The 57,671-nt window shown below is 60.7% G+C and carries 51 protein-coding genes and 1 pseudogene (1 of these 52 only partly in view); 34 read left to right on the top strand and 18 right to left on the bottom strand.

From position 1 onward, the window contains the following. Positions 1 to 1,128 carry the 3' portion of an ABC transporter substrate-binding protein gene (locus X566_RS04250; protein ID WP_034463779.1) on the top strand. It extends 477 nt beyond the left edge of the window, so the window shows 1,128 of its 1,605 coding nt (coding positions 478-1,605); its start codon lies beyond the left edge, outside the window; it ends in the stop codon at positions 1,126 to 1,128. Between the two features lie 89 nt (positions 1,129 to 1,217). Here the strand turns inward: X566_RS04250 and X566_RS04245 are convergent, their stop codons facing one another. Continuing rightward, positions 1,218 to 2,408, bottom strand: a complete 1,191-nt coding sequence (locus tag X566_RS04245) for an MFS transporter (RefSeq protein ID WP_051443865.1) — start codon at positions 2,406 to 2,408, stop codon at positions 1,218 to 1,220. Positions 2,409 to 2,714: 306 nt separating this feature from the next. Between X566_RS04245 and X566_RS04240 the strand changes: the two genes are divergently transcribed. The 8 genes from X566_RS04240 to X566_RS04210 all read left to right on the top strand — a co-directional run bounded on the left by X566_RS04240 (position 2,715) and on the right by X566_RS04210 (position 10,366). Then, the gene (locus X566_RS04240) at positions 2,715 to 3,650 is read left to right on the top strand and encodes a LysR family transcriptional regulator (RefSeq protein ID WP_051443864.1); all 936 of its coding nucleotides are present in this window, start codon (positions 2,715 to 2,717) and stop codon (positions 3,648 to 3,650) included. Between the two features lie 423 nt (positions 3,651 to 4,073). Further along, complete coding sequence (locus X566_RS04235; protein ID WP_034463775.1) at positions 4,074 to 4,370, top strand: hypothetical protein; 297 nt, start codon at positions 4,074 to 4,076, stop codon at positions 4,368 to 4,370. A gap of 55 nt (positions 4,371 to 4,425) precedes the next feature. Then, a complete protein-coding gene (locus X566_RS24950) occupies positions 4,426 to 4,602 on the top strand; it encodes a hypothetical protein (RefSeq protein WP_160170441.1) in 177 nt (58 codons plus the stop codon). Between the two features lie 354 nt (positions 4,603 to 4,956). Beyond that, complete coding sequence (locus tag X566_RS04230; RefSeq protein WP_034463773.1) at positions 4,957 to 7,254, top strand: TonB-dependent siderophore receptor; 2,298 nt, start codon at positions 4,957 to 4,959, stop codon at positions 7,252 to 7,254. Between the two features lie 170 nt (positions 7,255 to 7,424). Continuing rightward, positions 7,425 to 8,153, top strand: a complete 729-nt coding sequence (locus tag X566_RS04225) for a cobalt ABC transporter substrate-binding protein (RefSeq protein WP_034463770.1) — start codon at positions 7,425 to 7,427, stop codon at positions 8,151 to 8,153. Beyond that, the gene (locus X566_RS04220) at positions 8,150 to 8,434 is read left to right on the top strand and encodes a DUF3649 domain-containing protein (RefSeq protein ID WP_034463767.1); all 285 of its coding nucleotides are present in this window, start codon (positions 8,150 to 8,152) and stop codon (positions 8,432 to 8,434) included. The genes X566_RS04225 and X566_RS04220 overlap by 4 nt, the downstream gene beginning before the upstream one ends. A 10-nt stretch (positions 8,435 to 8,444) precedes the next feature. Further along, entirely contained in the window at positions 8,445 to 10,073 is a 1,629-nt protein-coding gene (locus X566_RS04215; RefSeq protein ID WP_034463764.1) for a PepSY domain-containing protein, read from the top strand. Next, complete coding sequence (locus X566_RS04210) at positions 10,070 to 10,366, top strand: DUF3325 domain-containing protein (protein WP_034463761.1); 297 nt, start codon at positions 10,070 to 10,072, stop codon at positions 10,364 to 10,366. Before X566_RS04215 ends, X566_RS04210 begins: the two co-directional genes overlap by 4 nt. A 78-nt stretch (positions 10,367 to 10,444) precedes the next feature. Here X566_RS04210 and X566_RS04205 read toward each other — a convergent pair whose 3' ends face one another. Beyond that, the gene (locus X566_RS04205; RefSeq protein WP_034463759.1) at positions 10,445 to 11,341 is read right to left on the bottom strand and encodes a MurR/RpiR family transcriptional regulator; all 897 of its coding nucleotides are present in this window, start codon (positions 11,339 to 11,341) and stop codon (positions 10,445 to 10,447) included. Positions 11,342 to 11,537: 196 nt separating this feature from the next. Between X566_RS04205 and X566_RS04200 the strand changes: the two genes are divergently transcribed. The 3 genes from X566_RS04200 (at position 11,538) to X566_RS04190 (ending at position 14,433) form a co-directional block, all read left to right on the top strand. Next, on the top strand, positions 11,538 to 12,863 hold the full coding sequence (locus X566_RS04200) for an aspartate aminotransferase family protein (RefSeq protein WP_034463757.1): 1,326 nt from the start codon (positions 11,538 to 11,540) through the stop codon (positions 12,861 to 12,863). Between the two features lie 202 nt (positions 12,864 to 13,065). Continuing rightward, positions 13,066 to 13,605, top strand: coding sequence for a carboxymuconolactone decarboxylase family protein (locus X566_RS04195; RefSeq protein WP_034463755.1), 540 nt, complete (start codon positions 13,066 to 13,068; stop codon positions 13,603 to 13,605). A gap of 246 nt (positions 13,606 to 13,851) precedes the next feature. Continuing rightward, complete coding sequence (locus X566_RS04190; RefSeq protein WP_081740048.1) at positions 13,852 to 14,433, top strand: invasion associated locus B family protein; 582 nt, start codon at positions 13,852 to 13,854, stop codon at positions 14,431 to 14,433. A gap of 141 nt (positions 14,434 to 14,574) precedes the next feature. On the opposite strand, the gene X566_RS04185 is transcribed toward X566_RS04190, so the two are convergent. Then, complete coding sequence (locus tag X566_RS04185) at positions 14,575 to 15,486, bottom strand: tripartite tricarboxylate transporter substrate binding protein (RefSeq protein WP_152539792.1); 912 nt, start codon at positions 15,484 to 15,486, stop codon at positions 14,575 to 14,577. A 360-nt stretch (positions 15,487 to 15,846) separates the two neighbouring features. Here X566_RS04185 and X566_RS04180 point away from each other — a divergent pair, with 360 nt between their 5' ends. Beyond that, complete coding sequence (locus tag X566_RS04180) at positions 15,847 to 16,956, top strand: transporter substrate-binding domain-containing protein (RefSeq protein WP_034463753.1); 1,110 nt, start codon at positions 15,847 to 15,849, stop codon at positions 16,954 to 16,956. Between the two features lie 291 nt (positions 16,957 to 17,247). Here X566_RS04180 and X566_RS04175 read toward each other — a convergent pair whose 3' ends face one another. Both X566_RS04175 and X566_RS04170 read right to left on the bottom strand, forming a co-directional pair. After that, complete coding sequence (locus tag X566_RS04175) at positions 17,248 to 18,450, bottom strand: multidrug effflux MFS transporter (protein ID WP_409337808.1); 1,203 nt, start codon at positions 18,448 to 18,450, stop codon at positions 17,248 to 17,250. A gap of 402 nt (positions 18,451 to 18,852) precedes the next feature. After that, complete coding sequence (locus tag X566_RS04170; protein ID WP_034463749.1) at positions 18,853 to 20,127, bottom strand: acyl-CoA dehydrogenase family protein; 1,275 nt, start codon at positions 20,125 to 20,127, stop codon at positions 18,853 to 18,855. A 350-nt stretch (positions 20,128 to 20,477) separates the two neighbouring features. Between X566_RS04170 and yghU the strand changes: the two genes are divergently transcribed. After that, positions 20,478 to 21,359 (top strand): glutathione-dependent disulfide-bond oxidoreductase, encoded by an 882-nt coding sequence (yghU, locus tag X566_RS04165; protein WP_034463746.1) that lies wholly within the window; start codon positions 20,478 to 20,480, stop codon positions 21,357 to 21,359. Then, positions 21,356 to 22,213, top strand: a complete 858-nt coding sequence (locus tag X566_RS04160) for an alpha/beta fold hydrolase (protein WP_034463744.1) — start codon at positions 21,356 to 21,358, stop codon at positions 22,211 to 22,213. Before yghU ends, X566_RS04160 begins: the two co-directional genes overlap by 4 nt. Before the next feature lie 49 nt (positions 22,214 to 22,262). Here X566_RS04160 and X566_RS04155 read toward each other — a convergent pair whose 3' ends face one another. From X566_RS04155 to X566_RS04135, 5 genes are all read right to left on the bottom strand, one after another. Further along, on the bottom strand, positions 22,263 to 22,826 hold the full coding sequence (locus tag X566_RS04155) for an invasion associated locus B family protein (protein ID WP_160170440.1): 564 nt from the start codon (positions 22,824 to 22,826) through the stop codon (positions 22,263 to 22,265). Positions 22,827 to 23,001: 175 nt separating this feature from the next. Beyond that, positions 23,002 to 23,904: a ketopantoate reductase family protein gene (locus X566_RS04150; RefSeq protein WP_034467816.1), complete on the bottom strand. Its 903-nt coding sequence runs from the start codon at positions 23,902 to 23,904 to the stop codon at positions 23,002 to 23,004. A 225-nt stretch (positions 23,905 to 24,129) separates the two neighbouring features. Beyond that, positions 24,130 to 25,677 carry a SpoVR family protein gene (locus X566_RS04145; RefSeq protein ID WP_034463741.1) on the bottom strand — a complete coding sequence of 516 codons (1,548 nt, stop codon included), beginning with the start codon at positions 25,675 to 25,677 and terminating at the stop codon, positions 24,130 to 24,132. Next, complete coding sequence (locus X566_RS04140) at positions 25,674 to 26,948, bottom strand: YeaH/YhbH family protein (protein WP_034463739.1); 1,275 nt, start codon at positions 26,946 to 26,948, stop codon at positions 25,674 to 25,676. The genes X566_RS04145 and X566_RS04140 overlap by 4 nt, the downstream gene beginning before the upstream one ends. Positions 26,949 to 26,967: 19 nt before the next feature. After that, positions 26,968 to 28,911 carry a PrkA family serine protein kinase gene (locus tag X566_RS04135; RefSeq protein WP_034467813.1) on the bottom strand — a complete coding sequence of 648 codons (1,944 nt, stop codon included), beginning with the start codon at positions 28,909 to 28,911 and terminating at the stop codon, positions 26,968 to 26,970. Between the two features lie 427 nt (positions 28,912 to 29,338). On the opposite strand from X566_RS04135, the gene X566_RS04130 reads away from it, so the two are divergent. After that, the gene (locus tag X566_RS04130) at positions 29,339 to 30,442 is read left to right on the top strand and encodes a S1C family serine protease (protein WP_409337807.1); all 1,104 of its coding nucleotides are present in this window, start codon (positions 29,339 to 29,341) and stop codon (positions 30,440 to 30,442) included. A gap of 80 nt (positions 30,443 to 30,522) precedes the next feature. Here X566_RS04130 and X566_RS04125 read toward each other — a convergent pair whose 3' ends face one another. The 3 genes from X566_RS04125 to X566_RS04115 all read right to left on the bottom strand — a co-directional run bounded on the left by X566_RS04125 (position 30,523) and on the right by X566_RS04115 (position 34,211). Then, positions 30,523 to 31,833 (bottom strand): AAA-associated domain-containing protein, encoded by a 1,311-nt coding sequence (locus X566_RS04125; protein WP_034463736.1) that lies wholly within the window; start codon positions 31,831 to 31,833, stop codon positions 30,523 to 30,525. 18 nt (positions 31,834 to 31,851) lie between these two features. After that, positions 31,852 to 33,582, bottom strand: a complete 1,731-nt coding sequence (locus X566_RS04120) for an ABC transporter permease subunit (RefSeq protein ID WP_244434673.1) — start codon at positions 33,580 to 33,582, stop codon at positions 31,852 to 31,854. 284 nt (positions 33,583 to 33,866) lie between these two features. Further along, positions 33,867 to 34,211: a DUF971 domain-containing protein gene (locus X566_RS04115; RefSeq protein WP_051443860.1), complete on the bottom strand. Its 345-nt coding sequence runs from the start codon at positions 34,209 to 34,211 to the stop codon at positions 33,867 to 33,869. 273 nt (positions 34,212 to 34,484) lie between these two features. On the opposite strand from X566_RS04115, the gene X566_RS04110 reads away from it, so the two are divergent. Genes X566_RS04110 through X566_RS04095 form a run of 4 tightly spaced genes read left to right on the top strand, consistent with a single transcriptional unit; the run spans position 34,485 to position 38,016 of the window. After that, complete coding sequence (locus X566_RS04110; RefSeq protein ID WP_034463732.1) at positions 34,485 to 36,227, top strand: fumarate reductase/succinate dehydrogenase flavoprotein subunit; 1,743 nt, start codon at positions 34,485 to 34,487, stop codon at positions 36,225 to 36,227. 29 nt (positions 36,228 to 36,256) lie between these two features. Further along, a complete protein-coding gene (locus tag X566_RS04105) occupies positions 36,257 to 36,490 on the top strand; it encodes a ferredoxin family protein (RefSeq protein ID WP_034463729.1) in 234 nt (77 codons plus the stop codon). Positions 36,491 to 36,493: 3 nt separating this feature from the next. Continuing rightward, on the top strand, positions 36,494 to 37,471 hold the full coding sequence (locus X566_RS04100) for a HEAT repeat domain-containing protein (protein ID WP_034463725.1): 978 nt from the start codon (positions 36,494 to 36,496) through the stop codon (positions 37,469 to 37,471). A 38-nt stretch (positions 37,472 to 37,509) separates the two neighbouring features. Continuing rightward, positions 37,510 to 38,016 carry a globin gene (locus tag X566_RS04095; RefSeq protein ID WP_409337806.1) on the top strand — a complete coding sequence of 169 codons (507 nt, stop codon included), beginning with the start codon at positions 37,510 to 37,512 and terminating at the stop codon, positions 38,014 to 38,016. A 251-nt stretch (positions 38,017 to 38,267) separates the two neighbouring features. Here X566_RS04095 and X566_RS04090 read toward each other — a convergent pair whose 3' ends face one another. After that, entirely contained in the window at positions 38,268 to 39,170 is a 903-nt protein-coding gene (locus X566_RS04090) for a LysR substrate-binding domain-containing protein (protein ID WP_152539791.1), read from the bottom strand. 261 nt (positions 39,171 to 39,431) lie between these two features. On the opposite strand from X566_RS04090, the gene X566_RS04085 reads away from it, so the two are divergent. From X566_RS04085 to X566_RS04070, 4 genes are all read left to right on the top strand, one after another. Further along, positions 39,432 to 40,223 carry an enoyl-CoA hydratase/isomerase family protein gene (locus X566_RS04085; protein ID WP_034467797.1) on the top strand — a complete coding sequence of 264 codons (792 nt, stop codon included), beginning with the start codon at positions 39,432 to 39,434 and terminating at the stop codon, positions 40,221 to 40,223. A gap of 32 nt (positions 40,224 to 40,255) precedes the next feature. Then, positions 40,256 to 41,359 (top strand): tripartite tricarboxylate transporter substrate binding protein, encoded by a 1,104-nt coding sequence (locus X566_RS04080; protein WP_152539790.1) that lies wholly within the window; start codon positions 40,256 to 40,258, stop codon positions 41,357 to 41,359. A 107-nt stretch (positions 41,360 to 41,466) separates the two neighbouring features. Next, positions 41,467 to 42,474, top strand: a complete 1,008-nt coding sequence (locus X566_RS04075; protein WP_034463721.1) for a nitronate monooxygenase family protein — start codon at positions 41,467 to 41,469, stop codon at positions 42,472 to 42,474. A gap of 176 nt (positions 42,475 to 42,650) precedes the next feature. Beyond that, on the top strand, positions 42,651 to 43,577 hold the full coding sequence (locus X566_RS04070; RefSeq protein WP_343213036.1) for a cyclase family protein: 927 nt from the start codon (positions 42,651 to 42,653) through the stop codon (positions 43,575 to 43,577). Between the two features lie 50 nt (positions 43,578 to 43,627). On the opposite strand, the gene X566_RS04065 is transcribed toward X566_RS04070, so the two are convergent. Beyond that, positions 43,628 to 44,311, bottom strand: coding sequence for a FadR/GntR family transcriptional regulator (locus X566_RS04065; protein WP_160170439.1), 684 nt, complete (start codon positions 44,309 to 44,311; stop codon positions 43,628 to 43,630). A 254-nt stretch (positions 44,312 to 44,565) separates the two neighbouring features. Between X566_RS04065 and X566_RS04060 the strand changes: the two genes are divergently transcribed. Then, the gene (locus X566_RS04060; protein WP_051443857.1) at positions 44,566 to 45,513 is read left to right on the top strand and encodes a tripartite tricarboxylate transporter substrate binding protein; all 948 of its coding nucleotides are present in this window, start codon (positions 44,566 to 44,568) and stop codon (positions 45,511 to 45,513) included. A gap of 24 nt (positions 45,514 to 45,537) precedes the next feature. Here the strand turns inward: X566_RS04060 and X566_RS04055 are convergent, their stop codons facing one another. Beyond that, positions 45,538 to 46,554 carry an NADP-dependent oxidoreductase gene (locus tag X566_RS04055; RefSeq protein ID WP_034467794.1) on the bottom strand — a complete coding sequence of 339 codons (1,017 nt, stop codon included), beginning with the start codon at positions 46,552 to 46,554 and terminating at the stop codon, positions 45,538 to 45,540. 157 nt (positions 46,555 to 46,711) lie between these two features. Here X566_RS04055 and X566_RS04050 point away from each other — a divergent pair, with 157 nt between their 5' ends. From X566_RS04050 to X566_RS04010, 9 genes and pseudogenes are all read left to right on the top strand, one after another. After that, on the top strand, positions 46,712 to 47,644 hold the full coding sequence (locus X566_RS04050) for a 3-keto-5-aminohexanoate cleavage protein (protein WP_034463708.1): 933 nt from the start codon (positions 46,712 to 46,714) through the stop codon (positions 47,642 to 47,644). 16 nt (positions 47,645 to 47,660) lie between these two features. Next, the gene (locus X566_RS04045) at positions 47,661 to 48,824 is read left to right on the top strand and encodes an acyl-CoA dehydrogenase family protein (RefSeq protein ID WP_034463705.1); all 1,164 of its coding nucleotides are present in this window, start codon (positions 47,661 to 47,663) and stop codon (positions 48,822 to 48,824) included. 61 nt (positions 48,825 to 48,885) lie between these two features. Continuing rightward, positions 48,886 to 49,365, top strand: a pseudogene (locus X566_RS04040) (MaoC family dehydratase); the annotation flags it as partial. Between the two features lie 25 nt (positions 49,366 to 49,390). Next, positions 49,391 to 50,578, top strand: a complete 1,188-nt coding sequence (locus X566_RS04035) for a CaiB/BaiF CoA-transferase family protein (RefSeq protein ID WP_034463701.1) — start codon at positions 49,391 to 49,393, stop codon at positions 50,576 to 50,578. A 50-nt stretch (positions 50,579 to 50,628) separates the two neighbouring features. Continuing rightward, positions 50,629 to 51,606, top strand: coding sequence for a tripartite tricarboxylate transporter substrate binding protein (locus tag X566_RS04030; protein WP_034463699.1), 978 nt, complete (start codon positions 50,629 to 50,631; stop codon positions 51,604 to 51,606). Positions 51,607 to 51,727: 121 nt separating this feature from the next. Continuing rightward, positions 51,728 to 52,651 carry a tripartite tricarboxylate transporter substrate binding protein gene (locus X566_RS04025; RefSeq protein ID WP_160170438.1) on the top strand — a complete coding sequence of 308 codons (924 nt, stop codon included), beginning with the start codon at positions 51,728 to 51,730 and terminating at the stop codon, positions 52,649 to 52,651. A 71-nt stretch (positions 52,652 to 52,722) separates the two neighbouring features. Beyond that, positions 52,723 to 53,679: an NADPH:quinone oxidoreductase family protein gene (locus tag X566_RS04020; protein WP_206538683.1), complete on the top strand. Its 957-nt coding sequence runs from the start codon at positions 52,723 to 52,725 to the stop codon at positions 53,677 to 53,679. Between the two features lie 70 nt (positions 53,680 to 53,749). Then, a complete protein-coding gene (locus tag X566_RS04015; RefSeq protein ID WP_034463692.1) occupies positions 53,750 to 54,646 on the top strand; it encodes a CoA ester lyase in 897 nt (298 codons plus the stop codon). A 1-nt stretch (position 54,647) separates the two neighbouring features. Continuing rightward, positions 54,648 to 55,808 carry an acyl-CoA dehydrogenase family protein gene (locus X566_RS04010; RefSeq protein ID WP_034463690.1) on the top strand — a complete coding sequence of 387 codons (1,161 nt, stop codon included), beginning with the start codon at positions 54,648 to 54,650 and terminating at the stop codon, positions 55,806 to 55,808. Positions 55,809 to 55,822: 14 nt separating this feature from the next. Here the strand turns inward: X566_RS04010 and X566_RS04005 are convergent, their stop codons facing one another. Together X566_RS04005 and X566_RS04000 are read right to left on the bottom strand one after the other, a co-directional pair. After that, complete coding sequence (locus tag X566_RS04005; RefSeq protein WP_206538682.1) at positions 55,823 to 56,248, bottom strand: MarR family winged helix-turn-helix transcriptional regulator; 426 nt, start codon at positions 56,246 to 56,248, stop codon at positions 55,823 to 55,825. Between the two features lie 332 nt (positions 56,249 to 56,580). Next, entirely contained in the window at positions 56,581 to 57,483 is a 903-nt protein-coding gene (locus tag X566_RS04000) for a MaoC/PaaZ C-terminal domain-containing protein (protein ID WP_081740045.1), read from the bottom strand. Positions 57,484 to 57,671 lie beyond the last annotated feature (188 nt).

The following is a 57,671-nucleotide window of genomic DNA, read 5'->3' as shown; positions in this document are numbered from 1 at the left end:
ACGCCTTACCTCCTGACGGCCATGTCGTCGGCGGAATCTCCCATCGTGCCCAAGCATCGCTATGGCGATGCCGATCCGTTGACACACCCTAACAACATAGCTCCAATCGGTACGGGGCCGTTCGTCTTTAAGGAATGGGTTCGCGGCAGTCATGCAATCTGGGAGCGCAACCCGAATTACTGGAACAGGTCGTTGCCCCATATCGATCGCTTGGTGGGGCGCTTCATTCTTGATCCCGCGGCTCGTACGATCGCCTTCGAAACCGGCGACGTCGATATCGGTTATCGGACGCCGGTGCCGTATCGGGACATCGAGCGACTGAAGAAGAACCCAAAGATTTCGTTCGAGGAAAAGGGCTATGCCTACGATCCGCCGAACATCATTATTCTCGAAGCCAATCTCGAGAACGAATATCTCAAGAACTTGAAGGTCCGCCAGGCGATCGCTCACTGCATCAACCGTGAGGCGATCTGCAAGATCGTCTTCTTCGGCAATGCCGTTCCGTCGGCTGCGCCGGTCGTTCCCTATCACAAGGAATTTCACAACGGTCAGCCTTCACCCTATCCGTTCGATGTCAATGCGGCTTCGAAGTTGCTCGACGATGCGGGTTATGCGCGCGGGGCCGGCGGCATGCGGTTCACGCTGACGCTGGACTATACCGGCGAGGATCAGCGGGTGCTGGGTGAGTTCTTGCGGGCCTCATTGTCCCGTGCAGGTATCGGCGTGGAGCTGCGGGGGCAGGACATGGGCACGCTGGTCAAGCGCGTCTACAGCGAGCGTGGTTATGCGCTGCATCTTGCCTCGATCAGCAACCTGTTCGATCCGCAGGTTGGTGTGCAGCGGCTCTACTGGTCCAAAAACCTGATCAAGGGTGTGCCGTTCTCCAACGGAACCGCCTATAGCAATCCGGAGGTCGACACGTTGCTGGAGGATACCGCAGTGTCGTTGGACAAGCAGGAGCGGATCGCCAAATGGAAGAAGATCCAGGAGATCGTCATGCGCGATGTTCCGAATTTCCCGATTGCGATGCCCCTGTGGCTGACGATCAGCCGCGTACGCATCAGTGACCACACCACCAACGCCGAAGGTTTTGAAGGGTCGATGGCGCGGGTCCAGGTGATCGCATGAGTGAGGTGTTCAGAACGGCTCCGCTGCCCCCGCTTGGTGAGCGGTTGCCGCGGAGCATTCGCGCGGCTGGACCGATAACGCCTGCGGGCTCACGCTGGCCGTCGCTGCATGGCGCCGTAGAGTAGGAACAGGAGCCCTGCGCCGACGGCGGACAGCACCAGCCAGTTGATTGTCGTCCAGCCGTCGCTATGCACGATGCCGCCGGAGGCGAGGGAGGCCGCTGCCACCGATCCGAACACGATGAAATCGTTCAAGCCCTGGACCTTTGAGGCTTCCTCGGGCGCATGGCAGTCGGTAACCATCGTTGTCGCGCCGAGGAAGCCGAAATTCCAGCCAACGCCGAGCAGCACCAGCGTTACCCAGAAGTTGGCGATCGTCGTCCCCGACAGGGCGATGACGGCGCCGCATGCGATCAGCACAAGACCGAGCAGGGTGATCCATTCCTTGCCGAAGCGGTCGATCAGGCGGCCGGTGACGAAGCTCGGCGCGAACATGCTGAGAACGTGCCACTGGATTCCGAGGGCGGCCTCGCCAACACCAAAGCCACATCCGATCATCGCGATCGGCGCGGCCGTCATCATGAAGCTCATCGTGCCATAGGAGACGATGCCGGCGCCGGAGGCGGCGATGAAGCGTGGCGTCATCACGATCTGCATCAGGGGCCGGCCGCTCCCGCGCGTCGTGTGGCGCGGAATTGCTGGATAGGCCATAGACGCGAGAAACGGAATGGTTGCCAGGGCGAGCAAGGTTTGGCCGATAAAGCTGCCGGCGAATTGGATGCCAGGGACGATGTCGCGCGTCCAGATGACGATCTGCGGTCCGATAATGGCTGAGCCGAGCCCGCCCGCCATCACCAGTGAAATGGCGCGTGCGCGCCTTTCTGGTCGCACTGAGGCGGCCGCAGTGAAGCGATAGCTTTGCACACACGCGACGTTCAGTCCGAACAGGAGTCCGCCGAGACAGAACAGCACAAAGGATGCGCTGATGACGCCCCACGCCGAGATCAATCCACCCGCGGCGGCGATCAACGCTCCCCCGACATAGACGGTCTTACGGCCGAACCGGCGCACGAGCGCGGCCACCGGCAGCGTTGCGGTGGCGGTTCCGATCATGAATGAACTGACGGGCAAGGTTACGAGCGCCTTGTTCTCGGCGAGCGACTGTCCGACCAATCCGCCGAGCGACACCATGATCGGAGGAATGGCTCCGGCAAGTCCCTGCGCGCACGTCAGCAGGATGACGCTTGACGTGGCGCCCGCCTGATCTTGCTCTGTTGGCATGTTTGTCCTGCTATGCGGCTATGGCAAAGCGCCGCGTATTCCGGTCGCTGGCACACGAAGGTTTCGCGTCGCCGCCCATCGATGGACCATAGCCAGGCAGTGGCTGGCGGTTAATTCGGCTCCATGCAGCAGATTGGTGCAGAAATGCAGCAATGCTGATGACGAACCCAGCCCGCCGATGCGCCATCCAGAACGTCAGGCTGCTGAATTCAAGGGGATTGTCGATGTCACACGGTGGCACGCGATTTGCGTGTCGTAGATCGAGTCAGGGAGAAAATCCAACGATGCAGAAAACGAGAGCAGGACATGCGCAACACAGCACCCGTCCGATCGTCCATGGATGTCGACCGGCTGAACCTCATCGCGTCGTTCGTTTCGGTCGCGGAGCATTTGAGCTTTATTGCCGCAGCCAATGTGATCGGGACATCGCCCTCCACCGTCAGCCGGAAAGTATCCAGGCTGGAGGACGCACTCGGTCTGCGGCTGTTTGAGCGCACCACGCGCCGCGTTGCGTTGACCGAAGCCGGACGGCTTTACCATGCGCAGTGCGTACAGATATTCAACCACCTTGCCGATGCCGATGCGATGGTTGCATCGCTCACGTCTGAACCGAACGGTCTCTTGCGCGTCAGCTTCCCGGTCGCGTTCGGCCGTCTTCGTTTGTCCGAAATCATCAGCGAGTTTCTCGACGCCTATCCGAAGGTCAAGGTCGAGGCGAACTACACCGACCGCTTCGTTGATCTGATCGAAGAGTCCTATGACGCTGTGGTGCGGATTGGCGCGCTGCCCGACTCCACGCTGATCGCACGCAAGATCGCGTCCAACCGGAGGCTTGTGGTGGCGTCGCCGTCTTACATCGAGCGCCACGGCGTGCCGGCGCATCCGGGCGATCTAGCCGAGCATCATTGTCTGAGCTTCAGTCACTATTCGGCCTGCGGAACCGTTTGGCGATTCAAATCCGGCGAACAGAGCGAAGAGGTCAAGGTGTCCGGTGAGTTCAGGTCCGACAACTCCGAAGCAATCTATGAGACGGCATTGCGTGGGCGCGGTATCGGGCTGGTGGCCAGTTATCTGTGCTCCGAAAGCATCGCCAGGGGCGATCTCGTTCAGTTGCTTCCCGAATGGACGAGTACGCCGGAAGCCGGCGTCTATGTTGCCTATTCGAGCAGCAAGCACCTCGCACCGAAGGTACGGGTGTTTTCCGATTTTTTGATCCAGAAGCTGAAGAACGTTCCCTGGTAGGGCGGTGTATCAGCGATGTGAACGAAACCGGAAAGAGCATTCCGCGCACGTGTGCGGCTGCACGTCTGAAACGCACGTTAACGGTTCCTGTGATTGCCTCGAACCAGTTACCATGCCACGATTGCAGTCGTGGCGGCAGTCATGATTTCAATTGCAAACCAGTTCGCAATTATACTCTGAATCGCGCCAGACACCGCCACTGCCTTGCAGTACACCAACAGCCACCACATACATGCCTGAGCCTCAAACGAAAGGCTGTGTATGGATGAGCGTAGAAGCAGCGTTGTCTGGCAAAACGCGACGCAGTTTGCGTCCGAAGGCACGCGCGCAGGACGGCATGAGCAGGCTCGGTTCCGTCGGGGTCAGGGGTCGTTAACAGACTTGCTGGTATAGAGCCGCAAGCACCCTACAGAGGACTTGAGAATGGCCGAACCAGATTTGGATGTCGTCATCCGACGCATCGCAAAGGAACAGACGAAGCAGCTGTTGATGGCAGCAAAGAAACGCCGGGACCGGCTCATGGTCCAGGCCGCCAAGGCCAAGAATAAAGAGACGCGGGATCAGTATCGGCAGACGGCGAAAGATACGATGCAGCAGGCGACGGTGATTGCGAAGCGCCTGCAGAACTCCACCGAGAATGCGGCCGACAGCTACGCGCGGGCGATCAAGAAGGCGGCCGAGCAGAGGGCCAAGGAAGCGGCCGCGAAGAAGCCGGCCTAGCTTCGTCGCAGGGCCTTGCGCATGTCCTTCAACCGAGCGGTATCAGTTACGACCGATGTGGAAACGCATTCTCCTTGCTTATCTCGCCGTCGCGCTCGTTGCATTCGTGGTCTGGATGATTCCGGTGACGAAGCACATCGGCAAGAAAGCGTTTTGGCCGCAGACCATGAAGGTCACACAACGTAGCGCCTTGTGGCCGTACGCGGCATTCCGGCATGTGGTGAAGTTCTAAGGCGCATCTGTGCGCCGGGCCGCGCCCTCATGTCGCATGCTCCGATCCTGTCGTCTCTTGCCGTTGCAGAAACACCGTGCAGCGCAATCGCGCGCATCAGGAGGATCTGCGGCCTCCGAACTCAGACGGAATCGTGGAAATTTCCTTTAGCGACAGGGTGAAAGGCAGGATGGCGCGACGAGTCCCGATACGTCGCGCGCGGCATCTTGATACGGAATCGGACCATTGCTCGTTCGATAGGCAAGCCTGCCGTGATGCGTGTCGGCAAAGGCTTCTAGCGATTCTAATTTGCTTCGGTTGCTTTAACAGAGCTGATTTTTTAGAGACCGCCCCGGGTGCATTAAGGGGCGTTCTGTGAACAACTTCAAAAATTATAAGAACCGTTTTTATGTAGGCGTTGCGACAGGAGTTGTTTCGCTTGGGTTGACCGGCATCGGAGCGTCGCAAAGCCGTGCGCAGCACGCCGAGCCGAGCGAGTTGCCGCAGATGACTGTTCGCGCGCCGCAACAGAGTGCGCGGCCGGCGCGTCCCGCACAGACGCGCAGTGCGCCAGTGCGTTCCGCCACTCGCGTCGCGCCGCAGCCGCTCCCCGAACAGCCAATCGTGCCGGCGACAACGATGGGAACAACGCGGACGATCGGCGCGCCGGCTCCAGCCTATGCCGGCGGTCAGGTGGCGCAGGGTGGAACGCTCGGCCTGCTTGGCAGCGCCAATGTCATGAATGTGCCCTTCAGCGCGGTGAATTTCACCTCGCAACTGATCGAGGATCAGCAGGCGCGCACGGCGGCGGATACGCTGATCAATGACGCCTCGGTGCGGCTCACCACAGGCAGCAACGGCTTCGACGACACATTTCAGATTCGCGGTTTTCAAGTGCCCTCCAGCGACGTTGGCTTCAACGGTCTGTACGGGCTGATCTCCTCGAACCGCGTGCCCGCCCAGATCATTGAGCGGATCGAACTGCTCAAGGGACCGGGTGCGCTGATCAACGGTATCGCGCCCGGCGGCAGCGTCGGCGGCGGCATCAACATTGTCAGCAAGCGCGCGTCTGAGGTGCCGTTCGCGCGGTTGACGCCCTTCTTCATGAGCGCCGGCAACTATGGCTTGCATCTGGAGGCAAGCCGTCGCTTCGGTGATAACAAGGAGTGGGGCGTTCGCTTCAACGGCGTCGGGCGCAATGGCGAAGCCTCGATCGACGGCGGAAACTGGCGCAGCGGTCTCGGTGCGTTGTCGCTCGATTATCGCGGCGACCGTCTGCGCTGGACGCTCGATGCGATTTCGCAAAACGACGATACCAAGAATTTCCGCCCGCAGATGACGATCCAGTCCAACGTGCCCTGGATTCCGGCGCCGCCCGATGCGCGCAGCAACTGGTATCCGGGCACGATGCTGCGCCAGCGGGACAACACCATCGCGTCAGGCCTCGAATACGACCTGACCGATGCGCTGACGGTCTATGCCGGCCTCGGCTATCGCGAGGGCAAGAACGAGCAGACGTTCCCGGATTCCCGTGTCGCTGGTTTCCCCGGCGGTATCGATGCGCTGGGCAATTTCAGGCTGATCAACGCCTACTACGATTCTTACACCAAGACCGTCAGCGGCAATGTCGGCCTTCGCTCGCGTTTCGAGACGGGATTCATCGGCCACTCGGTCAACGTTGCTTTTACCGGTTTTGCGCAGGAGGCCGGCAATGCGTATGTCACGTCCGGCTATTCGGTCCCGTCGAATATCTACAATCCGTCTCCGCTTCCAGTGATCACCGCGTTGCGTGCGCCGCCGCAGAAGGCCTCTGAATCGACGCTCACGAGCCTGGCGATCGCCGACACCATGTCGTTCTTGAACGACAGGGTCCTGGTGACCGTCGGTGCCCGTCACCAGATGGTGAAGCAGGACGCGTTCAGCACGACCACCGGCATTCTAACGAGCAGCTACGACGCCGCCGCGACGACGCCAATGGCCGGCGTGGTCATCAAGCCTCTGCACAACGTCTCTTTGTATGCGAACTACGCCGAGGGCCTCACGCGCGGCACCATCGTCGGCCCCGGTTATGCCAACACCGGAGCGGTGCTCGCGCCGTACAAGTCGAAGCAGCAAGAGGCCGGCATCAAGATCGACTGGGGCACCATCACGACGACGGCGGCGGTATTCCAGATCACCCGTCCCAACTCGATCCGCACGGCAACCAACGAACTCGCTTACGATGGCGAACAGCGCAACCGCGGTCTTGAGTTGGCGGCGTATGGCGCGTTGCTGCCCGGCCTGCGGGGTATGATCAGCGCGACCTTCCTGCGTCCGGAGCTGACGAACCCATCCAATCCTCTGGAGCGCGGCAATGACGCTGCCGGCGTGGCGGACAAGACGTTCTCCGCCGGTCTCGAATGGGATACGCCGTGGATCGCTGGCCTGGCGCTCAATGGACGCGTGATCTACACCTCGGGCGGCTATCTGACGAGTGCCAATACCTTGCGCTTCCCCGACTGGACCCGTGTCGATGTCGGTGCGCGTTATGCGACGTCGATCAACGGCAAGCCGGTCACCTTCCGCGCCAACATCGAAAACCTGTTCGACAAGGACTACTGGCTGACAACCGGAACATTCGTGACGGTGGGGTCGCCGCGCACCTATGTCGTTTCGGCTGCGTTCGATTTCTAGCGGCGGATTCGACCAGCAAAGGAAGGAACCTAGTGCTCCGTCCGATGCGCAAACGTTGTTCAATCGCGAGATCGTCGGGGCTGCAAAACGGCTTCGACGGTCTCTGCTCACATTCGGATCTGGCCCGTGCGAACCGTTCGCCCGGGGCGCTTTCTTAAAAGGTGCTCGTCATGACAAAGCGTTTCATTGCCGTCTTCGCCCTGCTGGGAATGGCGACAACCGCGCAGGCCCACCAGATCTGGATCGAGCAGCCCGACGGGCAGAATGCCATCGTTCGCTTTGGCGAGTTCGGCGAGAATCTGCGTGAAGCGTCGCCGGGGTTGCTCGACAAGTTTGCGAAGGTGACCGCGACGCATATCTCTGCCAAGGGCGAGAAGACATTCGACGCCACCAAGGCCGCGAACGGCTTCACGCTGCCGTTCAAGATCATCTCCGGCGACGGTGTTGTCGCCGAGGACGCGAACTACCCGCTCTATACCTGGAAGCAGCAAGATAAGGATGTCACCAACTGGTTTTATCCGGCAGCGCGTTTCATCACCGGCTTTACCGCGCAAAAGCCCAAGCTCGCGCTGGATCTCGTACCCGCCGGTGCCGAGGGGCAGTTCCAGCTGTTCTTCAAGAACCAGCCGAAGGCCAAGACCAAGGTCACGCTGGTCACCCAATCGGGCTGGTCGAAGGAAGCGCATACCGACGAGCAGGGCCTCGTGACGTTCGATATGCCTTGGCAGGGCGTCTATGTCGCCGAGGTGAGCCTCAACGATCGCAACGCAGGCGAACGCGCAGGCGCGAACGGCGCTGAGAAATACGACGCGGTAAGCTATGCCACCACGACAACCTACGTGAAGGCCAGCGGCCTGGCTCCTCTTCCTGCGGGGCCGGCGGCAACGCCTGCCAAATGACGTCTCGGATGCGCCGGGTCTGGTCGATGGGCCCGCTGATTTCGCGCATCGCTGCCGCTCTGTTCGGCGGCTATGCGCTGGCCGCGCTCAGCAGCGTTGCCGCGCTGGCCCTGCCGATGAGCAAACCGCAAGCCGTGCTCACCGGCATGCTGGCGAGCTTCGCCATTTACGCCGGTGCGGTGATCTGGGTCTTCGCCGTACGCAGTGCTTTGAAAGCTTGGCTCGGCCTGATCGTCGTCGCCGTGCCGCTGTCGTGGGCGGCATGGTCTGTTTCCGGATGAGGACCGGCGCATGAGCACGGACAAGGATCGGCGAATAGCTGGCCGCGGCATCCGGCAAAGCATGTCCGACCTGCACAGCTGGGCGGGTCTGCTGCTCGGCTGGATTCTCTACGCCATGTTCCTGACCGGAACGGTTGCTTACTTCAAGGACGAGCTATCGCAGTGGATGCGGCCGGAGCTGGCGCATCAGGCGCAGGTGCCAGATCAGGCCGTCGTGGCCCAGCGGGTCGCGGACGAATTCGCCAGGGCGATTCCCGGAAGTCCGCAATGGAGCATGAAACTCCCCGACGCCCGCAACAACAGCGTCTACGCGTTTTGGCGGACGGGGACACGCTCGCCGGGCGAGCGCGGTTTCGGTGAAGGTTACTTCGATCCCGCGACGGGAAAGAAGGTGACCGCGCGCGACACGCTGGGAGGCGACTTCTTCTATCGCTTCCATTTCCAGTTCCACTATATGCCGGTGGTCTGGGGGCGGTGGCTCGCCGGCATTGCGGCGATGTTCATGCTCGTGGCCATCATCAGCGGCGTCATCACGCATAAGAAGATCTTTGTCGATTTCTTCACGTTTCGCTGGGGCAAGGGACAGCGTTCGTGGCTCGACGCCCACAATGCGCTGTCGGTGTTCGGGCTGCCTTTCCATTTCATGATCACCTATACCGGCCTCGTCACCCTGATGGCGCTGTATATGCCCTGGGGCGAGCGCACGGCATTTCAGACGCCAGCCGAACGTCAGCAATACGCGGCCGAACTCAGCGCCTTCATTACGCCGGGAAAACCCAGCGGCCAGGCTGCGCCGCTCGCCTCGGTCGAGGCGATGGTGCGGCAAGCGCAGGAGCGTTGGGGGCGCGACAATGTCGGGCGCGTCAATGCGGTTCACCCCGGAGATGCAGCCGCGCGGGTGGCTGTGACGCGAGGAGACCCCGGCCGTGTTTCCATGAGCCCGCAATACATGGAATTCGAAGGTGCCACGGGCAAGCTACTCGCGGTGCATGACCATGTCGGAGCTGCGGCTGAGACGCGAGGCGTTCTCTACGCGCTCCACCTGGGCCGCTTCAGTGACACCGTCACGCGATGGCTGTACTTCCTCGTGAGCGCGATGGGGACGGCGATGGTCGGTACCGGCCTCGTGATGTGGACCGTCAAGCGGCGGCAGAAGCTGCTGGATCCCGAACGTCCTTACTTCGGCTTCCGCCTCGTGGAGCGGCTGAACATCGCCAGCATTGCCGGCCTGTCGATCGCCATGACCGCATTTCTTTGGGGAAACCGCCTTTTGCCGTATCCCTTGGCGGACCGCGCCGATCGGGAGATCGATCTGTTCTTCGTCGTCTGGGCGCTGGCACTGCTGCACGCGTTGGTGCGTCCGCCCAAGTCGGCCTGGGTCGAGCAGCTATGGACCGCCTCGGTGCTGCTCGGTTTGTTGCCAATTCTCAATGCTCTGACGACGCAACGCCCGCTGTGGCAAAGCTTGGCCGAGGGCGATTGGATCTTTGCCGGCATCGATATCATGTGTTGGGTGCTTGCATTGCTTCACGCCATCCTGGCGTTGCGCACTTCCAGCCAGAGGCGCCGTCATCAGGCTGAGCGCAAATCGAGCCGTCAGGTCCCGATCGCCTTCGCCGGCGGCAAGGAAGCGCGATGAGTTATTGTCTGGCCTTTGCGCTGTGTCTGGCGGGTTTTGCCGCGCTGGCGTTTGCCACGCACCGCCAGCAGCGGGATATCCTTCGCCGACCGTTCAGTCCTGCCGCGACAACAATGCTTCGCGTTGGTGGCGCCTGTGCGCTGCTGTCAGTGCTTGGCATCCTGGTCGCTTCCCAAGGCTGGAGTCTCGGCCTCGTGATCTTCAGCGGCTATCTCAGTTTGTCCGCGGGTCTCGTGCTGTGTGCACTTATCGGGCAGGCGAGGTTGTCGGTGCGCGGATTGCGGCAACGGTAGTCGCGTTGCAATGCGGTCGGAGGGGAGGCTCCTTCCTTCGAGCAGAAGGCCCCATAGCCATGGCCAGACTGTCGGCCGTTAGCGTCCCATCCGTCGGCGTGGGATCGCGGTTGCGTAGGTGTTGAGCGACAGCAGGTGGCTGTCTGCGCGCCGCAGCGCTTCAAGCGCCGCCTTCCTGTCCTTGTCTGCCAACAGCGCGCAGAGGATTTCGGAAATCACAAGCGCAGGCGCCAGCGTATGGAAGAAGCTCTGGCTCTCGGTGGCGCAGAGGATCACGTTGTCTGCGATTGCCACAAGGGGTGAAACCTCGCTGTCGGTGATGGTGATGATCTTCAGGCCCTTCTCGCGGGCGAGCTCGGCTAGTTCGAGGCTGTGCATCGCATAGGGGTTTATGGAAACGACCAGCAGGGCGTCTCCGGCTCCCGCTCGGATCAAGCCGTCGCCTGATGTTCCAGCCGGCCCGTCAAGATGGACCGTCTTGTCGCCGAGCAGCGCCATGACGTAATGAAAGTGCCAGGCGATGAGATGGCAGGAGCGCAGCCCGAGCACATAGATCCTGCGGGCCTGGTCGAGCCGTTCGGCCGCTGCGCTCAGCTGGTCAAGCGCCTTCGTTTCGCCAAGCCTCGCGACCTGCGCGGCGATGCTACGAGCCATCTGCTGGGCCAATCCCGCGCCGGCAAGATTCTGGTTGCCGCCTTCGCGCTGCATGGCGCGCGCGGCCAAGCCATCCACGCTTGAGCGAATGGCCTCTGCGTAGTGGGCGCGAATATCGTCGTAGCCGGCAAGGCCAAGAAACTTCGCAAACCGAGTCATGGTGGATGGCTGCACGCCTGCACTGCGCGCCAGCTCGCGCATCGAAACCAAGGCGATGTCCTGCGGATGGTCCAGGATATATCGGGCCGCCTGCTGGAGTTGCGGCGGCATGGCGTCGAACTGCCGGATGATCTGATCGCGCAGGGGAACGCTTTGCAACATTCGATCATCTCCTTCGCAATTCGATGAGCTGAGCGTTATCGGCTTCGATGCCGGACCGTTTCATCAGCAGGGATTTCAATCGGATTGTTTCATGATCTTTCCTTATAAAACAAATGTTGCATCTATGCCAGAGTCATGGCACGAAGTTGTGTGGCGATGCCATCGCGGCCGCCGCTCACTGTGCGGAAACGCTGACATGTCCAGAATTCTTCATCGCGCCATTGGCTCGAGCCTGCCGGAGGCCGTCGGCGGCCAGGGCGTCTATATCATCGCCAAGGACGGCAAGCGCTATATCGACGGGTCGGGCGGAGCGGCCGTGAGTTGTCTCGGCCACGGTCATCCGGAAGTCCTGGCGGCGATGCGTGCGCAGATGGATCGGATCGGCTACGTGCATACATCGTTCTTCACGACGGATGTCGCCGAGCAACTCGCCGAGCGTCTCGTCGATCTGTCGCCCGTAGGGCTCGATTATGTCTACCTGGTTTCGGGGGGCTCGGAGGCCGTCGAGGCCGCGCTGAAAATGGCGCGCCAATATTTCGTCGAGACCGGCCAACCGCAGCGCCGGCACATCATTGGACGTCGCCAGAGCTATCATGGCAATACAATCGGTGCGCTGGCCACTGGCGGCAATGCCTGGCGGCGGGCTCAATTCCAGCCGATCCTGCCCGAGACGCACCATGTCTCGCCCTGTTATGCCTATCGCGATCAGCGCGATGGGGAGACGGCGGAGGCTTATGCCGCACGGCTTGCAGACGAGCTCGAGGCCAAGATCCGCGAACTGGGTACCGATCAGGTGATGGCGTTCGTGGCCGAGCCGGTCGTCGGCGCGACGCTCGGTGCCGTTCCGTCAGTCGCAGACTATTTCGCGCGTGTTCGTAAGATCTGCGACAAGTATGGTGTCCTGCTGATCCTGGATGAGGTGATGTGCGGGATGGGACGTACCGGAACGCTGTTCGCATGCGAGCAGGATGGCGTGGTCCCTGACATCGTCACCATCGCCAAAGGACTCGGCGGCGGCTATCAGCCGATCGGTGCTGTCCTGCTGTCCGATAAGATCTATCGAGCCTTTGCCGACGGCTCCGGAGCGTTCCAACACGGACATACGTATATCGGCCATCCGATGGCGGCTGCCGCCGCCAACAAGGTCGTCGAAATCATCTCCCATCCGGCGGTGATGGAGAATGTGCAGCGCATGGGCGAACGCCTTCAGGCGGGGCTCGACGCGGCACTCGGGCAATCTCCCCATGTCGGCGACATCCGCGGGCGCGGTTTGTTCCGCGGCATCGAGATCGTCGCCGATAAGGAGAGCAAGACCCCGTTTGATCCCGCGCGCAAGATCCATGCGCGGATCAAGAAGGAAGCCATGGCGCGTGGCCTGTTGTGCTATCCCATGGGCGGGACCATCGACGGCGTGCAGGGCGATCATGTTCTGCTCGCGCCGCCCTACATCATCGAGCCGATCGAGATCGATCAGATCGTCGAGCGCATCACTGCTGCGATCGATGCCGCAATCAAAGCATAGTGCGGTCATGGCTCGCCGCATCGCGGCGGCGTCGCTTGCGGTGTGTGCGCATCGCCGGCGCGGTGTAGGAATTTGAATCTCCAGGCGGGGCGCTTGCCGCCATCGTTTTACCGAAGATGTCTCGACGGATCGTGCTAGGCGACTAGGCAATGCATCGCCCGCCTGCGATAACCAGCCTTTCGATGCTTGATGCGAGACATCCATGACGACCTCTCCTTGTCTGCCGATCAGCGATGCCGATTGGCCTGCCGCGATCGCCGAGATGAAATCCGGATTTGCCGGCGCGCTCAATGTCTACCGGACCATGGCGTATCATCCTGACCTGCTGAGGGCGTGGGCGCCGCTGCGTCAGCATATCGTCAAGGACAGCGCTCTGGGGGCGCAGCGCTCCGAATTGGTGATCCTGCGCGCGGCGCACCGCATGGGCTCATCCTATGAGTGGGCCCATCATGTCAGCCGAGCGCGCGCGCTGGGCATGGGCGATGCTCGTATCGCCGCGATGCGCGGTATGCCGGAAGGCGAGGATGGACTGATCGCCCGTGCCGTCGACGCTTTGTTCGATCAACGGCGTTTGTCGTCCGAGCTTGAAGCAGAGCTTGCAGCTCGGGTGGGACGCAAGGCGGTCTTCGATCTGATTGCGACGGTCGGCTTTTATTCAGTGCTCGGCTATATTCTGATGACCTATGATACGCCGATCGATGCTCCTGTCGCCGACGAGATGCGAAAACGGCCGCTCGCCTGAAAGGAAATGCTCTGTCGGTTTCTGATCCGGTCGGTGCCGAGCAGCGCTGTTATCCGTCATTGACTACCGCGCTCGCTCACCTGCACGAGCGGGCCGCGGGTAAGCAGAACCAGATGCGAGCCGAAGTCCCAGGCGCGACTTTCTTGTGCCTGTTGCGCTCAGCGAGAAGACAAAGTGCCGTAGCATCGCGATACCTCAGGGCTTGCTCGCTGGCAGTACCTGCGAGATTGGATGAGGCTGTGGTCGATGTCCTTTCGCTCTTTTTTCGCCATCGTTTTGCTTGCCCTGTATGGCACGCTTGCTTGGACACCGAGCGCCTCGGCCCAGGCGCCGCGGCCGGCGGAGCAACCTGCGGCTCCTGCACGAACGCCGGCTGCTTCGTCATTGCCTGGCGCCGCGACCTCGCTCCAGGAAACCCACGGCGATTGGGTTGTCAGCTGCGCTCTGCAGGGGGCATCGAAGCGTTGTGGGCTGACTCAGGAGCACACCAACCAGCAGACGCGCCAGCGCGTATTCGCCGTGGAGCTGACGCCGGTCGGCGACAAGGTCGAAGGCGTGTTGTTGTTGCCGTTCGGACTGGTGCTGGATCAGGGCGTCGCGTTGCAAGTCGACGATCAGGCGGAGGGACAGCCGCTGCGTTTTCGCACCTGTTTGATGGCGGGATGTCTCGTTCAAGTAACATTCGACGCGCGGCAAGCGGCGGCCTTGCGCGGCGGAACGGCATTGAAGATGCGTGTGACGCCGGAAGGCGGCCCATCGACGGTGCTTGCCATCTCTCTCAAGGGGTTGGGGGCAGCGCTCGATCGGACGATCGCGCTGGCACGCTGAGGTCTGCAGCAGCGCTTTCGAGCCAAGGGCGCTGGGTTCACCTGGAGAAGCGGCGCAAGACCGGCGCCCTTCAGCGCCTCCTCGATCAGAATCGGAAAGGCCAGGAAAGAGACAGGATTGGGCGGTCCTGCGATCGTTGCGTTACTCGGCCGTGATGCCGGCCTTGTCGACGAGATCCTGCATCTTTGCAGCCTCAGCGGCGATAAACTCGGTCAGCCTTTCGTCGGAGAGTCCAGCGAGCGGTTTGGCGCCTCGCTCCTCAAAAAAGCTGCGGGCTTCCGGACTGCTGAGAACCTCGCGAAAAGCCGCAGCGAGCCGGTCTCTGATCTCCTTCGGTGTGCCCGCCGGCGCGAGGATCACATCCCAAGGAGAAAAGGTGACGTTCGCGTACCCCGCATCCTGCAGCGTGCCGACGCCTGGAAGGCTGCTAACCCTGGTGCTGCCAGTCGTCGCCAGAGCCCTGAGCTTTCCGGACTCGATCAGTTGCTGCGTGGCGGCCGGATAATCGAACAGCAGATCGATGTCGTTCGACAGTAGGCTTGGAACCGATTGTCCGGCGCCGCGGAATGGAATGTGCGTCATCTGAATGTCGGCGAGTTTCTCAAAATATGCCGATGCAAGGTGGGCCGTGGTGCCGATACCGGCCGACCCGTAGTTGAGTTTCTTCGGGTTGCTCTTTGCGTATTCCACCAGCGAGGCGACATCTTTGAACGGCTTCGCGGCGTTCGTGACGAGGACCATATCGTAAGTACCCAGTCCGTGGATCGGAACGAACGCGCGTCGCGGAGAGAAAGACAGGCCCTTGTTGATCAGCGGGATCACCGTCATCATCGACGATGACGCATAGACCAGCGTGTAGCCGTCCGGTTTGGCGGCTGCGACATACTCGGTGCCAACGATGCCTGATGCGCCGGTGCGGTTGTCGATCAATACCGGTTGGCCGAGTTTTTCGCTGAGGCCCTTGGCGGCATACCGCGCAATAACATCCGGATTGCCGCCGGGTGGATAAGGAATGACCCACGTAATCGGGCGCGTGGGAAAGGATTCGGCCATCGACGGCGCGATGAGGACGGCCGATAGGACGGCTGCGAGGGCCTTGATACAAAATGCTTTGAGGCAACGATCGAACAAGAGCCATCCTCCGACATTGATCCGGCCTATTGCCGGTCTTGTGTTTGAATTGGAACATACGCGCTAGGCTCTCGCAATACGTTAGCGGTCTTCTCAGCTGCGAATGGCGACGTGCCCCAATCTGAAGCAGCGATGAAATCGGACCGACGCCCTGCGATGGCAGTCGGTCTCGTGCGAGCATGGCTGATCTCGCGCGATGCATATCCCGCTGTTTTTGATTGACCTTTGGCGTCATTTTGCAGTCTGACAACGGTGTATTGCGCTGCTATTCGGATTGAGACGATGCGAGAAAGACTTTGTTCGGTTGTGCTTCTGCTGGCCGTATGCCTTCTGTCGCTGACGTGCGCGGGCACGGCTGCATCAGCGCAGAGCTCGTCCGCGTCGGAGGTCAAAGACCGCGAACTGGTCATCGGGATCAAGGACTCTCCGCCATTTGCAATGAAGGCAAGCGACGGCGATTGGCAGGGAATCAGTGTCGAACTGTGGCGGAAAGTCGCAACCGATCTGAAGTTCAAATACCGCTTCGTCGAAGTCCCGCAGGTCTCCGACCTGATCGAGGCAACGGCGGACAAGAAGATCGACGTCGCGGTCGCCGCGCTGACTGTGACGTCAGCCCGTGAGCGACTGATCGATTTCATACCGGCCTTCTATTCGGCAGGCTTCGGCATTGCCGTTTCCGCCGGCGGCGATGCGACCTGGATGCCCGTGTTCAGGGCGATGACGTCATTCGGTTTTCTACAATCGATCCTGGTCCTGGTCGGTCTCGCTCTGGTGGTCGGCATCGTCGTATGGCTTTTGGAACGGCAGCACAACGAGGAATTCGGCGGCAGCGTTGCGCGCGGGCTGAGCTCAAGCGTGTGGTGGACCACGGTGGCGATGACTCAGCGCGGCATCGGCAATTTTGGTCCGCGCACGATGCCGGGCAGAGCCGTTGCCATGTTCTGGATGGTGGGGTCCATCATCGCCATCGCCATCTTCACAGCCAGCGTTACGTCGGTTCTCACGGTCAAGCAGCTGAGAGGCACGGTCCATGATGTCGGTGACCTGTCGGACGTGCGTGTCGGCATCGTGCGCAATACGGCGACGGAAGACGCGCTCGCCCATATGCGGATTTCCTCGCAGGGATTTTTGACCTTGCGCGATGCGCTTCTGGCGCTGCGTTCCGGCAGCATCGACGCCGTCGTTCACGACCGACCGCTCCTTGGATGGCAGGTCAATCAGGAATTCCGCAGTTCGATCGAACTCCTGGATGTATCGTTCAATCCGCAGAATTACGCGTTCGCGGTTTCCCCGGACTCGCCGCTGCGGAAGCGGATTGGGATCGCGGTGCTCGATGTCGTGCAAAGCGGTTGGTGGAACAACCTGCTGATGAGCTACACGGGCGTCCGCTGAGCGAAGTCGGCAGTGGCTTGCAGCCGCCGCCGAGGCGGCCTTACGACGGCGTTTGCCGGCGCGGGACTGCACGCGGCGGAATGGGACGGGACTCTCTCGGCGGCAACAGTTATGCCCTAGGTCACGGGTGGCCCGTGCTAGCGTTCAACCAGCAGCGTCATTGGCAGACGGTGATCCGCTGCCTGCATGGGACTAACTCTGCCGCTGGCGATCTGGCGCGACGGCATGGACTATGGCGTGCTGATGTGGTGTACGCTCGCTGCATCCCGACCGGCAGGAAGCGGAAGCGCGTCACGCCTTCCTGGCGTGCGAGCGAAAGAGCCGGCCGCGTTCGGTGATCAGGATGGCAGCGAACGCGATCAGCGTGCATGACAGGAAGCCCGTGCTGAGTGGGATCAGCGTGCCGTCATAAGCCTGGCCGATGATCGTTCCCATCACGATGCCGAGCAGGGTCGTGATCGAACCGTACAGCGATGACGCGGTGCCGGCGATATGCCCGAGGGGTTCCATCGCCAGCGCGGTGAAGTTCGATACCATCAAGCCGAATGCAAACATGGTTGTCATGGCGAGCGCCATGTAGAGCGGGAGCGGCAGCATCTCCAGCCATGCCGCCGTCATCATCACGAATGATGCGGCCAGGAAAACGAAAAGGGCACCATGCGACATCGCCCGCATCCCAATTCGCCCCACGAAGCGGGCATTGACGAAGCCGGCGACGGCGACCCCCAGTGCAATGGCTGCAAAGGCGAGGGGAAAGTATCGGCCAAGACCGAAGATTTGCGTGAAGATCTGCTGAGCGGAGAAAACATAGGCGAACATCGTGCCCATGATCGCTCCTGCCGCGATCGCATAGCCGAGTGCTTGCCGGTTCGTCAGGGTTTCACGGAAATAACCGAGGACATCACGGACAGCGAGTGATTTACGATCCGCAAGCGACAACGTCTCCGGCATCCGCCAAGCCGTCCAGCTCAGGATGCCGAGACCGTAAATCAGCAGAACGACGAAGACACCGTGCCATTCCCTGGTCACGAGCATTACTGCCTGCCCGAGTGAGGGCGCAAGCACCGGAACCGAAATGAAGATCATCTGCGCCAGCGACATCACCGTCGCCATGCGCCGTCCCACATAGCAGTCGCGGACGACCGACGTTGCGATCACTCGCGTTGCCGACGTGCTCAATCCCTGGAGGACGCGAGCAAGCAGCAGCGTTTCGAAACTCGGAGCAGCCAGCGTCAGTAGGCTGGCGATGCCATAGAGGATCATGCCTCCCAAGAGGACGGGCCTACGGCCATACCTGTCTGACAACGGGCCGATGACGAGTTGGCCGATGCCGAAGCCGACCAGGAACAATGACAGCACCGTTTGCAGGTGGTTGGCATTTGAAACCCGGAACGCCGCGCCGATTTCCGGCAGCGCCGGCAGCATCATGTCCATGGCCAGCGGATTGAGAGCCATGATTGCCGCGATGAGAACCACGAACTCGCGAAAACCCATGGGGCGATGGGTCGTAGAGACCCATCGGTCGATACCTGTGTCTGTCAAAGTTGGAATGCCTCTGTTAGAGGAGGCCGATCTTCGCAGGCGATTGTGCGTCGCACAACCTACGGCAGCGCAAGGCTGGCCCGAGTTCGTTCAAGGAAAAGACGGACAGCGCGGTTTGTTCAATATCGCGGCGGCTTGCGAAGAATGATGTCTAAATTTGCCTGAGAAACGAGCGAAATTGTCTCTGATCCGGCGGCAAGAGCCGGAAGCAAGCGCAGTTCCCAAACGTCTTCACGGGAAAGTTATTGCGGCGCGATCAATGAAGGCGCGCAAGCGGTTTTGCCTTCGTGGCAGGCCCGGCGCAACGGCATTCGTCATGCCACCGTAGCGCCGGGCCCGCGCGATTTCGCTTCTTTACTGCATGCTCAGTTCGTGGCGGCCGACCACCATCCAGTGCACCTCATCCGGGCCATCGGCGAATCGCAGGTGGCGTACGTCCTGATACATCTCCGCCAGCGGCGTCCAGTGCGAGATGCCGGTCGCACCATGCATCTGGATCGCCTGGTCGATGATCTTGCAGGCGCGCTCCGGCACCATCGCCTTGACCATGCTGACCCACACGCGGGCTTCCTTGTTGCCGAGCACGTCCATCGCCTTCGCAGCCTTCAGCACCATCAGCCGCATGGATTCGATCTCGCAGCGGGCCTGCGCGATGATCTGCAGGTTGCCGCCGAGATGGGCGATCTGCTTGCCGAACGCCTGACGGGTGAGGCCGCGCGTGACCATCATGTCGAGCGCCTTCTCGGCCTTGCCGATGGTGCGCATGCAGTGATGGATGCGGCCGGGGCCGAGGCGTACTTGCGAAATCTCGAAGCCGCGGCCTTCACCGAGCAGCATGTTCTCCTTCGGCACGCGCACGTTGTTGAAACGGATGTGCATGTGCCCGCGTGGTGCATGGTCGTGGCCGAACACATGCATCGGGCCGAGGATTTCCACGCCAGGCGTGTCGCGCGGGACCAGGATCTGCGATTGCTGCTTGCTCGGCGGGGCATCGGGATTGGTCTTGACCATCACGATCATGATTTTGCAGCGCGGGTCGCCGGCGCCGGAGATAAAATACTTCTCGCCGTTGATCACGTATTCGTCACCGACGAGCTTCGCCGTGGTCGACACATTCTTGGCGTCCGAAGAGGCCACGTTCGGCTCGGTCATGACATAGGCGGAGCGGATTTCACCGTTGAGCAGCGGCTTCAACCACTTCTCCTTCTGCTCTTTGGTGCCGACGCGTTCCAGCACCTCCATGTTGCCAGTGTCGGGAGCTGCGCAGTTCATGGTCTCGGACGCCATCGGGCTCTTGCCGAGTTCGACTGCGATATAGGCGTAGTCGAGGTTCTTCAGACCTTCGCCAGAGTGGGCGTCGGGCAGGAAGAAGTTCCACAGGCCTTCGGCCTTGGCCTTGTCCTTGGCTTTCTGCAGCACCTCGAGCTGGCCCGGCGCGAAGCTCCACGGATCAGTCTTGTTCTGACCGAGGCGGATAAACTCCGACGTCATCGGATCGACCGTCTCCTTGATGAACTTGCGGACGTGATCGTAGAGCGGACGGACTTCATCCGACATCCGCAGATCGTTCAGCTCGTCACCAGGGTTCAGGACGTAGGATGTATTGCGGGGGGTATAAGCGAGCTTCAAAGTCTTCCTCCTCGAAACGACGGCCGTTGTCGCGCGGCCGTGAAGGCAAGACTTGTCCGCATGTTATGCAGCAAACAGGACTCGACACGGGCCAGGGCAGTTTGGCGTCTGGCCGACATTTTAACGGGATACAAGGCTAATGGAAATTAATTCCATGAAGCCCACAACATCACAGATGATTATATCCCCTGAATTGCGAGTGCATTATCCAGCCCGGATGTCCCGTCAATGAGGCTGTCGCAAGTTTTCGTTGTTCATCGCAGCAAATGTTGCGGATCGTGCAATTGTGGGCGACAAATCCCATTCCAACACGACCATGACGCCGCGCTATTTGGAAAGAGATCGAGCCGATGAGCAGCGAAACCTACACCCCACCCAAAGTTTGGCAATGGAATAAGGAGAGTGGCGGCCGCTTCGCCAATATCAACCGGCCGATTGCAGGTCCGACCCACGATAAGGAGCTGCCGGTCGGCAAGCATCCGCTGCAGCTCTACTCGCTGGGGACGCCGAACGGCGTCAAGGTGACGGTGATGCTCGAGGAGCTGCTGGCGCTCGGTCATCGCGGCGCCGAGTACGATGCCTGGCTGATCGAGATCGGCAAGGGTGATCAGTTCGGTAGCGGCTTTGTCGCGATCAACCCGAATTCGAAGATTCCGGCACTGCTCGATCGCAGCGGCTCGAAGCCGCGGCGGGTGTTCGAATCCGGATCGATCCTGCTCTACCTCGCGGAGAAGTTCGGCGCGTTCCTGCCGAAGGATCCCGACAAGCGTACGGAAGCGCTGAACTGGCTGTTCTGGCAGATGGGCAGCGCGCCTTATCTCGGTGGCGGCTTCGGCCACTTCTATGCCTATGCCCCGACCAAGATCGAATATGCGATCGACCGCTTCGCGATGGAAACCAAGCGCCAGCTCGATGTGCTCGACCGGCATCTCGCCGAGCACGAATATATGGCAGGCGACGAATACTCGGTCGCCGACATGGCAATTTGGCCCTGGTACGGAGCGCTGGCAAAGGGCTTGCTCTATGGCGGCGGCGAGTTCCTGCAGGTGCAGGATTACAAGCACGTCAACCGCTGGACGAATGCGATTGGTGAGCGGCCGGCGGTCAAACGCGGGCGCATGGTCAATCGCATGCAGGGCGATCCGAAGAGCCAGTTGCGCGAGCGGCACGACGCCAGCGATTTCGATACCAAAACGCAGGACAAGCTGGACGCGGCAAGCTCCACGACATGATCGCTGCCCCGAAGAGCTATTTCTACGAGTCGCAGGGGTTGCGGCTGCACTACGCGGACTGGGGCAACGAGGCGGCGCCGCCGCTGATCTTGCTTCATGGTGGCCGCGACCATTGCCGCAGTTGGGATGCGATCGCCCGGCAGCTGCAGCCGTACTTCCATGTCATGGCGCCGGATCTGCGGGGGCATGGTGATTCCGAATGGGCGAAAGCGAGCAGCTACAGCCTCGCCGATCATGTTTACGATCTGACCCATCTGGTTGGAGCGGGACGTGAAACGGTGGTTGTTGGCCATTCCTTTGGCGGGATGATCTCGCTGGCGTTTGCCGGGACCTATCCGGAGCGGGTTTCGCGCCTTGCCATTCTGGACGGTGCATTCCTGCCGCCGGAACCTTCTGCGACGATCGACGTGCAGATGGCTGACTGGATCGCCCAGCTCGACCGGATATCGACGCTGAGGGCACGCCGTTACCGCACCATTGCGGAAGCGGCCGAACGGATGTCTGCGCACAACAAACGGCTGACGTCCGAGCAGGCGCTGCATCTGGCGACCTATGCTGTGCGACAGCAGGCCGATGGCACCTATGTCTGGAAATACGATCCCTATCAGCGAGCGCGGGCGCCATATCGCTTGAGACGCGAGGACTACATCGGCCTGTGGTCTCGCATCACGGCGCCGACGCTGTTTTTATGCGGCGGAGAAAGTTCGATTCCTGATCCGGAAAAGTCCGGTATCCTGCGCCATTTTCAGCGGGCGCAACAAAAGGTCTTTGCCGGTGCCGCGCATTGGGTCCAGCACGACAGACTGGATGAGGTTTCCGCTGCGTTGCGGTCGTTTCTCGGTATTCCTGATTAATGGAGGTCGAGGTCGCCCCGCGAACAACCGGCGTTTCTCTTCCTTCCTCTCAACTCTTGTTGAGCGCGTCGAGCGCCTCGGCAAGGCCCCGGAACGAGAATGGCAGAACCATATTGCGGTCGGCGGCGTCCTTGACCTGGAGGCGGCCGCGCTCGTTCTGCGCACGCCAGCGCTTGAGAATGTCGTCCTTGATGACCGCATCGGCCATGCAGCCGCCAGGCAGGCATCTGCGCCAGGTCAGCGATGCGGGTTGTGGGTCCTTTTCGTCGACCGCAAGAAGCGGCGAACTCGGGAACGAGACATTGGGCGCGATGACCAGTGCGATCTTGAGCGGATCTTTCGGGGCTGGGCGGCCGATTGCGATCTGCACGATCGGCGCTGTTTGGCCCTGAAGCTGCAGCGACTGCACCACCTCGCAGGCTTTGGCCGCTTGATTGCCTTCCCCTTGGCGTTGGCACCGCAGCACCCAATCTCCGTAGGTCGCGGTGGTGGTTTGCGGGTCGGCGCTGACGGGCGCTGCGGCTGGCGCTCCGCCTTTCGTCGTCTGGCCCCAGACGGCTGTCGGGAGGAGGCTGGCGACAACAGCCATGGCGGTTGCGGAGCGCTGGAGCATCGACGTCAATCCCATGAAGCAAGATATTTTGATCTCTACTCTGCTTTCGCGCCGAGCTCCATAGGCGGGTCGCCAGACGACATCCTGGCCCGATGTTCGGCAGGGGAAAGCCGGTGTGCGGATACAGCCGGATTGGAGACTCCAGGCGAATTGACCGCGCGTGCTCCGCCGTCCATTAACATTCCGATTGTCTCGTCGCTTCCTTCAGTTTGACCATTGTCAGGAGCAGCTGATTGAGTGGCGTCGGGATCGCCCGTTGTGCGCCTTTGCCGACGATGAAGCCGTTCAGATAATCGATCTCCGTTGGTTTCCCTCGGACGATATCCTGCGCCGTCGACGAGTATTGATGAGGCATGTCGGCTGCGATCGTCATCGTCTTATCGTAGATGTCGTTTGGGATGGAAATACCTTCGGCATTAGCGACCGAGACACACTCGTTGACGATATTGCGGATCACCTCGCGTGTACCGTCAACGGCGACGAGCTTTCCATACGGCAGTTGCGACACCGCCGACAGCGCGTTGTACGAGCAGTTTGCGATCAGCTTGACCCAAAGTGCGCTGAGAACCTGTTCAGAGGCCGTGGTGGGAATTCCAGCAACATTGAGTGTTTCGGCAATGCGACGGCTGGCGGCGCTGAGGCCTATGATCAATTCGCCCCTGCCGTGATGCTTGACGTGGCCCACTCCCGCCATCTCAGTGGCCACATAAACCACTGCCGGAATCACGGTCTGCGGCAGCACTGCTTGTAGCCGCTCCGCGTTATCGACACCGTTTTGCAGCGACAACACCGTTGCGGTTGGCTTGAGAAAGGGAGCCATGGTGCGGCCAGCCGTCTCGGTGTCCGCGGATTTGACGCAAAAGAGGACGGTATCGGCTCCCTCGACGCCATTGGACGCCGTCGTAGCTTCCACCATCACATCCCCGGTGAAGGTCGCGCTTTCAAAGCGCAGGCCTTTCTGATTGATCGCATCGACATGCGATGGCCGACCGATCAGGCGAACGGAGTGGCCCGCGCGGGCGAGAAGCGCGCCAAAATAACAGCCGACTGCTCCAGCTCCCATGACCGCGAACTTCATCGAGCCTCCATGGCTATCCGTCAAGGCCATGTCCCTTTGCGTGGTCAGAGACAAGCCGGTTGCTGCGTTTGTGTATCAGCACGGCTTTGCGGCTGGAAGGCAGGAGTGCGTTGGCCGGCCGGCTGGAAGGCGGCGCGTTGATCCTGCGTAGGCGTGCAGGTTGGGGCAGTGCATAACTGTGAAGAACGGCGGCATCCGCTTCCGGACGCAGCCGCGCCCGCGCATCTAGGCTGCGGCTGCGATCTGGTGCGGCACGACGACGTGCTCCTTGAGAACGGTGCCGGTCGAATCGATTTCGCGCAACATCACATCGTAGCTCCAGAGATTGGCCAGATGCTGCAGGACACGGCGGGCATCGACTTCGCTCAGCAGCGCGCCATCCTGTACGGTGTGATGCAGCAGAAGCCGTCTGTCTCCGGCGAGGTCGACATCGACGATCTCGATGTTGGGTTCGATACTTCCGATGTCGTACTGCCGCGCGAGCGCGCGGCGAATGCGGCGGTAACCGCGTTCATCGTGGATGGAATCGACGCGAATGCCGGCCGTCTCCTCCGGATCGTCGTGTAGGTGGAACATGCGCATCCGCCGCATCAGGCTCGGGCTGAGGAACTGACTGACGAAGCTTTCGTCGCGATAGTTCTCCCAGATGTGCCGGAGCACACCCATCGTATCTCCCGTTCCCGCGATGTCCGGAAACCACGCGCGATCCTCTTCTTGCGGCTCTGTTACGATCCGCTCGATGTCCTGCATCATCGCAAATCCGATCGCGTACGGATTGAACCCTGCGTAACGTGGATCGTCGAACTCGGGTTGGAAGACGACATTCGTGTGCGATTGCAGGAATTCGAGGAAGTTTCCATCAGAGATTTGGCCTGTCTGATGCAGGCTGTTCATGATCCGATAGTGAACATAAGTCGCCGTACCCTCATTCATGACTTTGGTCTGGCCCTGCGGATAAAAGTACTGCGCGATGTGACGAACGATCCGTAGGAGCTCGCGTTGCCAGGCGTGCAGGCGGGGGGCGGACTTCTCCAGGAAATAGAGCAGATTCTCTTGCGGAAGACCGAGCAGGGCTCGCCGCCGCTCGACGTCAAGATCCGACGTGCTCTTCGCCGGGCCAGTCGGAACCATCTGCCACAGTTCGTTGAAAGAAGCTTCGGCATGGACGCGCCGCTCACGCGCGCGTTTTTCCTCTCCCGGCAAGTCCAGTTTCTTCTTGCCCGGATAGCGATCGACGCCGTGCGACATCAGCGCATGTGCCGCGTCGAGCGTTCTCTCAACCGCTGCGCGTCCGTGCCGTTCCTCGCAATACGCGACATAGTTCTTTGCAAAGCTCAGGTAGTCGAGAATGCCTTCCGCGTCGGTCCATTGCTTGAACAGATAGTTGTTCTTGAAGAAGTGATTGTGGCCGAACGCAGCGTGGGCAATGACCAGCGTTTGCATCGTCGCCGTATTTTCCTCCATCAGGTAGGAGATGCAGGGCGAACTGTTGATGACGATCTCGTAAGCCAGTCCTCGCAGGCCCTTGCGATAGAATGCTTCGTGGTGGGCGAAATGTTTTCCGAAGGACCAATGCTTATAGTACAGGGGCATACCGACGGAGGAATAGGCGTCGAGCATCTGCTCTGCAGTAATCACCTCGATCTGGTTGGGATAAGTGTCGAGTCCGAGTTCGGATACAGCAATGTCGGCGCAGCTGTCGTGAATGCGCTGAAGCGTCGAGAAGTCCCAATCGGCGCCGTGGAATAACAAGCCGGACGATACTGTATTCATGGAACGATACTTTCCTGTCCTCGGCGGCGATGGAAAAGATCGTGAAACACTGGGAAAATCTCGCTGCGACTGCTCACCTTCCGCATCGATAGGGGAGCGCCGTCGGCGCGGAGCCGCTGATAGAGCGACCAGATCGAAGAATCGGGAGAGCCGAAGATTTCGCTGTCGGCTTCGCTCACTTCGAGATAGGCGAAGAACTGCGTCACCGGCAGAATGGACTCGGATAGCAGGCGGCCGGTGAGCTCACTGTCCGAATAGGAATTGTCGCCGTCAGATGCCTGCGCCGCATAGATGTTCCAGTCTTCCGGACGGAAGCGCGACCGAACGATGGCGTGCATGGCTTCCAGCGCACTCGATACCAGTGTGCCGCCGGAGGCCGGGCCATGGAAGAAGGTCTGCTCGTCGACCTCTTCGGCGTGATCGGTGTGGCGGATGAAGACGATTTCGACATGCCGGTAGCGCCGCGTGAGAAACACGTACAGCAGCATATAGAAGCGCTTCGCGAGATCCTTCATATGTTCGGTCATCGAACCCGAGACGTCCATCAGACAGAACATCACGGCCTGCGCAGCAGGCTTCCGTGTCGGTTCGAACTTGCGATAGCGAATATCGATCGGATCAATGAAGGGAATCCGGCGGGCCTTGGCCTTCAACGCTTCGATTTCCGCCTGGATCGCCAGACGACGCTTCTCGTCGGTGCAATCGAGCAGTTCCGTTTCAAGTTCGGCGATCGCCATGCGTGTCGGCCGCCCCAGGGCGACCCGGCGAGCCATCGCAAGGCGGACGGTGCGCCCAACCGCGAGGTTCGCGGGCGACCCCGACGTCATGTAGCCGGCACGGCGGATGCCGTCCTGCTCGGCTTCCGCAAGTCTGCGCTTGGCCATATCAGGAAGCTCGAGATCGTCGAGGAACAGGTCGACAAACTCTTCCTTGGTCAAGACGAAGCGGAAGCTATCTTCGCTATCGCCTTCCCCTGGGTCGCGCGGCCTGCCGCTGGCTTCACCCGAGCGGGGCAGCATGTCGCCCTCCACGAACTTCTTGTTTCCGGGAAGGACCAGATCGCGTTTGCCGCCTTCCCGATGAAACCGCGGTTCATGCATGCCGTCGAGCGGGATACTGACTTCCGCGCCTTCGAGGACATCTTTGATGTCCTTGTCTTGTGAGGACTTCTTGACCGCATCCTGGACCAGCGCCTTGGCCCGACGCAGGAAGCGTTGCCGATTCTCGAGACTCTTGCTGCTCGGATTCAGCCGGCGATCGACAATATGCATGAACGTTTCCGCGTTGCTGTCAGCCCGCCTGTTTGACGCGCATGTACCATTCAACGAGACGGCGGACCTGACGTTCAGTGTAGCCGCGTTCGACCATCCGGGCGACGAATTCGCCGTGCTTCTTTTCGGTTTCGCCGTCCTTCTTCGACCCGAACGATATGACCGGCAGCAGATCCTCGACTTGCGAGAAGATCCGCTTTTCGATCACCTCGCGGATCTTCTCGTAGCTGGTCCACGATGGATTCTTGCCATTGTTCTGTGCACGGGCCCGAAGCGAAAACTTGACCACCTCGTTGCGGAAGTCCTTCGGATTGGCAATCCCCGCCGGCTTCTCGATCTTGGTCAGCTCCTGGTTGAGCAATTCGCGGTCCATGAGTTGGCCCGTGTCCGGGTCCTTGAAGTCCTGGTCCTCGATCCATGCGTCGGCGTAATCGACATAGCGATCGAACAGATTCTGACCGTAATCGGCGTACGACTCCAGGTATGCTTTCTGAATTTCGTGACCGATGAATTCGGCATATCGCGGTACGAGATCGGCCTTGATGAATTCCAGATAGCGCTTCTCGGTTTCTTCAGGCAGTTGCTCGCGGCGAATGGCCTGTTCGAGCGTGTACATCAGGTGTACTGGGTCGGCGCCGACCTCAGCCGTGTCGTGGTTGAACGTCGCGGCAAGGACTTTGAAGGCAAAGCGTGTCGAGACGCCATCCATGCCTTCGTCGACCCCGGCTGCATCCTTATACTCCTGAACGCTGCGCGCCTTCGGGTCGGATTCCTTCAGGCTTTCGCCGTCATACACCCGCATTTTCGCGAACAGCGTCGAGTTCTCGTGCTTGCGCAGCCGCGATACAACCGAGAAGCGTGCCAGCGCCTGCAACGTCGCTGGTGCGCATGGCGCGTTGGCGAGTTCAGACCCCTGGATCAACTTCTCGTAGATCTTCTGTTCTTCGGTGACACGCAGGCAGTACGGCACCTTGATGACGCAGATGCGGTCGATGAAGGCTTCGTTGTTCTTGTTGGCTTTGAAGCTCTGCCACTCGGATTCGTTTGAGTGGGCGAGGATGATGCCGGTGAAGGGAATGGCGCCGATGTTCTCAGTGCCGATGTAGTTGCCTTCCTGCGTCGCGGTCAGCAACGGATGCAGCATCTTGATCGGCGCCTTGAACATCTCGACGAATTCAAGAATGCCCTGGTTGGCCCGGTTCAGGCCGCCCGAGTAGCTGTAAGCGTCGGGATCGTTCTGCGCGAAGGTTTCGAGCTTGCGGATATCGACCTTGCCGACCAGGGACGAGATGTCCTGGTTGTTCTCGTCGCCGGGTTCGGTCTTGGCGATACCGATCTGCCGCAGCCGCGACGGCTGAATGCGCGCCACGCGGAAGCGTGAGATATCGCCGCCGAAGGATTCAAGGCGCTTGTAGCACCACGGGCTCATCAGCCCGGTCAGGCGCCGGCGCGGAATGCCGTAACGCTCCTCGATCATCGGCCCCAAGGTTTCGGGATCGAACAGGCTGAGCGGGCTTTCGAAGACGGGGCTGAGTTCGTCGCCCGCTTTCAGCACGTAAATCGGATGGACCTCCATCAACGATTTCAAGCGTTCCGCGAGGGAGGATTTGCCGCCGCCGACAGGGCCGAGCAGATAGAGGATCTGCTTCCGCTCTTCGAGTCCCTGCGCCGCGTGCCGGAAGAACGCAACGATGCGTTCGATCGTCTCTTCCATGCCGTAGAAGCCGGCGAATGCGGGATAGATGCGCATCGTCCGGTTCAAAAAGATACGGCCAAGGCGCGGGTCCTTGGCCGTGTCTATCATCTGCGGCTCGCCGATGGCTGCTAGCAGTCGTTCCGCTGCATTCGCGTATCGCATTGGATCGTCGCGACACGCTTCGAGATAATCCGACATCGACATGTCTGTCTCGCTTCGCGCCTCGAACGATCGGGCGAACGCGTTGAACAGAGCATCGTTGTACATGGTCCTCTCCTTGTCAGGTCGGGCCGGTTGATCGGCACTCGGCATCCGCAACATCTGGAGCGACCGAACGCGAATCAGCATCGGCACTTTGACCAGATTGGACGCCTTGCGGGGCGATTGTGCAACGCACAAGGCGAGCAGAACTCGGTTAATTAACAAGCAATGTGTGCAAAAGTTGCTCATCGCCAAGGGGCGATGATCGAAATTGCGGTATGCATGCACGACATTGTGCAGCGTCATCTTGTCCCGTCTTACTTCCGTTGCAAAATTTGCGCGCTTTCGCTGCACAATATTGGTGCGCAAGCATCTTGAACGAAACATATGCGCGCGGATTGCTCCGCCAAGGCTGATATCGGCAACAATTCGCGATTTGCAATTCGGTGATCGGTGTTTCTGTGCCGCTTCCAAATACAAGATAACGTCCTAGATGACAGTGATGCGCAATCCGGTTCGTGCTCTTCTCGTCGCGATCGTCATTGTTGGCGGACTTCTGCTGCTGCAGCCGCAAATCAGGCAGGTGTTCTTGGCGGCGTCCGAGCCGCGAGTGATTGCTCCGCGAGGAGCGCTCGCCGATTTCGAGCAGACCGCCGTCGCCTTGTTCGAACGCGTTTCGCCGTCGGTCGTACAGGTCGTCGTTCCGCACGCGAATTCGTTGTCCGAGAACGGTGACGGACGGGACTCCGAGCAGGTTGGAACGGGCACGGGCTTCGTCTGGGACGATGCAGGCAATATCGTCACCAACGCGCATGTGGTCGGTACCAGTGACCGCGTCGTGATCCGCACCGCATCCGGACAGGTGATGCGCGCCGATGTGGTAGGACGCGCATCGAACTACGATCTTGCCGTCGTGCGCATTGGCGGCAGCTCGCTGCCGCCGCCAGTGGCGGTCGGCTCTTCGACGGACCTGAAGGTGGGACAGGCGGTCTTTGCGATCGGTAATCCGTTTGGCCTCGATCAGTCGCTGACGACGGGCATCATCAGCGCATTGAAGCGTCGTATGCCGACGGCGGGCGGCCGCGAGGTTGCCGGGGTGATACAGACCGATGCGGCGATCAATCCCGGCAATTCCGGTGGTCCGTTGCTCGATTCGGCCGGACGGCTGATCGGCGTCAACACGGCGATCCTGTCGCCATCCGGGACCAATGCCGGTATTGGTTTCGCTATCCCGGTCGACATCGTCAACCGCGTCGTTCCGGAGTTGATCCGCACAGGCCGGGTGCCGACACCGGGAATTGGTATCGTCGCCGCGAGTGAGGCGGTTGCGGCCCGGCTTGGCGTGGAGGGGATCGTAATCGTTCGCGTTGTCCCTGGTTCGCCGGCTGACCGTGTCGGCTTGCGCGGAGTGGATCTTGGGGCAGGAGCCATTGGCGACGTTATCGTTGCCGTGAACGGAAAGCCGGTCCGACGGCTGGCGGATCTCACCGACGTCCTCGAGCAGACCAAGCTCGACGCGACCGTCGATTTAACCGTGGTCCGCGATGGAAGCCGGCGTCAGGTTTCGGTTGGCGTGGTGGACATCTCGCGAAGTTGATCCGGCGTCTGGGCAGCCATCGGCAGAGTGAGGCTGCGCATCGGGATTGCGAGATCAGGGATGCCGAAGAGCGGCAATCATCATCCTGGATTTTCCAGACTGAACAGCTCTGTTTGCTCGTCATAGGCAAACAGCTCCGCATAGCGGCCCCAGGAGATGATGGTCTCCAACGTCTCGTCCGCATAGCTTTCCGACATGTAGTCTTCGAGCTCGTTGCGAAAGCGCGCCGCAGGCGCCGTGTGCGTGGGGCGTTCATCCAAGACGCGCCGGATCAGACCGGTCAAGGGGACGTAGGCCATCAGATGCTCGGCAAACAGCTTCTTGCGACCGTCGGTGTCCATTGACGCGAACAGCTTGCCTGCCTCGGTCAGGATCAGATCGCCTTCACGCAATTGTGCGAATCGCAGCAACTGAAGAGCCTCGCCGAGGGGAAGCAGTTCGTCCGCTTCCATCTGCAGGATTGCGGCGAGAACGGGCAGGTCGGCGTGTCCGTCATACGGCGGTCCGGCGAGAGCCTCGATCAGTCCGGACAGAACGTTGGACGAGACATGGTTGAGGATCGTACCGACGCTCGCTTCGTGCGGACCTTCGCTCGCAGTCGCCGGCGCCTCCGCTCGTTGCGTCATGCGCGCGTAAATATTGTCCACCAGCTGACGGAACTTCGGATCGAGGCGATTGCGAGGATGCGGTAGATCGATCCTGATTTCGGCCGCGACACGCCCTGGATTGGATGAGAACACCAGGATTCGATCGCACATCAGGACGGCTTCTTCGATGTTGTGCGTTACCATCAGCACCGATTTGATAGGCAGACGTCCTTCCATCCACAGATCGATCAAGTCCGTGCGCAAGGTCTCGGCGGTCAGGACGTCGAGGGCCGAAAAAGGTTCGTCCATCAGCAGCAGGTCCGGATGCACCACGAGCGCCCGTGCAAAGCCGACGCGTTGGCGCATGCCGCCGGAAAGTTCTTTCGGATAGGCGGATTCGAATCCGTCCAGGCCGATGAGGTCGATCGCGGCCAGCGCTCGCTTGCGGCGTTCGCCACGATCAATGCTCTTTGGATCCAGGCCGAACTCGACGTTCTCCAGCACTGTGAGCCAGGGGAATAGCGCGAACGACTGGAACACCATCGCAACGCCTTGCGGCGGGCCTTCGATCGGTCGGCCATGGTAGGTCGCGGTGCCGGTCGACGAGGTGAGAAGGCCGGCGATGATCCGGAGCAGGGTCGATTTGCCCGAGCCGGAACGGCCGAGCAGACCGACGATCTCGCCGGAGCGAATGGTCAGATCGACCTTGTCGAGAACCAGCAGGTCTTCACCGCTTCCTTTCAGGAAGCTTCGTCCGACCTGACGGACATCGACAAGGACGTCGGAGGGGACGGTTCCTTGCATAACAAGCCTCATTGCTGGTCAGCCAAGCCGGAGATGCCGCTCACCGTAGGCATAGAGCGGTCGCCAGAACAGCCGGTTGAACAGTGTCACGAAGATGCACATGACGCAGATGCCGAGCAACACGCGGGGGAAGTCGCCTGTTTCCGTGGCTTGCGCGATATAGGCGCCGATGCCTGTCGCGCTGAGCCTGGTGTCGCCCCAGCTCGCGACCTCGGCGACGATACTGGCATTCCATGATCCGCCCGAGGCGGTGATGGCTCCGGTCACGTAGTAAGGGAATATTCCCGGCAGGATGACGTGGCGCCACCAGCGCCAGCCGGTGACGTGAAAGCTTCGCCCGGCTTCCTTCAGGTCGCTCGGGAAGGCGCTTGCGCCGGCGATGACGTTGAAGAGGATGTACCACTGCGTTCCGAGGATCATCAGCGGCGACAGCCAGATGTTGGCGTTCAGGCCGTAGTGGACAATCAGAACGACGAAAGCCGGGAAAGCGATGTTGGCCGGAAAGGCCGCGAGAAACTGTGCGAGCGGTTGAACCCTTTCTGCCAATCGCGGCCGTAACCCGATCCAGACACCGATTGGAATCCAGATCAGGCTGGCGATGATCATCAAAATGACCACACGCGTCAGGGTCACTGCTGCGAGCAGTGCGGCATCGCCGGCGTCCGCCAGCGTCAGCGTGGCTCCCAGATAGGCGATGACCTTCCAAGCTGCGAATGCGACGATCGCGAGAATGAGCGCGAGCCAGACGCCATCGATCCACCTGCGATCGGCTGCAACGCGAGGCAGCTGTAGCCTTAGTCGCGGCAACCATGCAACCGGCAGATGAAGCGAGAGCAACGACGACAACCCGCGCCGGCATGCGCTCGCGAGCGCGCGCAAAATCTTGGTCCTTCGAAAGATGTCGAGGACCCAGGAGCTCGGTTCGGTGGTGGAGGCAGTCTGTTCAAATCGGAACTTGTCGGCCCAGGCGACGATCGGTCGGAACAAGAGCTGATCATATAACAGAATGACGATGAACATCGCCAGCAGCGCATAGCCGACCGCGGTGAGGTTCTGTTCCTTGATCGCTAGGGCGACATAGGCGCCGATGCCCGGCAGGCTGACGGTGGTGTCGCCCACCGCGATCGCTTCGGATGCGACCACGAAGAACCATCCGCCCGACATCGACATCATCATGTTCCAGATGAGGCCCGGCATGGCGTAAGGCACATCGAGACGCCAGAACCGCCGCCAGCCAGTGAGGTGAAAGCTCTTGCAGGCCTCCTCTAGATCCTTTGGCACGTTACGTAGCGACTGATAGAAGCTGAAGGCCATATTCCAGGCCTGGCTCGTGAAGATCGCAAAGATCGCGGCCAGTTCAGCGCCGAGAACTCGGCCGGGAAACAACCCCATGAAGAACAGCACTGTGAAGGTGAGAAAACCGAGGATGGGAACGGACTGAAGGATGTCCAGAATCGGAATCAGGACCATTTCCGCTCGCCGGCTCTTGGCGGCCAAGGTCGCGTAGAGGACCGCGAAAGCCAGCGAAACCACCATCGCCGTTAGCATGCGCAGCATCGTACGCAGGGCGTATTCCGGCAGGTTGGCCGGATCGAGCGAAACGGGTGGAAAGTCGAGGGCCGCAAGCGGCGCGTTTGTTTGCTCCGCCGCATACGCCATCAGGACAAAGCCGCCCAGAATGAGGACGAGAGCCATCACATCCCAGAGATTGGGAAGGATGGACCGACCCAGCACCAGAGGCGATGTCATGCGGAGGTTCATGCCGTGTCTCGTGCGCAGAAGGATTGAGGCAAGTCAATCGGCCATTCTGATGCGGCGCGCAGCAGAAACGGTGCAGGACATGCCGCTCCCTGGGGAGGCGTCGGATCACCGCTATCTACGGATGTCTCGCTCTAAGCCCCTGCCTGGCGGTGATAGACTCATTTTGCACGACAGGTTTATGACGCCCTAAGCGGGGCCGATCCAACATCGGTCACCTGGAGCAGCGCAAGGGAGTTCAGCGGACCTATGCGGAGAGTTCGGATGGTATTCCTCTAGCGGTCGGGATGCGCACGCGCGACCTGTTCGGTGGATTCGAGTGTGGCGAGATACGACCATGGGAAGATGCCGCGCGCGTGACCATCGGAGAAAGCAATGTTGAGGCCGTAATGCCCCATTGGAACGAGCCGATCGATGGTCACGCCCTCGAATGTGCTCGGAAATGCGTTGTCGATGCGGGCACGAACGCAATGAGCGCAGCGGCAGGCGGCGCGCAGGCCGGCTGCGTCGAGGTCGACCGTCCGGCCGGTATCGAGAGTGATCTCGAGTTGCCGCCGGTCGGCGCTGACGTCGACGTGGTCCGGCGGGCTGTTAGCAAGGACGGGTTGCGACGGCGGCATGGTTCTTCTCCGGAGCTGGATCTCGCCGGGAGAAACCATCCGAAGCGAGCAATTAATTTCCTCCGTCGGCTGCACATGCGGGTCCGTCAGCAACCATGGTCCGCTCGGTTGCTTCGATCCGCGCATGAGATCCGGCGTTTTGTGAATGCACCGGAGATGAGCCGCAAGAATGTTGGCAGGCGCTGACAACTAATTGCTCGCGCGGCAGGTCGATCTGCGATTCTCTCCTGCCAATCGTGGAATGGAACTGCTGAGACACCGGAGGCCATCGCAATGGCGATCGATCAGATTATCGACGGCACGTCCGAGGTATCATGCGATGTGCTGGTGATCGGAGGAGGCACGGCAGGCCCGATGGCTGCGCTGAAAGCGAAGCTGAAAAACCCGAAGGCCAACGTCGTTCTGCTCGAGAAGGCCAACGTCAAGCGTTCGGGGGCCATCTCGATGGGAATGGATGGCCTGAACAACGCCGTGATCCCCGGCTATGCGACGCCAGAGCAATACACGAAGGAGATCACGATCGCCAACGATGGCATCGTCGATCAGCAGGCGGTCTATAAATACGCCGAACGTTGTCACACGATCATCGAAGAGCTCGATAGTTTCGGCATCCGTTTCCTGAAAAACGAGAATGGCGATTTCGCCGTCAAGAAGGTGCATCATATCGGCTCGTACGTCTTGCCGATGCCGAATGGCGACACCGTGAAGAAGGCGTTGTATCGCCAACTGCGCCGGGCGCGAATCCTGATCTCCAACCGCTACATGGCAACGCGCCTTTTGACGTCATGGGAGGGACGTGTCGCCGGCGCGATCGCTGTCAATACGCGGACCGCGGAGTTTCTGGTTTTGAAGGCGAAGGCCGTGATCCTGTGCATGGGCGCGGCGGGAAGGCTCGGTCTGCCGACCTCGGGCTACATGTTCGGCACTTACGAAAACGCGGCGAATTCCGGTGACGGCTACGCGATGGCTTATCACGCAGGGGCGGCTCTTGCGAACCTGGAGTGTTTTCAGATCAATCCGTTGATCAAGGACTATAACGGCCCGGCCTGCGCCTATGTCGCTGGCCCTTTCGGGGCCTATACGGCCAATAACCAGGGCTCGCGCTTTATCGAATGCGACTATTGGTCCGGGCAGATGATGCTGGAGTTCTACAATGAACTGCAATCCGGCAAGGGGCCGGTATTTCTCAAGCTCAACCATCTGCACGACAGCACCATCAGCGAAATCGAAAACACGCTGCATAAGGTCGAGCGGCCGACCCGCGGTCTCTTCCACGAGGGACGTCACACCGACTACCGCAACGAGATGATCGAAATGCACATCTCCGAAATCGGCTTCTGCTCGGGGCATAGTGCGTCGGGTGTGTACGTTGATGAATTCGCACGGACGACGCTGCGTGGCCTTTACGCGGCCGGCGACATGGCGAGCGTGCCGCACAATTATATGCTGGGTGCATTCACCAACGGTTCCATTGCCGGCGAGGAGGCCATAGCGTTTGCCGACGGTAACGATCTTGCTCCGTTTGAGGATGGCGACGTCGCGAGGGAGAAGGAGCGGGTGCTTGCGCCGACGCGCCGCGACGATGGCATTCCGCCGAACCAGATCGAATACAAGACTCGCCGGCTTGTGAACGACTATCTGCAACCGCCGAAGGTCACCCGCAAGTTCGAGCTCGGGCAGCGGCGTCTCGCGGAAGTGCGCGACGATATGGACAACCGCATGATGGTGCGGAATGCCCACGAACTGATGCGGGCGCTCGAAGCGCATTCGATCCTTGATTGTGCGGAGATGGCGGCTTCGGCGTCGCTGTATCGGACCGAAAGCCGCTGGGGCCTTTATCATCTGCGAGCAGACTACCCGGAGAAGGACGACGAGAACTGGTTCTGCCACACGTTGCTGCGCAAGCGGGATGGCAGAATGACCAATGAGAAGCGGCCTGTCGCTCCCTACATCGTGCCGATCGCCGATGATGAGAAGGGTCTCTACGATCAGCAGCGCATTCGCGTGCGCGCCTGACGCACGAAACGATCTCAGGAGGGCATACCATGCCGCTTGCAACAACTCACACCACGGTTCCTGTCGTCGTCGACGAGGCCAAATGCATCGCTGACAAGGGCTGCACGGTTTGCGTCGATGTATGTCCGCTCGACGTTCTGCGGATCAGCGACATGACCGGAAAGGCTTACATGGCTTACGACGAATGCTGGTACTGCATGCCTTGCGAGACGGACTGCCCAACCGGCGCGGTGAAGGTGAACATCCCCTATTTGCTGCGGTGACGTATGGCTCAACTGTTCGAATCCTACGACGATGTCGATGATATCAGCCAGGGCCTGAAGGCTGACGATCCGGGGGAGCGACGTATTGCGGTGATCGAACTGGGACATTCGGGAGATCCCAAGGCGATCGTGCATCTAGGCGGTATGACGGCTGATCCCGATGCCGGTGTGCGCCAGCAGGTAGCGCTTGCGCTGGGAGAGTTTGATGGCCTGCCCGTCGCTGCTGCGCTTGCGACGTTGTTGGTGGATGTCGAAACGGCGGTGGCTGGCGCCGCTGCGGACAGCCTTGCCGAGTTGAAGGACCCGGCATGCGCGGAGGCGATCCTGCCGCTGGTCGGGCATCGGGATGCGTTCGTGCGTGCGCGCGCTTTGCGGGCGCTGAAAGAACTACGTCGGAAGGATGCCCTGAAGCCGGCGCTCGACGCGCTCCGCGATGCGGATGAAGGGGTGCGCGCGCAGGCTGTTGGCGTGATCGGCTTCCTTAAACTGGAAGAGGCTGTTCCTGCACTCATGGCCGCCACGGGTGATGACGGCGCAGTGGTTCGCAAGGCAGCCGTCAGCGCGCTGGCCTTTTCGAGCGCGCGGTCGGCGGTCGGAGCGATTGTCGGTGCGCTCGCCGATCCCGACTGGATGGTGAGGGAAACCGCTGCCGAAACCCTGGGCATGAACGGGGGCGCTGAGCAGGCGGTCGCGCCTCTGATCGAAGCTGTCGCAGATGATGTCTGGCAGGTCCGCCTGAAAGCCGTTCGCAGCCTCGGCCGCATGAAGGCCGTCGCCGCCGTCGAGGCGATCGGGCGGTGTCTCGATCATTCGCAAGTCAATCTCCGCAAGGAGAGTGCTGCTGCGCTCGGCGAGATCGCCGATGCGGCCGGTCTGCCGTTCCTCGAGGCAGTGTTCGATGATCCGGATCCTGAAGTGCGCAAGAACGCACGTTGGGCGGGGCAGCAGATCGTGCTCAAGCGGCAGCGCGAAGGGAGGTGATCACTGGTCGGTCAGTCGTCCTGCCGATGATACATCCATTGTCGGGCGCCGCCTTGACGCTTCGTCATGGCGCTCTCCTCCTGTACGATACAGAAAAGTCGGGGAAGGAGACCACAGTGAGCGCTTGTACGGGCAGGCATATTGTCGACAGCCTTGAGCTGGCTTCCAGCCGTTGTGGCGATTTGACGCCACTAGTCTATGAGCGCCTGTTTCGAGAGCGCCCGGAAACAAGAGCGCTGTTTCGGACAGACCCTAGCAACTTGATCAAGGGATCGATGCTCGAACTGGCGCTCGAAGCGATCTTGGATTTTGCGGGTGATCGGAAAGCGGCCCATCGCCTGATCTTCTGCGAGGTCCAGTCTCACGATGGTTACGGCACGACGCCGGACCTGTTTTGCGTGTTCTTCCGCGTTATTGCCGATACGTTGCACGATCTGCTGCAGGACCAGTGGTCTTCGGCGATCGATAACGCATGGCGAACGACGCTTGATGCGCTGGACGTCTACGTCAACGAGGCTGTTCGCGCGATGCGGCCGGCCGGCTAAGGCGGTCGATTTCCGGATCAGTCCTTCTGCAGGGCCGCCGCAAGGGCAAGTTCCAGCTCGTGGCCAACGTCATCGAGGGATTGGCTGTTGCGGGCCGCACGGCACATGGCGACAGTTCCTTCCACCGAGGCAACGATCAATGCGACAATTCGCAATGCAATCGCGTCAGTCGAACAACTCCCCCGAATTTTCGCGAGATACCACGGTGAGTGTCGCCGGCGAGACGATTATCGGCGCAGCTGAGGCTGCCCCTATTTCGCGGCAAAGATCAAGCCTTTCCGGAAACCTTCGTCCAATCCACTGATGAGTTCGGCCTCGAAATCCAGGCTCAACTTTGAGCGCGGGCGATCTTTTGGAATCACGAGATTGATCTCGATGCGGTTGGCCGGCACAAATGGCTTGACGGCCAAATCCGAAAACTCCGCTCCCTGGAAGATCAGGGAGTCGATCAGGGCTACATAGGGGCCTGCGCGCGCCAGAAGACATGCCGTGTTCGGCAGACTGACTTCGACGACGGCATCGAGCGTCGTCATGATGTCTTCAATGTTTGGACGAAGCGGCGTCTTCGGCCCATATGTGACGAGTTTCTGCCCCGCCAGGTCCTTGAGGCCGACCTTTTTCAATCGGGCAAGCGGGTGATCCGGCCGCATGGCGCAGACCAGTTGCAAGCTGCCCAGTTGCTTGGTGCCGACCTGAGCATCCTGGCCGGCTCCGTAGACAAGACCGAGGTCGAACTCACGGCGTGCGACACGATCGAAAATCTGTCGGGAATAGGCTGTTTCGAGGCGCAGGCGTACGTCCGGTCTGTTGGCGTGGAACCGCGCAACAAAATCCGGGAGCAGCACATTGATCAGGGTGGCGTTGCCGATCACCGACAAGAAACCGGCTTTGCCGGTGCGCAGATCCTGTGTGACGCGATCGAGAATTCCCAACTGGCCGATGATACGGTCGACCTCGGGAAACAGTTGCTCGGCTTCCGGAGTCGGAACGAGTCGGCCGCTGATGCGGTGAAATAGCCTGACGCCGGTTTGATCTTCGGTGTGCTTGAGAAACGCGCTGATCGCCGGTTGCGAAACGTTCAGCATGCGTGCGGCCTGGGTCAACGAGGACGACGACATGATCGCGTGAAACACCTCGAGTTGGCGAGCATTCACGATGGTCACTCCCTTGACGGTGCTGGCGGCTGAAGCGTAGCGCTCGCGAACCTATAATCAAGCCTTATAGGATGCACCGACATTGCCGCAGTGCGGCAATGTTTCCGCTTTGCTGGAAGCGCGAGACCCGGTTGTGGCGAGGTATCGTTAGACAGCCGTACACATAAGACGAGCTTATCCATACTTCGCATTGCGTGATTGGACGATGGCTTCGTGGTCGATGTATGTGGTCTGAAACATCGGCACACGGGAGGCGGCATCATGACGGATGAAGTGCTCTATGAAACGGATGGACCGATCGCCACCCTCGTTCTGAATCGCCCCGATAAGATGAACGCCTTCAATGTGGCGTTGTTCTCCGCGCTTCAGCGCGCGCTCGATGCAGCAGAGAAAGACCCGAACATTCGTGTGCTGATCATCAAGGGAGCGGGGCGCGCGTTCTCGGTCGGAATGGATCTGGAGGGCGGTGCAACGCCTGCGCAGCTCGGTGTGACAGGGGACCGCAATCGTTTGCAGGACCATATCGAGGATTTCCTGCGCGTCTGGAATTTTCCAAAGCCGGTGATCGGGCAAGTGCACGGGTATTGCTGTGCGGCGGGTACGATGCTGGCATTGGCCTGTGACATCACGTTGGTTTCCAGCGATTGCAAGATCCGCTTTCCCAGCATTCCGATCGGCGGCGGCTTCGTGTCTTCGTTCTGGGCCTTCTTCGTTGGTCCCAAGCGCGCCAAGGAGATGGATTTCATCGCCGGCAGTGAGATATCAGGCGCGGAAGCCGAAGTCTGGGGATGGGCCAATCGCGCCTATCCACCTGCGGAGCTGGCCGCGCGCGCCACACAGATGGCTACGGCCATTGCCAAGACGCCGTCGGATCTGCTGCGCCTCAAGAAGATGGCGATCAATCGTGTGGTCGAATGGCAAGGATTCCGGCAGGCGATGATCTCGGGGGCCGAGTGGGATACGCTCTGCCATTTCAGCGACGGTGCGCGCGAGATGCGCCAGCGCGTGGCTGATCTTGGCATGAAGGAAGCGATCAAGTCGCTGCAGGCATAGCCGGGCTGAATGCGTCGCAGCAACCCATAGGTTTGTCTTATCGCCAGCTCAGGGGAAACGAAATTGGCTCTGCCAGAAACCCTGTACGCCGCCTCCAGAGAAAGGGGGCGTGTGTCATCCGGATCACGCCGCACGTATGCGGAGGATGCAACGTGGTGATGGCTGCAAGGGTCCTTGCATTGGGCGTCGCGCTTCTCGTATCGGCTGTGATGTCATCGCCGGGGCGGGCGGCGGATATCTGGCCGAGCCGAGCGGTGACGATCGTTGTGCCGTATGCTGCGGGGGGCTCGACCGATGCCATGGGGCGGCTGCTCGCACAACGGCTCGGCGAAACACTTGGTCAGCCGTTCGTTATTGAGAACAAGAGCGGCGCGAGCGGCAATGTCGGGGCGGCGGCCGTGGCGCGCGCACGTGCGGATGGTTATACGATCCTGCTTGCGACCAACAGCCAGGCAGCGTTGAACAAGCTGCTATTCAAGGAACTGTCGTATGATCCGCTCAAGGACTTCTCGCCGATTGTCCTGATTGGGGACATCCCGCAATTGGTCGTGGTTCGCTCCGACCTTGGCGTGAATTCGTTCGCTGAACTCGTCGCCTATGCCAAGGCGCATCCGGGCAAGCTGTCGTTCGGTTCAACTGGCGTCGGTTCGCAGGGGCATCTTGCAGGTTTGCTGCTCGGGGCAGCCACCGGCATCGAGATGTTGCATGTGCCCTATCGCGGCTCGGCGCCGATCGTTACGGACCTGCTTGGCCACAGGCTCGATGTGGCCTTCGACGCGTTGCCGACATACCTGCCGGTGCTTGGAGAAGGCAGGGTGAAGGCGTTGGCGGTGACCACGCCGGCGCGAAGCGCGCTGCTGCCGGATGTTCCGACCGTCATCGAGAGCGGTGTTCCAAACTACGACGTTGCCCCCTGGTTTTCTCTGGTAGCCCCGAAAGGTGCGCCCGCCGAGATTGTCGCCAGGATCAACGACGTTGTCACCGCCTATGTCCACTCGGAGGAGGGCAGAACCAAGCTCACGGCTCTCGGTTATCGGCCACTGGGTGGCGCCGTGTCGGTGTTGTCCGAGCGCATCCAGCGGGAAATCGAAAAATGGAAGCCGATCATTGCCGCCGAACGAATTGCGTTGGATTGATCCCAGCCGGCGGCAACGATGCGGGAACAGTGCGAGCAACAATTGAAGACCAATGACCCAAGCCGGTTCAAACGACGAACCACCTCTCCATCTGTCAGGAGGCCTGCATGACCTTCGCCGATGAACTCCGCGGTCGGATTCTGCTTCCGGCGATATGCGCTCCCATGTTCCTGGCAAGTTCGCCGTTGTTGGTCATCGAAGCCTGCAAGGCCGGAATTGTCGCCGGTCTTCCGCGCGGAAATTTTCGCTCGTTCGAAGAGTTCAGCCAGGCAATCGGGCATATCGGTCGCACGCTCGAGGCGTATCGACAGGCTGATCCACAGGCGGTGATCGGTCCTGTTGCCGTCAATCTCTCGACGGCATCCAGTCCCGAGGACCTCGACGCCCACATCGATCTGTGTTGCCGTCACGGCATTGATCTGTTTATCACCGCGACGGGAAATCCGACCGAGACCATCAAGCGAATCCATCACTTCGGAGCCAGGGTCTTCTGCGATGCGATTTCCCTGCGCTTCGCCGAAAAGGCGATCGCAGCAGGCGCCGATGGAATCACGGCAATCGGTGCCGGTGGCGGCGGGCACTCGGGCGTAGTCAGTCACCTCGCTCTCATCCCGAAGATCAGGCAAATGTTCGATGGCGTCCTCGTAATGGCGGGATGCGTTTCCGATGGAGCCGCGATCCGCGCAGCAGAGGTTCTCGGCGCCGACCTAAGTTATCTGGGCACGCGCTTCATCGCGACACAGGAGTCCGGGGCTCCTGATCGTTACAAGGAGATGCTGGTCAGCCAAGGTGCGACCGACCTGATTTTCACGCCAGCCCTCGGCGGGGTGAGCTGCAATTGGCTGCAAGAATCGCTGCGTGAGAACGGTCTCGATCCTCTCAATCTGCCGAAGCCTCAGGGCAGGATGCGCTACGATCATTTGCCCGAGCATGTCAGGCCCTGGAAGACGGTATGGAGTGCCGGACAAGGCATCGAGCTTATCAACGACATTCCATCGGTGGCCGAACTCGTCGCGCGCTTGCGCTCTGAGTATGTTGACGCATGCAATGTTCGAAGCATGGCGCACGTCGCGCGGCTGGTCGATGAAGCGGGCACGCAGGCCAGACGCGGATGACGCTGGAGCTCCCGGATAGCGAGCGCGCCTCTCGACGGCTCGCCATTCCATAAAAACGAAGGGCGTGGAGGATTGTCATGCGACGATGGAAAAATCGGCCGGAAGGATCGAACTGGGGTGAGTTCGGCGAGGACGATCAGAAGGGGCGGATCAATCTCATCACGCCGGACATCCGGTTGAAGGCTGCCGCTCAGATCAAGCACGGCCTCTCTTTTTGTTTGAGCCTGCCGTTGGACTATCCGGGTGGGAACGCGCTCATCAAAGCGCGTCAGCAGCCACGGCTGTTCACGGTTCGCCGGGAGGGAGGGCAGGTCAACTACAATTTTCCCTGGCGTGCCCTGACCTGCCAGCACGATCATCTCGACGTTACCTGCGACGATGCGGTGACGCTGTTTACGCAATATTCCACTCAGTGGGATGCGCTGAGCCACTATGGGCAGTTCTTCGATGCCGACGGCGACGGCGAGGCGGAGAAGGTCTACTACAACGGTTTCCGTGCCGAAGAGCACATCATCTCCCCTGCGGAAGGAAGCGATGAACCGCGCGCTAAGGCGCTCGGTATTCAGAATCTGGCGGAGACCTGCGCTCAGGGGCGCGGCACGATGGTCAACCTGCATGCCGTCTATGGGCGAGACCGCGTTGCCGTCGGATACGACGACCTGATGCGGATCATGGACCAGCAGAACGTGACGGTGGAGAAGGGAGACTTCCTTTGCTTCTACACCGGGTTCGATGATGTGCTGCTCGGCATGCACAAGGAGCCGGACCCTAAGCTGCTCCATGCCGTCTGCTGCGGTTTGGATGGTGGCGACGAGAAGCTTCAGCAGTGGATCAGCAATTCAGGCGTGGTTGCGCTAATTGCCGACAATACGGCAGTGGAGCTGCTTCCGTCTGCTCGGCGCGGAAGGGGACCGCGGCCGCTGTTGCCGCTGCACGCGCACTGTCTTTTCAAGCAGGGCATCCACCTTGGGGAGTTATGGTATCTGAAGGATCTCGCCGACTGGCTGATGGCCACCAAGCGTTCGCATTTTTTCCTGACGGCGCCGCCATTGCGTCTTCCAGGCAGCGTCGGATCACCGCTGACCCCCGTCGCGACTGTATGACATGCCAATACCCACGGTATGGGCGAGAAGGACGTCCAGGATAGCAAGCCCTATTTGAGCTTCAGCTCGGTATGCTCCCTGGCGCTGGTGACCGCCCGGGTTGCGCGGACGTGCTGCTCCATGCGGCGGTGGGCCAGATCCGGATTCTGTGCTTCGATTGCTTCGATGATCTTCGTATGGGCGAGGATCGCAGCCTTGCGGACCTCCATGGTGTCGTACTCATCGGCGGTGGTGGAAATCGCCACACCGAATGACATGGAAAACAGGAAGGCGGCCAGCAGGTCGTTGCGGCTGGCGGCGCCAACGGTGTTGTGCCACTCGACGTTCACAGCGGCAAATTGCATCCGGTCGTTGACCGCCGCCGTCAAATCCTGATTCAGCATCTTGAGTTTGGCGATATCGGCGGCGCTGCGGCGCTCGGCGGCAAAGCGGGCAATGGTTGGCTCGATCGTCTCGCGGGTTTCCTGGACGGTCCTGAGAGAGAGCCTGCGTCCGCGGATGAACTGGCCGACGAAATGGCCCATCGCCTCGTTGCCCGGCAGGCTGACGATGTTGCCGCCGAGGCGCCCGTGCTTCGGCCGGACGAGGCCTTCCACGGCCAGCATGCGCAGGGCCTCGCGGACCGACCCACGACTCAATCCGGTTTGGGTGACGAGCTCGCGCTCGGTGGGCAGGCTCTCGCCCTCGGCGATTCCTCCGTCGAGGATCGTCTCGCGCAGCTTGGCCGCGAGCACGTCATAGGATTTCGGCACCGAAACGCGAGGGAGGACGACCTCCTTCTTTGTCCGCTGTTTGCGCATTCTCCAGGGTCCTTCGACGAGAAGGGTCGATTCTCGTAATAATATAATGGTAGGAGCAAATAACAAAGTCTGCTATTTGGCGGAAACAATAACTGAGCCGGGTGATCTGAGAAACCCGCACAAGCGCCGGTCCCCGGAGGGGTGGACGGTCAGCCATGGGAGGAATGCGAATGAGACGGAGATGTTTGTTGGCGGGCCTCTCGGCCCTGATCTTGGCGATTCCTGCCACCTCGTTTGCGCAGTCCTATCCCACGCGTCAGATTACGTTGGTTGTGCCATTTCCGGCGGGGAGTGCGACGGATGGCGTCGCGCGCCGGCTTGCTGAAAGCTTGAAGGACGCTAGCGGCGCCACGGTGATCGTGGAGAACAAGCCCGGCGCGGATGGCAATCTAGCGGCACTATCGGTGCTGCGCGCCGATCCGGACGGCTACACAGTATTCGTGACGACCAATTCGACTCACGCCGCGAATGCCAGTCTGTTCAACACGATGCCATTCGATCCGAAGAAGGATTTCGCCCCGGTCGCCGGCGTAATGACGATCCCGATGATGCTGACGGTGAAATCCGATTCACCGGTCAAAACCTTATCTGAGTTTATCGCTTTGGCGAAGAAGAGGGAAAAGCCATTGAGCTTTGCAAGCGGCAACACCTCAAGTCGCGGGGCTGCCGAACTCTTCAAATCGCGTGCGGGCATCCAGATGCAGCATGTGCCTTATCGCGGTATGCCGCAGGCCCTGACGGACGTCGTCGGTGGCCAAGTCGATACCATCTTTTCGGATACGTCGAGCGGACTGGGGCTGGTCCGCGACGGTTCTCTCCGGGCGATCGCGGTGACGAGCCCGAAGCGGATCAGTTCGATGCCGGACGTGCCGACCATCGCCGAGAGCGGTTTGCCCGGTTATGAACTCGCGGCTTGGGTCGGTGTCTTCGTTCATGCCAAGACTGCGCCGGATATCATCGCCAAGCTGAACCGTTGGATCACGGCATTCGTCAACGATCCAGCGACGGTCAGTTACATGGGGACGATCGGTGCGACGCCGTTCCCTTCGACGCCGGAGGAACTCGCGGCCTTCGCCGACGCCGACACGAAGCGCTGGGCGGAGATCGTCGAGGTCGCAAAGATGGAGAAGAAGTAGCGCTGCTGCAGCGGTTTCTCTCGATTACAAGCGGACCAGTTGCTTGCCGAAATTCTGACCCGCCATCATGCGCAGGAAGGCTTGCGGCACGCGCTCGAAGCCTTCCAGCACATCCTCCTTCGTCTGGATCGCGCCGCTCTTATGCCACGCCGCCAGTCGCGCAAGCGCCTCGTCGCGCCGGTGCCACCAGTCGAATACAACGAGCCCTTGAATCATGGCGCGGGTCACGATCAGCCGTGAGCTTGCGCGCAGGCCGATGTCCTCTTGGTCGAAGGTATCGGCGAGTGCGATCCGTCCGCAGATGACGACGCGGGCGGCGACAGCCAGATTCTTCAGCACGGCATCGTGGATCGGCCCGCCGGTGTTATCAAAGAAGACATTCACGCCATTTGGACAAGCGGCGGCAATGGCGGAGGTGGGATCGTCAGCCGTCTTATAGTTGATGGTGGCGTCGAAGCCGATCGTCCGACACCAGGCGAGCTTTTCGTCGGAGCCCGCGATTCCGACCACGCGTGCCCCGGCCAGCTTCGCGATCTGGCCGACGAGCTGCCCAACTGCGCCGGACGCGGCGGAAACGACGACAGTGTCGCCAGGGCGCGGTCGGCCGATTTCGAGCAGGCCGATATAAGCGGTGAGGCCAGTCATGCCGAGCCAGGACAGCGACGCCTGCGGCGGTGCGATACCGGGATCAACCTTGTTGACGCGCGATGCGCCGGGCAGGTCCGGTGTCAGAACCGCCCACTCCTGCCAGCCGACATCCATCGACTCGGCGATATCGCCGATCTTCCACGCTGGATGATTGCTCGCGACGACTTCGCCGACGCCGCCGCCCTGCATCACTTCGCCGATCTGGACGCCCTTGGCGTAATTGGCTGAGGGGCTGATGCGACCGCGCATGTAAGGGTCGACTGACAACCATTGTGTTCTGATCAGGATCTGACCCGGTCCGGGCGTTGGCCGCTGCGCCTCAATGAGTGTCCACGTCGCTTCGTCGGCGGCGCCGCGGGGGTGGGATGCAAGGATCCATTGGCGGTTCTGCATGGACGTCTCCTCGAGGGTGCGGCCACGGACCGCAATGCCAAACACGCTGAGCAGCCTATCGTTTTCCGTAAAATGGTCAAACCATTTGACAAAGGATCGGAAGGAGGCCAGTTTCGCCCCGCTTCAGCAAGAGGTTTGCAAGGGACGGGGAGCGCCTGTGAAACGCATCGACAAGGTGATCATCAGTTGCGCCGTAACCGGCTCGATCCATACGCCGACGATGTCGGAGGCGCTCCCGGTGAATTCGGCTCAGATCGCGGAACAGGCAATCGGTGCGGCCGAAGCGGGCGCAGCGATCCTGCATCTCCATGCACGGCGGGAGGAGGATGGCTCGCCGACGCAAGATCCGGCCATGTTCAGCCGCTTCCTGCCGAGGATCAAGCAGAGCTGCGATGCGGTCGTGAACATCACGACGGGCGGCGGCCTCGGCATGAGCCTGGATGACCGGCTGGCGGCGGCCAAGGCGCTGAAGCCGGAGCTCGCTTCGATGAACATGGGCTCGCTGAATTTCGGCTTGTTCCCGGCCGTGAGCAGGATCAAGGAATTCAAGCATCCTTGGGAGCGTCCATATCTGGAGATGACGAAAGACTTCATTCTGTCGAATACGTTCGCACAGATCGAGCGCGGCATCACCGAGCTCAGCGCACTTGGAACACGGTTCGAGTTCGAGTGCTATGACGTCGGCCATCTCTATAATCTCGCGCATTTCGTCGATCGCAAGATGATCGAGCCGCCATTCCTGGTGCAGTGCATCTTCGGCATTCTCGGCGGCATAGGTCCCGATCCCGAGAATCTGATGCACATGAAGCGCGTCGCGGATTCGTTGTTCGGCGGCGATTACATCCTTTCCGTGCTCGGCGCCGGCCGCCATCAGATGGGACTCGTGACCATGGGCGCGATCCTTGGCGGCTGCGTGCGCGTCGGTCTCGAAGACAGTCTCTATATCGGCAAGGGGCGCATGGCGCGCTCGAACGCAGAGCAGGTCGCCAAGATCAAGCGCATTCTGGAGGATTTGTCGCTGGAAGTCGCAACGCCGGACGAGGCGCGCCGCATGCTGAAGCTCAAAGGCGCCGCACAGGTCGGCTTCTAACACCACGGAAAATATCATGCGAAAACTGACAGACGAACAGCGTGCGATCCGCGATGGGGTCCTAGCCGTATGCAAGCGCTTCGACGACGAATACTGGTCGGCCTGCGACCGTGAGGCGCGTTTTCCGTTCGATTTCCACAAGGCGATGGCTGCAGACGGCTGGCTCGGAGTGACGATGCCTGAGGAGCACGGCGGCGCGGGGCTCGGCGTGACGGAAGCGGCCATCGTCATGCACACGGTCGCTTCGGGCGGCGGCGGCATGGCTGCGGCGTCTTCGATCCACATCAACATGTTCGGCCCGCATCCGATCGTCGTGCATGGGACGAAGGAACAGAAGGCGCGGTGGATTCCGCGGCTGGTCTCCGGCGAGGATCAGGTTTGTTTCGGCGTGACCGAGCCGGATGCCGGCCTCGATACGACCAGCATCAAGACCTTTGCCAAGAAGGTCGATGGCGGATACCGCGTCTCCGGGCGCAAGGTCTGGACCTCGACCGGACAGGTCGCGAACAAGATCCTCCTGCTGACGCGGACGGTAGCGAAGCAGGACGTCAAGCGTTCGACCGACGGCATCACGGTGTTCTACACCGATCTCGATCGCTCCAAGGTCGAGGTGAAGCGGATCCCGAAGCACGGGCGCGCAGCGGTGGATTCAAACGCCGTTTTCATAGACGACCTGTTCATTCCGGAGGAGGATCGGATCGGTGAGGAGGGGCGGGGCTTCCATTATCTGCTCGACAGCCTGAATCCGGAACGCATCCTCGTCGGCATCGAGGCCATTGGTATTGGCCAGGATGCCTTGCGGCGCGCGGCACGCTACGCGCGAGAGCGCTCGGTATTCGGGCGACCGATCGGACAGAACCAAGCGATCCAGCATCCGCTGGCCGAATGCTGGTTGCAACTCGAAGCCGCGCAGTTGATGGCGATGACCGCGGCCGAACTATACGATGCAGGCGAGCCTTGCGGGGCCGAGGCCAACGGAGCGAAGTTTCTCGGCGCACGCGCAGGCCATCAGGCCTGCCAGCAGGCGGTGCTGACCCATGGCGGCATGGGTTACGCCAAAGAATACCAGGTCGAGCGGCTGTTGCGGGAAGTGCTCATCACCCGGATCGCTCCGGTGAGCGAACAGATGATCCTGTCCTTCATCGCCGAAAGGGTCCTGGATCAACCCAAATCCTACTGATCCCGTCCTTCGAACAGGAGTTCCAGTTCTGTAGGACGCAAAGCAACGAAGAAGCGAAGCAAGAAGCGAGGCCGCAATGCCAGGATTGTATTACGAGGAGTTTTCTGTCGGGCAGACGTTCGAACATCCGATCCGTCGGACGCTGACGGAAATGGACAATGTCCTCTTCACGGCGATGACGCATAATCCCGCCGCGCTCCATCTCGACGAGGAATATTGCCGCACTGAAACCGAATTCGGCGCACGCATCGTCAATAGCGCCTTCACGCTCGGCTTGATGGTCGGCATATCGGTGGGCGACACGACGCTAGGCACCACCGTCGCCAATCTCGGTTGGGACGAGGTTCGATTTCCGCGGCCCTTGTTCCATGGCGATACGATTCATGTGCGCTCGACCGTGGCGGAGCTGCGCGAGAGCCGATCGCGTCCCGATGCGGGCATCACCATCTTCCTGCATGAGGCGTTCAACCAGCGCAACGAATTGGTCGCGACCTGCAAGCGCTCCGCGCTGATGAAGAAGAAGCCGAAAGCCAGCACGTAAAGACAGTGAGTTCGAAAGGCGATCAATGAAGCCGTTAGCTGGAGTCAAGGTGCTCGATTTTTCCAAGGTGCTCGCGGGGCCGTTGTGCTCGCAGTATCTTGGCGATCTCGGCGCCGATATCATCAAGGTGGAGCCTGTCGGACTGGGCGACGAAACGCGCGGCTGGCCGCCATTCCGGGCGGCCGGTCTCGGAACGGTATTCGTCAGCGCCAATCGCAACAAGCGCAGCATTGCGCTCGATATGAAGAGCGATGAAGGACGCAAGATCGCCCAGGAGCTTGCCAGGCAAGCGGACGTCGCCATCGAAAGCTTCGGAACCGGTGTGGCGGAGCGACTGGGCATTGATGCCGGGACTCTCCAAGCCGCGAACGAGAGATTGATCTACTGCAGCATTTCCGGCTTTGGCCGCACCGGACCGTTGAAGAATTCGCCGGGCTATGACGTCATCCTGCAGGCATTCAGCGGCGTGATGGCTCTCACCGGAGACGAGGGCGGGGGTTACATTCGCAGTCCGATCTCGCCGATCGATCAGATGACGGGCTCTCACGCATTCAGCGGCATCCTGGCTTCACTGATCGAACGGCAGAAGACCGGAAAGGGCAGCACGGTTCGTGTATCGCTTCTGGAAACCGCCATCGGTCTGCTCGGCTACAATCTGCAGACGTTCTGGGAGCGTGGTGTACAGCCGCCGAAATGTGGATCGAGCCACGAGTCGTTATGTCCCTATCAAGCCTTCGAGGCTGCTGACGGGCCGATCATGATCGGCGTCGCCAACGACAATCTCTGGCGTAAGTTCTGCAGCGTCGCTGGGCTGGAGGCAATTGTCGACGATCCGAAATTCCGCACGAACGCGGATCGCGTGGCGCATCGCGCCGAGACGCTCGGTCATGTTCAGACGGCGATTGCCAAACGGCCGGTGGCTGATTGGGACGAGACGCTGGCGAAGATCGGTGTGCCGTGCTCGCCGATCAATTCGCTTGCGCAGCTGTTGGATCATCCGCACACGAAATCCACCGGAATGATTGTGGAATACGAGCACCCGGTTGCGGGGGCAATGAAGGGAATCGCGCAGCCGATCCTCTTCAACGAACAGCCGCGCAAGGTCGGGTTGCCGCCGCCGACGCATGGTCAGCACACTGATGAGGTGCTGGCCGAAATAGGATTGCCGCACGGTCGGATCGAAGAATTGCGCCGCGCAAAGATTATCGCCTGAGCAACAGGCGCAGGAGTCAGCAGAACACTATAACGAAGGGGGAAATCGTCATGGGTTTTGAAATCGGCCGCAGGGCTTTGTTGCAGGGGATGTTTGCGATTCCATTCATCGGCCGAGCCGGCGCGCAAACGCAGTGGCCGACCAAGCCGGTGCGGGTGATCTCCGGCGGTTCGGCAGGTGGCGGCAGCGACATCGCCTTCCGCCTCGTTGAGCAGCGCCTGCGGGACAAGTTCGGTCAACCTTTCATCATCGAAAATCTCACCGGCGCGGGAGGCACCACCGGTGCGGCCGCCGCCGCCAAGGCGACCGACCTGCATACCTTCTTCATCAGCAACGTCGCCTCAAATGCGATCGGCGTTCCGCTCTATAAGAATTTTCCGTTCAACCCAAAGACCGAGTTGCCGGGAGTCGCGCGCCTCTGCACTGTGACCAACGCCCTGGTGGTGCCTGCGAATACGGGAATCTCCAATGTCCAGCAGTTCTTGGAACGTGTGAAAGCAGACCCTGCGAAGGCCTTCTTCGGATCGGCGGGCCCAGGTACGACATCTCACCTGAGCGGTCTGCTGCTGGGCCAGCGGCTCGGCGTCGAGCTGACGCATGTCCCTTATAAAGGCACCGCGGCCAATCTGACGGCCTTGTTGCGGAACGACGTGATGTTCTCGGTCGAGAACCTGCCGGTGGTGATCAGCAACGTTCAATCCGGAAACTTGAAAATCCTCGCGGTGTCGCAAGCGCGGCGGTCGCCGCTCTTTCCCGATATACCGACACTGCAGGAAGCCGGCGTTCCCGATTTTGATATGTTTAGCTGGTATGGCGTGTCGGCTGCGACTGCGACGCCGCGCGAAGTGATCAACCGCGTCTCTGACGAGATCAACGCGGCGTTGAAGACGGAGGAAACCATCAAGCGTTTCCGCAACATCGGTTCGGATGCAGCGCCGCTCAATGCCGCGGATTTCGATAAATTCATTGCTGCCGAAATCGACAAGTGGACGCCGCTGGTCAAGAGCTCCGGTGCAACGTCGGATTGAGTCGAGGCTGTTCTAGAACAAGATCAATAACAACAGGGCGGGAGGGGTTGGAATGGTATTCGGAAAGATGGTCGTCCGAGCGGCAATTGCAGCGGTGGCGTTGATGGGAGCGAGCGCGGCAATGGCCCAGAGCGCGGATCAATATCCGTCGCGGGTCGTCAAGTTCATTGTGCCGGCGAGTGCCGGCGGACCGAGCGACATCGTCGCGCGGCTGGTCGCGGACAAGCTTACTCAGTCGATCGGGCAGCCGGTGATCGTGGAAAACCGTCCGGGCGGCTCGCTGATGATCGGCACTGCAGCGGTCGCGAAGAGCGACCCGGACGGTTACACGCTGCTGGTGACCACAAGTACGCCGATCGTCACCGTACCTTTCACGATGAAGAACGTTCCGTACGATGTGCAGCAGGATCTGATCACCGTCTCGCATCTGGGATCGACGCCGTTGGTTCTCTATGTCAGCAGCAACACGCCGGCGAAGAACCTGAAAGATGTGCTGGAGATCGCCAAGGCGAAGCCGGCGAGCGCCAACTATGGCTCCTACGGTACGGGATCGAGCGCGCACATTCTCAACGAGCACATGATCAAGCAAAGCGGCGTGAAGATGGTGCACATTCCTTATAAGGGCGTCGCACCGGAACTGCAGGATCTGGTCGGCGGGCAGATCCTGACCGGCGTCGCCGACATCGGTTCGGCCGCGCCGCTCGTGCAGGGTAACCAGATCAAGCCGGTCGCCGTCACCGGCTCGAAGCGGTCTGCTCTGTTGCCGGAGGTCGGGACGTTTGCGGAGCAGGGCATCGCCGGTCTTGAGCCGTTCTCGCCGTGGTGGGGCGTGTTCGCGCCACGCAAGACCCCGAAGCCGATCGTGGACAAGCTCTCCGTGGAGATTCAGAAGATCGTCCGCTCGCCGGAGTTCAACGCCAAGATGGCCAGCCTGGGTATCGAACCGACCGGTCTGCTGGTAGACGAAGCCGATCGCGCCACCCGAGACGAGATGGCGCGCTGGCAGAAGATCATCGCCAACCTATCGGATATCAAATTCGAGTAGTCGGCGGTCAGACGGAGACCGATGTGAGAGCAGTGGTTTGTGAGCGGTGGGCTCACTATAGCGAGTTGACGTTGACGAACATTCCCGGACCGCGTCTTGGTCCGGGGCAAGTGCGTATCGCGGTGAAGTATGCGACCGTGGGCTTTGGAACGACGTTGGTCGTCGCCGGCAAATATCAGCGCAAGCCGCCGCTGCCGTTCGTTCCCGGTACGGAAGTGGCGGGCCATGTGCTGGAGGTTGCGAGCGACGTCAAGGCGTTCAAACCCGGCGATCGCGTCGTTGCTTCGCTCGACTGGGGCGGCTACGCCGAGGAGGCGGTCGCGACCGCATTGACCACCTGGCCTGTGCCCGACGGCGTCGATCTTGCCGCCGCCGTCCATGTGCCGCTTAGCTATGGGACGTCCTATGCGGCGTTGCATTGGCGGGGCGGTTTGATGCGTGGACAGACGCTCGCTGTTTATGGCGCAGCGGGGGGTGTAGGGTTGACCGCCGTGCAACTGGGCCGGCTGGCCGGGGCCAAAGTGATCGCGATTGCCGGAAGTCCGCAGCGTGTCGATCTTGCGATCGCCCAGGGTGCGGATTGTGGTCTCGTGCATGGTGGGCCCGATCTCGGCAAGCGGATCAAGGCGCTGAACGGAGGTCGTGGCGTCGACATCGTCTACGATCCTGTCGGCGGCGATCTGTTCAACGAAGCGCTCCGTTGCGTGAAGGCGGAAGGCAAAGTCATTGTCATAGGCTTTGCGAGCGGGACGATTCCGCAAATTCCAGCGAACATTCTGCTGGTGAAGAACATCGATGTGATTGGCTTCAACTTCGGCCTCTATCTCGGATGGGGATTGACCGACGAGCGCGCCGCCTATGCGGGACGGCTTGCGGCGATGATGGAGACCTTGCTCTCCCATATCGCTGCGGGCGAACTGGCGCCGCTCGATTCCCAGCAGTATCCGCTGGAGAAATTTGTCGATGCCTTCGATTCCATCGTGGCGCGAAAATCGACCGGACGCGTCGTCCTGAAGATCGGCGACTAAGCGATCACCTCAACCATTGGGCGCCAGACGACCGCTGCGCTGGCGCTCCACTTCAATCAGAGACTTAACGATGAACCTCCGTTCCTGGCTTTTCATCCCTGGCGACAGCGACAAGAAGCTCGGCAAGGCCGACGCCGCAGGGGCCGACGCGCTTATCCTGGATATCGAGGATTCGGTCGCGGCGAGTAACAAGGAGATCGCGCGGGCCAAGGTGCGTGCGTTTCTTGATCAACGGCCGCCCGGCAAGCGCAACTCCGAGCTCTGGGTGCGCATCAATCCGCTCGATGATCCGTCGTCGCTGAAGGATCTCGCGGCCGTGGTTGGTGGCGCGCCGGACGGCATCATGCTGCCCAAGATCGATGGGCCCGCCGATGTGCTGCGGCTCAGTCATCATCTCGAGGCCCTCGAGATTCGCGACGGCGTTGCGCCGGGTCACGTACGCATCATGCCTGTCGCGACGGAAACCCCGGTCGCGCCTTTGCGCCTGAACGACTTTGTATCCGCCAAGCTGCCGCGCTTGCTCGGCCTGACCTGGGGAGCCGAAGACCTGAGTGCAGCGATCGGCGCGGCCACCAACACCGACGAAAGCGGCGAATGGGCGCTCACCTACCGCTGGGCACGCTCGACCATGCTGCTCGCAGCCAAGGCCGTAGGCATTCAGGCCGTCGAAACGCTGTATGTGAATTTCAAGGACAGCGAGGGCTTGCGTAAGTCCTGCAGAGCGGCGGCGCGAGAGGGATTTACCGGCCGTATCGCCATCCACCCGGATCAGGTGGCCATCATCAATGAGGCGTTCGCGCCATCGGCGGAGGATGTCGATCTCGCCAGACGCGTGATCGCGGCATTTGAAGCCCAATCCGCGACCGGCACCGTCGGCCTCGATGGCAAGATGCTGGACATTCCGCACCTCAAGCAAGCGCGCAAGGTGCTCGAAATGCACGAACAATATCAACGCAGAGGTCAATAGCATGGTTAAACGCACTCTCTTCTCGCCGGAACACGAAGACTTCCGCGCGACTGTCCGTGGTTTCGTCGAGAGCGAGCTCGTCCCGCATCATGCGCAGTGGGAAATCGACGGCGTCGTCCCGAAGCCGATCTGGGCGAAGGCGGGCGAACTCGGGCTGCTCTGCTGTGATCTGCCTGAGGAGTATGGCGGCTCCGGCGCGGACTGGCTCTACAACGCGGTGGTGATCGAGGAACTCGCGCGCGCCGGCATGAGCGGTCCCGGATTTATGATTCATTCGGAGATGGTGGCGCCCTACATCCTGTCCTGGGGCAATGAGGAACTCAAACGCAAGTGGCTGCCGCGGATGGTGAAGGGGGAGGCGATCGGAGCGATCGCCATGACCGAACCGAGCGCCGGCAGTGATCTGAAGAACATCCGCACCCGCGCAAAACGCGACGGCGACGCATACGTCATCGATGGCCAAAAGGTTTACATCTCCAACGGCCAGAGTTGCACATTCACCGTCACCGCTTGCAAGACCGATCCCGATGCTGGTGCGAAGGGCGTCAGTCTGATCCTGGTGGAGGCCGATCGTCCTGGCTTTCAACGCGGTCGGAATCTCGACAAGATCGGGATGAAGGCGCAGGACACATCCGAGCTGTTCTACTCAGGCATCCGCGTTCCGGTCGGCAATCGCCTTGGTGAGGAGAACAAGGGCTTCTCCATGCTGATGACCAAACTGGCGCGCGAGCGGCTGGTTCAGGCGGTGCGGAGCATCGTGGTGGCTGAACGAGCCATCGAATGGACGGTCGATTATACAGCGGAGCGCAAGGCGTTCGATGGCACCATTGCCGACTTCCAGAACACGCAGTTCGTGCTGGCGGCGCTGGATGCGGAAACAACGGCTGTGCGCGTGTTCGTCGATTGGTGTATGGAGCGCTTCATGCGCGACGAGCTCACGCCCGTCGACGCGGCGAAGGTGAAAATGCTGTCCACCGAACTGCAGTGCAAGGTCGTCGACCAATGTCTGCAATTCTTCGGCGGCTACGGCTATATGACCGAGTATCCGATCGCGCGTGCCTATATCGACGCGCGCATTACCAGGATCGCCGGCGGAGCGGTTGAGGTCATGAAGCAGATCATCAGCCGCGACCTCTTCAGCCGCGTGAAAACCAACCGCTGATACCCGCCGCAACGTTACCTGCGGCGGCGCGCGTTGCCGCCCGCAGGGGCTTCGATCATCTGCTTGATATTATTCTTCATCGCCGCGAGCACTCGCTCGGTTGTCGCGATATCCTTCTCGGAAATATCCGCGAACGTGTTGATATTGAGCCTGCGTCCGACGCTGCTCATCTGCTCGAGCACGGCGTGACCGAGCTTGGTTATGCGGACGCGTTGCGCCCGCCGATCCGATTTATCGACGGCGCGCACGACGAATCCGCCTGCCTCCAGACGGTTGATCAGCCCGCCGATCGCAACCTTGCCGACGTCAACCACCCGGGCGAGTTCCGTCTGCAACATCCCCTCGGCACGTCCTTCGCGGGACAATTGCGCCAGCACCCACCACTGCGAGCGGGTGATCTCAAGGTGCTTCATCTCCTGGTCGAACAGGGTCTTACGCAAGCGTGAAACGTCATGGACGAGGAAGCCGATGCGAAAGTCGCCCGCTTTTGCGGGACGATTTGCAGGCGGGGTCTTCGGAACAGATTTTGTGGCAGACTTCACAACGGACGGCATGTGCGCGGATGCTCCAGCGAGATGCAACGCGCCTGCAACGCCAGCCGGCCAAATTCGGTGACCGGCAACGATTCCATCGCGCAGCTTCGTTTGCCGGGGATACTCCGCGAGGCGGGTTCAAGTCCAGGGGCTGGGCCACGATCGGCAGTCTCGTCTGGCGTTCGCAGGCTGTCCGAAGTGTCCCGCTGTCATGAACCCCGCGTCTTGCTGGCGCGCGTTTAGCCGAGGACGGCGGTGCAACGATCGAGCACGACCGTATCCCGCTCGACAACCCGCGACCGGAAGCGGACTTCGTTGCCGTTAGGGAAGAATTCGGTGCGGATGGTTTCGCCCGGAAAAACCGGCTTGCTGAAACGGACAAACAACGACTTCAGCTGTGCGGGATCGTCGTCGGTGAATGTCGACAGGATGGCGCGTGTGGCGAGACCCAAGGTGCAGAGGCCATGCAGGATCGGTTGGTCGAAGCCGGCCTTCCTTGCCGCGACGGGATCCGCATGGATTGGATTGTAGTCCCCGCTCAAGCGATAAATCAGTGCGCTCTGAGGTAGGGTTTGAATGTCGCAGCTTTGCCCAGGTTTGCCGTCCGGCAGGGCTGCTGCAGCGGCAGGAACCTCGCCAAAGCTGCCGCAACCGCCATCACCACGCAGGAAGAGAACGCTGCTGACCGTAGCGAGGAGCGTCCCTGAAGCCTTGTCGTGTAATGTTTTCGATTGATGGAGAATGGCCCCCTTGTCAGCGCCTTTATCCTCGACGGCGACGATCGCGTAGGTGCCGACAACCGTCCCCTCTGCGGGAATCGGGTGATGAATTTCGAAACGCTGCTCGCCGTGCAGCAGCTTCAGGTAGTTGGCGCCGAGGGCTGGATCGCTGATCCACGAGCCCGGGTGTGCGAGCACGCAGCAGATCGAGGGGACAGCCTGCAAGCCATCTTCGTAGACGAATTTGAGTTGGCGCGGGTCGGTCGGATTGGCGCCATAGCCGAGGCCGAGTGCATAGAGCATGGTGTCGCGGCGCGTGTAGCGATGCTCGGTCGGGGTGAAGCGAAAATGACGAACGGCCTCGAGATTCACGATTGCCTCCCAAACGGCGCCGTCGATCGGCGCTTTTCTGAACGCGCTCATTCTAGCACATATAGTACACGTATGTACTATATGAAATGCACGCCGCCGTTCGTTGGCGCCTGGCATTTCTTTCAGAGCTCGGGATTCGTCCCCGGGCGGGTACGTAGGGAGATTCGCTCGTCTTTCGTGGTCGGGCTTGCGATCTTTGCCGCATATCATATAGTACACATGCGTACTAAATGACGACG

Origin of the sequence: Afipia sp. P52-10 (assembly GCF_000516555.1) — a bacterium.
GTDB lineage: Bacteria > Pseudomonadota > Alphaproteobacteria > Rhizobiales > Xanthobacteraceae > P52-10.
This window is presented reverse-complemented; position numbering and strand designations above follow the sequence as displayed.

Bases quoted from the DNA above. Each gene is read 5' to 3' on its own strand.
- X566_RS04245 (WP_051443865.1), bottom strand. From the start codon at position 2,408: ATGCCAACAGAGCAAGATCAGGCGGGCGCCACGTCAAGCGTCATCCTG.
- X566_RS04195 (WP_034463755.1), top strand. From the start codon at position 13,066: ATGACGACCTCTCCTTGTCTGCCGATCAGCGATGCCGATTGGCCTGCC.
- X566_RS04145 (WP_034463741.1), bottom strand. From the start codon at position 25,677: ATGAATACAGTATCGTCCGGCTTGTTATTCCACGGCGCCGATTGGGAC.
- X566_RS04200 (WP_034463757.1), top strand. From the start codon at position 11,538: ATGTCCAGAATTCTTCATCGCGCCATTGGCTCGAGCCTGCCGGAGGCC.
- X566_RS04110 (WP_034463732.1), top strand. From the start codon at position 34,485: ATGGCGATCGATCAGATTATCGACGGCACGTCCGAGGTATCATGCGAT.
- X566_RS04140 (WP_034463739.1), bottom strand. From the start codon at position 26,948: ATGCATATTGTCGATCGCCGGCTGAATCCGAGCAGCAAGAGTCTCGAG.
- X566_RS04105 (WP_034463729.1), top strand. From the start codon at position 36,257: ATGCCGCTTGCAACAACTCACACCACGGTTCCTGTCGTCGTCGACGAG.
- X566_RS04220 (WP_034463767.1), top strand. From the start codon at position 8,150: ATGACGTCTCGGATGCGCCGGGTCTGGTCGATGGGCCCGCTGATTTCG.
- X566_RS04235 (WP_034463775.1), top strand. From the start codon at position 4,074: ATGGCCGAACCAGATTTGGATGTCGTCATCCGACGCATCGCAAAGGAA.
- X566_RS04055 (WP_034467794.1), bottom strand. From the start codon at position 46,554: ATGCAGAACCGCCAATGGATCCTTGCATCCCACCCCCGCGGCGCCGCC.
- X566_RS04190 (WP_081740048.1), top strand. From the start codon at position 13,852: ATGTCCTTTCGCTCTTTTTTCGCCATCGTTTTGCTTGCCCTGTATGGC.
- X566_RS04225 (WP_034463770.1), top strand. From the start codon at position 7,425: ATGACAAAGCGTTTCATTGCCGTCTTCGCCCTGCTGGGAATGGCGACA.
- X566_RS04035 (WP_034463701.1), top strand. From the start codon at position 49,391: ATGAAGCCGTTAGCTGGAGTCAAGGTGCTCGATTTTTCCAAGGTGCTC.
- X566_RS04155 (WP_160170440.1), bottom strand. From the start codon at position 22,826: ATGCTCCAGCGCTCCGCAACCGCCATGGCTGTTGTCGCCAGCCTCCTC.
- X566_RS24950 (WP_160170441.1), top strand. From the start codon at position 4,426: ATGTGGAAACGCATTCTCCTTGCTTATCTCGCCGTCGCGCTCGTTGCA.
- X566_RS04175 (WP_409337808.1), bottom strand. From the start codon at position 18,450: ATGGGTTTTCGCGAGTTCGTGGTTCTCATCGCGGCAATCATGGCTCTC.
- X566_RS04010 (WP_034463690.1), top strand. From the start codon at position 54,648: ATGGTTAAACGCACTCTCTTCTCGCCGGAACACGAAGACTTCCGCGCG.
- X566_RS04045 (WP_034463705.1), top strand. From the start codon at position 47,661: ATGCGAAAACTGACAGACGAACAGCGTGCGATCCGCGATGGGGTCCTA.
- X566_RS04120 (WP_244434673.1), bottom strand. From the start codon at position 33,582: ATGACATCGCCTCTGGTGCTGGGTCGGTCCATCCTTCCCAATCTCTGG.
- X566_RS04130 (WP_409337807.1), top strand. From the start codon at position 29,339: ATGACAGTGATGCGCAATCCGGTTCGTGCTCTTCTCGTCGCGATCGTC.
- X566_RS04205 (WP_034463759.1), bottom strand. From the start codon at position 11,341: ATGTTGCAAAGCGTTCCCCTGCGCGATCAGATCATCCGGCAGTTCGAC.
- X566_RS04015 (WP_034463692.1), top strand. From the start codon at position 53,750: ATGAACCTCCGTTCCTGGCTTTTCATCCCTGGCGACAGCGACAAGAAG.
- X566_RS04185 (WP_152539792.1), bottom strand. From the start codon at position 15,486: ATGGCCGAATCCTTTCCCACGCGCCCGATTACGTGGGTCATTCCTTAT.
- X566_RS04125 (WP_034463736.1), bottom strand. From the start codon at position 31,833: ATGCAAGGAACCGTCCCCTCCGACGTCCTTGTCGATGTCCGTCAGGTC.
- X566_RS04115 (WP_051443860.1), bottom strand. From the start codon at position 34,211: ATGCCGCCGTCGCAACCCGTCCTTGCTAACAGCCCGCCGGACCACGTC.
- X566_RS04085 (WP_034467797.1), top strand. From the start codon at position 39,432: ATGACGGATGAAGTGCTCTATGAAACGGATGGACCGATCGCCACCCTC.
- X566_RS04210 (WP_034463761.1), top strand. From the start codon at position 10,070: ATGAGTTATTGTCTGGCCTTTGCGCTGTGTCTGGCGGGTTTTGCCGCG.
- yghU (WP_034463746.1), top strand. From the start codon at position 20,478: ATGAGCAGCGAAACCTACACCCCACCCAAAGTTTGGCAATGGAATAAG.
- X566_RS04100 (WP_034463725.1), top strand. From the start codon at position 36,494: ATGGCTCAACTGTTCGAATCCTACGACGATGTCGATGATATCAGCCAG.
- X566_RS04135 (WP_034467813.1), bottom strand. From the start codon at position 28,911: ATGTACAACGATGCTCTGTTCAACGCGTTCGCCCGATCGTTCGAGGCG.
- X566_RS04160 (WP_034463744.1), top strand. From the start codon at position 21,356: ATGATCGCTGCCCCGAAGAGCTATTTCTACGAGTCGCAGGGGTTGCGG.
- X566_RS04000 (WP_081740045.1), bottom strand. From the start codon at position 57,483: ATGAGCGCGTTCAGAAAAGCGCCGATCGACGGCGCCGTTTGGGAGGCA.
- X566_RS04025 (WP_160170438.1), top strand. From the start codon at position 51,728: ATGGCCCAGAGCGCGGATCAATATCCGTCGCGGGTCGTCAAGTTCATT.
- X566_RS04150 (WP_034467816.1), bottom strand. From the start codon at position 23,904: ATGAAGTTCGCGGTCATGGGAGCTGGAGCAGTCGGCTGTTATTTTGGC.
- X566_RS04075 (WP_034463721.1), top strand. From the start codon at position 41,467: ATGACCTTCGCCGATGAACTCCGCGGTCGGATTCTGCTTCCGGCGATA.
- X566_RS04215 (WP_034463764.1), top strand. From the start codon at position 8,445: ATGAGCACGGACAAGGATCGGCGAATAGCTGGCCGCGGCATCCGGCAA.
- X566_RS04180 (WP_034463753.1), top strand. From the start codon at position 15,847: ATGCGAGAAAGACTTTGTTCGGTTGTGCTTCTGCTGGCCGTATGCCTT.
- X566_RS04030 (WP_034463699.1), top strand. From the start codon at position 50,629: ATGGGTTTTGAAATCGGCCGCAGGGCTTTGTTGCAGGGGATGTTTGCG.
- X566_RS04240 (WP_051443864.1), top strand. From the start codon at position 2,715: ATGCGCAACACAGCACCCGTCCGATCGTCCATGGATGTCGACCGGCTG.